This window comes from Bifidobacterium magnum, from assembly GCF_000741255.1.
Classification (GTDB): domain Bacteria; phylum Actinomycetota; class Actinomycetes; order Actinomycetales; family Bifidobacteriaceae; genus Bifidobacterium; species Bifidobacterium magnum.
Window position 1 is genome coordinate 288,357 of sequence record NZ_JGZB01000003.1, and the last position, 57,671, is coordinate 346,027.

Here is a 57,671-nt window from a genome sequence, read left to right on the forward strand (position 1 = left end):
CTCCTCCACGCTACGGGCCGCGGGAAGCCATACCTGTTCCACGGCGTGCTTGATACAACGCGCGGTGGACAGGTTGTTGATGTCCTCGCTCGTGCAAGCGAAATGCACAAGCGTCGCCAGACGCGTCAGCTGCGTGGGACGTCCCAGCACCTGTTCGGCACGTGCCAGCTCGTCGTCGATGTAATATTCCACAGCCTTGACGTCATGCTTGGTTACCGATTCGTATTCGGCATGCCTGGCGATGGAATCCGCGTCAAATTGCGGCGCGATGGCGCGCAAATACGCTTGTTCCTCCTCATCGAGAGGCTCGATGCCGGCGAGCAGCGGCTGGTAACCGTTCCCTTCATACCCGTTGGCGAGCATGATCATCCATTCGGTTTCCACCACGATGCGCTCGCGGTTGAGCGCGGGCTCACTGACATATTCCACAAGGGGAGCAGTCTGGTTGTGGTAGCGGCCGTCCAGGGACGTGAGTGCGATGGCAGGTGAAATATCAGTAAGTTTCATACTGTTCAGCCTAGCTCACGCACGTAACGCAACGGGGGCGCAGACGTCACTTCATTCATATGCTGGACGTTCCCGCCCTCCCATGCGGCCTTGCCAATAGGTCGTGCCCATGTAAGTCCCGTCAATACTGTGGCGGAAATGCTCCTCATGTTCCCCGACCCCTTTGTTCCCCAAACGCGTGGCGTCCTCGTAGGCGGCCTGATGGTATTCAAGCCAGTGCGTGATCTCGTAACGGTCGGAAGTGGTGGCGACCTCCACACCGTTTGCCGACTCGTCGTCAGACGTCGTCAGGCTTCCGCGCACGGTAAGCCATGTTGGGATGGCCGGATTGGCCGCCCCGTCCAAGGCCGCGACGAGCTCGTCCTCCATTTCAATGCTCGTCACCCACGTGCGTTCTGGAATCGGATGGTTGGCAATGGGGGAGCCGGCCGTAACCACATGGTCCACCACATACGTGTCCTGCGCGTCCGCGGCTATGGCAGCCGCCACGATGCCGCCTTGCGAATGCCCGATCAGGGAAACATGGTCGCCGGGGCGGACGCCGGCGCGTTCCATCGCCTCCCTGACCATGCGCGCGCTGTCGGCACGTTTGCGCTGTTCGGCGCTCGCGCTCATGAGTTCGACATTCTGTTCCCATCCGAACGGTGAGTCGCGCTTGCCGTCCGTTCCCGGAATCGTCACGAGCCATGCGTCGGTTCCGTCATCTTTGCGATATTGAGAAATGGCGATGGTCCCGTATTCCAGCCCCGCGTCGTCTTCTCCGCGCAGTCGCGCCGTCCCCAAGGAGTGCAAGTCCGACAGTGCGCCGGAAATGGACGACGTGCTTCCTACCACCTCTCTGGAAGGCGTCACTTGGCGTACCGTAAGTGCGTCGCCTTGCCACAGGTTCTTGATTGTGGCGGAAACATGGCCGATTGCCGCGGCTCCCATATTCACCTCGTCTGTGGTTCCGACCGCGCCCAGCAACGGCGCTTTGGTCACCAGCGACCCCACGCCGCTCATCAGGCCTTCCTGTGCCCATGTGGTGGCATTCAGCGCATGCACCACGTTGATGCCGCCCTCGTTGACCATGCCGTACACGAGGCCGCCCACCGCGAAGACGCCCGTAAGCGCCAACGCGGGCAGTGGATGGCGTCGCGCGAAGAGTTCGACGAGTTCCGTGATGACGCGCCTATTCGCCGATTCGGCGTCCGCATAGAGCCCATGCGCGCGGATCAATTTGTCCGCCAGCGAGCGCAGCTGCGAGGCGTCGCGCCGCAAATCCGCCGCGAGCCGCCCGCATACCGACACTAGGGACGGCAGGTCGAGTGAGACATGGCTCATGGCGGCTGTGGCGGCAAGCGTCTGTCCGGACGCGTCTGCGGCGATATTGGGACTGGGAAGTGGAGAGGCTGACGGATTGGCCGCCGCGCACCACTGCAGGCGCGACTGCTGGGAGGACACCGTGATCTGGGCGCGGCCCCATGCCGTCGCCGCAGCGGCCAAGCGGTCCGCACGGTCGACCAGTGTTCGCGCGGCCACATAAAAATATTGTTCCTCCGCCACGCTATAGCGCGAGCCGCCCGTAATCGTGGATGTGACGTACGGCATGCTACATCTCGTTTCCCTGGCACAAGACGCGTGCGCGCTCGGCCAGATGTTCCGCGGATGGCACCGCCTTGGCGAGTTGGGCGAGTTGTTCGGTATACAAGTCGGCGGCTTGTCCCGTCCAGTCGCGCGCCGCGCAATCACGGGGAAGCGCCCGCACATCCTGGAGTGTGCGCAGCGAGGACTCGGCCAGCGGCATGATCAAGGCCGCACATGTCTCGGCCACGCTGGTACATGGGCACGCGGCCCCCGCAACGTTGAAAGGGGAAGGCATGGCAAAGGGGGAGGCGGAAGCGGGTGGAAACGTCGATAAGCTCATGCTTCCATGAAAACGCGCGCATATAGAAAACGCATGCCCGTCTGGCCGGTGTGGCTAGACGGGCATGCAAATGGCGTTGAAGTGCACAAGTGTCGCGGTTGTGCACCGGTGCCGGTCAGGAGGCGACTATTACCAAGGTTTCGCCGTGGACTGGTTGGTGGATGTGGTCGCCCCGTCGTCGCTGGTGGCGTAGTCGGAACTCAACGGTTCCTGCGACGCGGTCGGACCGTTGGACTGCAGCATTTGCTGGATTTGCTCCTGCTGTTCGGCGCTCAGGGCGGATTCTCCGGAGGATTGTGAAGCGTCCTTGTCGGAGTTCGGCTGTTGTTGCTTGATCGCGTCTTGGAGCTTTTGCGTGAGCGCACGCGAAACCTTCGTATTGTCTTCAATCGACGTGCGTACGGAAGGCAACAGCACGCCATGCATGGCGTATGCGCTTTGCAGTTCCAGATCGACCTGCCGCTGCTTGGCAAGCAACGACGGCAGGTCGACGTCGTCGGCCGCAGCTTCATGCACGTTGTCCGCGAGCTGGGCGCTGGCCGTATTGTAGGTGCCGACCGCCGAGAGGTTGATGGCGCCCAGCACCGCGCATCCGGCCAGGAGCACAGCGCAGGCGACGAGCACAATGCGCACGGGCAACGGCGCGCCCGCGCGCATTGTGCGTTGGGGCATGTCTTCAAGATCGTGATCCGTTGGATGTGTGCTCATAGTAACTTCCTTGACATTGCGATCCAGGCTCCCATTTCCCATGCGAGCAGCGTCGCCAACGCTATGGCGAAGGGCCAGACGATAGGCGCCACGCGCATGCGTTCCTTGACAGTGGAGTCGACACGCCAATGCGCGGACTGCTGCGCGATCACGGAACTGTCCACGCCCTGGGAAGGGCCGAGGATGAGATAGGATCCGCTCAATTCGTCGGCGATTTTCTTGATGGTGTCCACGTCCATTTTGGAAATGCCGTCTTGTTTGGTGCCCGGATCCACCACGTATTGGTCGCGTTGCAACGTGCCGTCCGGGTTGATCTTGGGGATCTTCGCGCCCTGCGTGCTGCCCACGCCGATGACGCACGCGTCGGAAACATACTGGCGCAGCGACGAGAACGTGCGGCGTGTTCCTGGAGTGGTCTGCTCGCCGTCCGTAATGAGATACAGCACAATACGGTCGTCCGGATGCTGGTTGTGGATGGCCGTGACCGTGTTGATCAGCTGGTCGAGGCCGGCGTCCAGCGACGAACCGGACGACTGCGTGGTCGGCTCGGCCTTCAACGAACGTGCCCATGCGGTGATGGCGCCCGTATCGGGAGTCAGCGGCACATCAAGCGTGCCCGTCTTGCCGAAACTGATGCCCGCGAAACTCGCGTTCGTATAGAGCTTCGTCAGGTCGTCAATTGCGCTCTGGGCCGCCTGCAGTCGTGTCATCGTTTCCGCGCCGCCCGCATGGGCATCGTCCACTGCCATGGATCCCGTCACGTCGGTGGCGATGACCACGTCGGTGCCATTGATCGCACGGCTTGACGTGGCCGTTGCCACGCTTGGCGTAAGCGCCAGAATGGCGATCAATATGCAAATGGCCGTACGACGGATGCACATGCCCAGCGTTTCATCGGTGCCGTCGCCCGAACGCAGGCGGTGCTGGACCACCTCGTATATGGCGCACGCGGCCATGACCACGGTAATGGCGATGCCGACGGGCCAGCCCAAGGCGGGGGCCAAAACTAATGAGTTCATCGCTTCAACCTCCAAGCCATGATGAGCCATGCCAACACGAAAACGGCCAGCGCGAGCGTCCACCAGCCCGGGGCATCCAATACCGCGGCCTTGCCGTGCTCCTGCGTGGTGGATACCTGACGCTTGTCGATTTCACGCACCAGCTGTTCCACAGAAGATCCGTCACTTTGGGTGAGGAACATGCCTCCAGCCCCTTCAATATCCTTTTTCATCGTCTGCGTCGCGGCATCCTGTTCACTGGACTTGGGCCCGGAATATAGGCCGTCCACGGTGATGCCCGCCTGCTTGGTCAGCGTCAACGCCTGCTTGAGGCTGTAGGTTTCCGTTCCGGACACCACGTTGTCGGTGGCCAACACGATGGAGGTCTCGCGGTCGGGCTTGGCGCCGTCACGCAACGCCGAATAGGTGAACCCGGGCAGCATGGCGGCGCAACTGACCAATCCGTCTCCAATAAGGCTGGTGGCGTCGTTTCGGTTCTGCGTGCCTTCGAGCCAATCGGAAACCTGCTGGTATTGCCGGTCGGTCATCTTGTCAATGTCGTCTTGCGTTTCCACGCCGCGCAGCATGTCGCTCGCCTGGGTGAGCTGCTTGGAGACGAGGGAATAGTCGTCCGTAAGCGGGAACACCGTACGCGAAGTGGAGTTGAAAATGCTCAAGCCGATACGTTCGTCCTGGAAATGCTGGACGAGCTGCGCATAGGTATCGAGCACCTGATGGTCGTAGGGGAGGGTGGAGCCGGATACGTCCAGGCACAACACAATGTCTCGGCTGGAACTTGTCTCCGTCTGCTTGTCCACGGCGCTCGGGCGGCCCACCAAAACAACGGCCGTCACCAATGCGAGCGCGACCAGCACCGTGGCGACGCGATTAAGCGTATGCCACACGCGCATTAGCGCATTGCCTTGCTCCGTGTCCAGATCGTCGAGCACGTAATAGGATTCCGCCGTCTCCTGCGATCGCATACGGTGGTTGATCCACGCCGCGGCGGCGAACATGATGCCCGCAGCCACCAGCGCCGCGATCAGAATGGCCCAAGGCCATTGCCAACGCAATACCATGGATCATCGCCACCTTTCAATGAGATTGCGCACCCATTCGCACGCCTGGGACACACTCACGTCCTGCGCGATCGGATGATGCTTTCCATCGGCGAATTCCGGCGGATACAATGCCGCGATGGTCTGGCGCAGCGAAATCCAATTTTGCGCATCATGGCGCGGCTGTTTGCGGTTGAGATCCACCAGCGTGTAGGAATCCACATGCTCCTCGCTATAGGAAGAGGCGAAACGGCGCGCCACCGTGGCAAGACGTGCGAACGCCTCTTCGCGCGTAATAGTGGAAGCGTCATAGTCGGCGGCGATATTGCCGATACGCTCGATCCACACGTCCTTTTCCTCCTTCTCCTCGACTGGGGAAGCGGCGTCGGGCGTCACGGCGCGCTTGCGCGACAGCAGCACGGTCGCCACAATCAACGCAATGGCCAGAACGACGCCCGCGCAAATCGCCACAATCAGCGGTGTCGCAAGGTTTAACGGGCCCAGCGGCCGCACGTTGGACACGTCGAGCGCCTCGACGGCGTACTGGAACATCATTGGTTACCTCCCGGAGCGTCGACGGACGCCGGTTGCGGAGCGGGACGATAGGCGTAAGCGCCTTGCTGGGCCCGCGAAATCAGGGTGAGGAACGCGTGGAGCATGGCCTCGCTGGACGGCGCGTGAATGAATTGCGTGCCACAGCGCGTCAACTCGCGTTCCAACGCTGCGATCGCGTACGCGTCATGCGTGGAAACCGCTTCCGCGTTGCGTTTCGTGCGCAGGAACGCGGGGACGCGCCTATGCGTATGGGCGTCCGTGATCGCGGCGTCGGGCATGCTTTCAATAGGGTGGCGTTCAAACGGATTGATCGTGGACACGTCGATCACCATGCACGGATGCGTCTGCGCGATGCGGCGCAACCGCTTGATATGGTCGGGGTCCAGGCCGTGCGAATCGGTGGCGATCACCACGAACGCGTTGCGGTCGCGAATCCGGGCGGCGTAGTCCAACAAGGCGGCCACATTGCGCGGGGCGTCCCACTGCTTGTCCAACGCCTTGTCGAGCACACGCTCGAAATGGGCGAATCCTCCATGGAACGGCACGCGCGTAATGCTGGCATTGTCTGCGAATACGAGAGAAACGTCGTCGGAACGGCGCAAGCTCAAGGCCGCCACCATGCACAACGCGTTGGCGGCCACCTCATAGGCGCGCTCGCCGGAAGCGCAGTATTCGTTCATCTCGCGGCCCACATCCATAAGCAGGTACACGCGGCCGCTGACCAGACGCTCACGCTGGACGACCATGGGCTGTCCCGAACGCGCGCTGATCTTCCAATCGATGGCGCGCGCCTCGTCGCCCGTGTCGTACGGACGAATGTCGAGCAGATCGTCGTTGCCACCACGCCGGCGCGACGCATGCTCGCCTTCAATGACTCCCAACGCCCTACGCACGGTAGGGAGCGTCATGGTAGTGCTGAAAGCCTCGATTTTGCGCCGCACGGAATTGTTCTGGTTGGCACGCTCATCGATCATGGGACGGGAACCACCTGGACGATGGAATCAACCACCTGGTCGGTCTGCACGCCGTCCGCCATGGCCTCGAACGTCAACAGAATACGGTGGCGCAGAATCTCGTGGGCGAAGTCCTTCAGATCCTCGGGAATCACGTAGTCGCGTCCGGCCATAAGCGCGCTCGCCTGGGCGATACGGATGAACGCGATGGAAGCGCGAGGGGACGCGCCCAAACGCACGAGCGCGCTCAATCCCTGGATCGGGCGCGGGCCAGCGCCACGGGAAGTCTCCACCAAATCGACGGCATAGCGCATGATCGCGTCGGAAACATGCACCTGACGAGCCGCCTTGCATAGGAAATCGACATCCGTAATGGACACCACATGCGCGTCCTGCTGGGTGGGATCAAGCACATCCGAACCACGGTTCGTCAGCATTTGGAGCATGTCGATCTCCTGCTGCGTGGACGGGTAGGTCATCACGGCCTTCATCATGAAACGGTCCATCTGGGCCTCGGGGAGCGGGAACGTGCCCTCTTCCTCGATGGGGTTTTGCGTGGCGATCACCATGAACGGCTTGGGGACGCTGATGCGCTTGCCGCCAATGGTGGTAGCGCCCTCGGCCATGGCCTCGAGCATGGCGGACTGCGTCTTCGCGTTCGCGCGGTTGATCTCGTCAAGCAGCACGAAATTGGCGTGAATCGGGCCGATCTGCGTGGTGAACTGCTGCGTGGAGAAATCGAAAATCTGGGTGCCTACCAAATCGGAAGGCATAAGGTCCGGCGTGCACTGGACGCGCTTGAAAGAACCGGACACGCTGGTGGCGAGCGTCTGGGCGGCCGTGGTCTTGGCCAAGCCCGGTACGGATTCAATAAGGATGTGGCCGCCCGCGATCATGGTGGTGATCAGCGATTCACGCAACTTGTCCTGGCCGACAAGCGTCTGTGCGAATCGGGAACGGATGCGTTCGGTCAGCTCCTGCGCCCGGGACACATCATCCTTGGTGAGCGCGGACGGGGTATTGGAGGGATCTTGCAATGCGGCTTGCTTGCTGTTCGCATTCAAATAGTTTGAAAACAAAGTCATAGTTGTGTCACTTTAATAGTGTGGTTTGATTCGGTATTCCGTTTCAGCATAATACTGTGGCATTCGGGTGTCATTTTCCCGCCGCCGTCAAGTCCCATTGAACCGGGGTGGCGCCCATGCGTTCCAGCGCCGCGTTTGTGCGGGAGAACGGGCGCGATCCGAAGAAGCTATAGCGTGCCGACAGCGGGCTGGGATGGGACGATTCGATAATGGTGGCGTTGGTCAGCAGCGGGGCGAGGCTTTGCGCGTTACGCCCCCAGAGAATCGCGACAAGCGGCAACGGTTTGCCATGTTCATCCACGCGGTTGTTCAATGCCCGGATGGCGGCCTCTGTAATGGGTTCCCATCCTTTGCCCTGATGGCTGTTGCGTTCGCCGGCGCGTACGGTCAAACACCTGTTGAGCAGCATGACGCCTTGCTTGGTCCATGGTGTCAGGTCGCCGTTGGGCGCGGGAGGGATGCCCAAGTCGTCCTGCAGCTCCTTATAAATGTTCTGCAGGCTCATCGGAATGGGCTGCACGTCGGGGGCCACTGAGAAGCTCAATCCCACCGCATGACCCACGGTGGGGTAGGGGTCTTGCCCCACAATAAGCACCTTGACGCTGTCGAGCGGCATGGTGAAGGCGCGCAAAATATTGTGGGCGGCCGGAAGTGTGGCATGGCCTTGCGCGTGCTCTTGGCGGATGAAATCGCCCATGGCATGGATTTGCGGTTCCACGGGCGCGAGCGCCTCGGCCCATTGCGGGTCGATCAGTTCCCGTAGCGGTTTGACATATGATGACATAATATTCTTTCGTATACTGGTAGGAACCATTCAGGCTATAGTAAAAACAGCCCGTATTGACTACTTTAGGGAATGGCACACCTTACACTTACCGAAGGCGCCGGTTGAAAATCCGGCAACAATCATATGGAAGGAACATAATGGCTCACAGTGGCAATGATAAAAATACTTATGATTCCTATCCAAAAGATGCCTACGATACTCCACCCGCCGGTCCCGTGGGCGTCCACCGCGGAGCGCGTTCGTTGGGGGCGCGTTCGTTGCCGTTCATTATCGTGATCGTGGCGGCCGTGATTGCCGGCCTGCTGTTCTGGTCTATTTTTTCTGGTCAGGCGGCGCGCGTATTTTCCGGCGACAGCCAGACGCAGGCGGCGTCCGAGCAGACGACCTCCCAGACGGCTTCCGAGACCGCTTCGTCCACGCCATCCCATGAGGCGACGCATTCTGAAAGCGCCGACGCGTCTCAGCCGGCTGAGGACGACCAGTCCGCGACAACGGACCAGCCGCAGGATGAGGAATCGGCCACTCCTGAGCAGACGGGTTCCGTGGACTATTCGGCGCAGGTGAGCGTAATCAACGGTACGGGTGTCCAAGGTTATGCGGCCCAGGAATCCCAGAAGCTTGCGGCCTCCGGTTTCACCGCGGCCACTCCGGGCAATCCGGATGAGGCGAGTTCGCTCCCGGGCACCACCGTGGTGTGGTACCAGAGCCCCGAAGACGAGGCCACCGCACAGGCAGTGGCACAATCGCTCGGCATTGACGCGGTCGCGCAGGCGAATATCGATGTTCCTGTGATGGTTGTGCTCATGCAGTGACCTGTCCGCGCAATATCGCGGTATAGAGAAGCGTACCTCAATGTAAAAGTCCGGCTCTGATGGGCCGAACTTTTGTTATGGCTCGCTACGATCGCCGTGCTGCCATTGAATTCTTGCTCCAAAATTTCACTATGTGGCCAAGGGAGGAAATAACAAACAACTTTTCTATGAAAACTAGAATTTCCGCGGGGTTTATGACTAACGACATGTGAAGAATGCGTTATTCTTGTGGCGTTTCATCCCCCACGGGCATTACAATAAGGAAACGTTGTCGGAAGGAAGCACGAACTGGGGTAGTTTTTTGTTTCTGTCTCCTTCGAACCAACCAGGTTACGAGACTAGAAAGAAAAATTATGGCACGGGGCACAGTTAAATTTTTTAGTGCAGGTAAGGGATACGGTTTCATTACTCCGCAAGATGGCGGCGATGACGTGTTTGTTCATTACTCGGTTATCGATATCGAGGGTTTCAAGACCCTTCATGAGGGTGACACAGTGGAATACGAGATGGAACATACTCCCAAGGGGGATCAAGCGACAAAGGTTGTTATTGTCAAAAACGAATGATGCTTCCTGACCAACGGAGTTTATTTATTCCATTCGCTGAGTAACCTGCTGCCTTTCCGGATTAGTCCGGAAAGGCTTTTTATTTGCCCGGACCGCTGTGCATTCTCCATGTTTATCCCATGGCGATTTATATGAAAATAGTAGTGGTTTCGTCCGGAAAGCTCTTGCCGTAAGCAAATTCGTCATGGCTCGTGTTGGCACTCGTGGGGTGAGAGTGCTAATCTGCCGAAGTAGCACTTGAGTCGCAACGGAGGCCTATAGCTGACGGTCGGTCGCCCGAACGGCTGGAGTGGAATCGTTAACCGCATACACCATGTGGAGGAACAACAACAATGGCAAAGATCATTGAATACGACGAGGAAGCACGCCAGGGAATGCTCGCGGGCCTCGACAAGCTCGCCAACACCGTAAAGGTCACGCTGGGACCGAAGGGCCGCAACGTAGTACTCGATAAGACTTATGGCGCTCCGACTATCACCAACGATGGTGTGTCCATCGCTAAGGAAATTGATCTGGAAGATCCGTTCGAGCGCATCGGCGCCGAGCTCGTCAAGGAAGTCGCCAAGAAGACGGATGACGTCGCAGGCGACGGCACCACGACCGCGACCGTGCTCGCCCAGGCCCTCGTGCACGAAGGCCTGAAGAACGTGGTGGCCGGTTCCAACCCGATCGCTCTGCGCCGTGGTGTGGAGAAGGCTTCTGACGCCATCGTCAAGGAACTCGTGGCATCCGCTAAGCCGGTAGAAACCAAGGAGCAGATTGCTGCAACCGCAACGATTTCAGCTGCCGATCCGGAAGTCGGCGAGAAGATCGCCGAAGCGCTCGACAAGGTCGGCCAGGATGGCGTCGTGACCGTGGAAGACAACAATCGTTTCGGCTTGGACCTCGAGTTCACCGAAGGCATGCGCTTCGACAAGGGCTACATCTCCCCGTACTTCGTCACGAACGCTGAGGATCAGACGGCTGTGCTCGACGATCCGTACATCCTGCTGACCTCGAGCAAGGTCTCGTCGCAGCAGGACGTGGTGCACATCGCCGAGCTCGTCATGAAGACGGGCAAGCCGCTGCTGATTATCGCAGAAGATGTTGACGGCGAAGCACTGCCAACGCTCATCCTGAACAACATTCGTGGCACCTTCAAGTCCTGCGCTGTAAAGGCTCCGGGCTTTGGCGATCGTCGTAAGGCTATGCTGCAGGATATGGCCATCCTGACGGGCGGCCAGGTCGTGTCCGAAGAACTCGGCCTCAAGCTCGACTCCATCGATTTGTCGGTGCTGGGCCAGGCCAAGAAGGTCATCGTTTCCAAGGACGAGACCACGATTGTTGGCGGCGCAGGCTCCAAGGAAGACGTGGAAGCCCGCGTCGCCCAGATCCGCGCTGAGATCGAAGCCACGGACTCCGATTACGATCGTGAGAAGCTTCAGGAGCGTCTTGCTAAGCTCGCTGGTGGCGTGGCCGTCATCAAGGTGGGTGCCGCAACCGAGGTGGAAGCCAAGGAACGTAAGCACCGCATCGAAGACGCCGTGCGCAACGCCAAGGCCGCCATTGAGGAAGGCCTCGTGCCCGGCGGTGGTGTCGCTCTGGTACAGGCTGCTGAGACGGCTGAGAAGAACGTTTCCCTCGAAGGCGACGAAGCTACTGGTGCTGCCATTGTGTTCCGTGGCATTACTGCTCCGCTCAAGCAGATTGCCGATAACGCTGGTCTGTCTGGCGACGTGGTGCTCGATAAGGTTCGTTCGCTGCCAGCCGGCGAAGGCCTGAATGCTGCAACGGGCAAGTACGAAGACCTCATGAAGGCCGGTGTCACGGACCCGGTGAAGGTGACGCGTTCCGCTCTGCAGAACGCCGCTTCCATCGCGGGCCTGTTCCTGACGACCGAAGCCGTAGTGGCCAACAAGCCGGAACCGCCGGCAGCCGCTCCGGCCCAGGACATGGGCTACTGATCCCCGATCGGTAACTAATCGGTAAAAACGGCGCAGTCGCAAGGCTGCGCCGTTTTTCTATTCTCGGAGCGCCCCTTATTGCGCGAATAGGCGCGAGGCTTGGGATTCCGCGTCCGCATATACCGTGGATGCCTGCGTCAACGCGCGCTGAATGGAGTCGAGGGACTGCTCCATTTGCTGTTGCGCGGCGCGCCATTGGGCGGCCACGGCGGTAAATTGGGTGGCTGCCGAACCCGTCCACACTTCTTGCAGCGCGTTAAGGTTGGTATACATGCCGTCGACGGCCTGCCTGATCGCCGTGACGGATGAATTGACGGCGGCGCTCGACGCCTGGATGCGTTCCGAATCTACGCGGTATTGTGCCATGAAACCACTTCCTCTCTTGGGCGGTATTGAGATTTCGGGGGTGTTTTGCGGTTAACGAATCCGGATCGAACCGCTACTGTAGAACATATGGCATCAACTCTTTCGGGAACAGTCCGGCCGGCAGGTGTGGTCGGACGCTCCGCTTATCCACAGGCGTCGGCGATTTCGCGTGCACCACACGGAATTCATATCGTGGCCCGGATCTGGCAATCGCTCGTGGCGTTGCTGATCGCCGTTGCGCTGTGTGCAGGAATGTCCCTCGCTACACCGTCCGCCTATGCCGATGAAGCGTCCCCGGCGCCGTCCTCCTCGTCTTCACCATCTTCCGAGAAGTCGGCGGCCGCCAGCGCGGATGAAAGCGCCATTGTGGATCCGAACAATTTGTTGGGTTCGCATTTGACCGAGGTAAGCGACGCGATCGCCAATACGTACCGCGAGACGGGCGTGACCGTGCGCCTGTTGTTCCTGCCGTCGTTCAACACCACGCAGGAACCTTCCGAATGGGCTACGAAACTGCTGGATTCCCTCGACCCGAAGCCGAACACGGTCCTGTTGGCCGTGGCGTCCAATGATGGCAACCTCGTGACGGCAGTGTCTTCCAATTCCGACGAATGGCTCAAGGACAAGCAGACTGTGGCGCAACTTTCCGACGCCGCGTTGGATCCGATCGTCAACCATAAGGATTCACAGTCTCCCAATTGGACGCAAAGCGCCCTCGACATGATGACGGCCATCGACACCGCTCATAAGGACGCCGAGTCGCGCAAGAGCAGGCCCGTAATCGTTGTTGTGGTGGTTGTGATAGTCGTACTGTTGGCGGCGGCTGTTGTTGCCTTTATCATCTGGCGCAAGAAGCACCCGAAGAAGGCCGGCCGGCACTCGGGAAAACGCGCGAAAAACTAACCTCTCCGAAAAATTTCCGGACCCGTTACTACTATTCCAGAAGATTCTCAGGAAACTTTCAGAATATAGGACAACCATGTCTATTATGAACAAGAATACTGAAGCATCGCTCGTAGTGGTAGACGACGAGCCGTCAATTCGCGAACTGCTTGTGGCTTCCCTTCATTTTGCTGGTTATGAAGTCGCCGCGGCCGCGTCAGGTTCTGAAGCCATCGAGGTTATTGAACAGACGCAGCCCGATCTCATCCTTCTGGACGTCATGCTGCCGGATATCGACGGCTTTACCGTCACGCGCCGCATCCGCCAGGAGGGCATTACCGCGCCTGTGCTATTCCTTACGGCACGCGACGACACCCAAGACAAGGTCATGGGATTGACCGTGGGCGGCGACGATTACGTCACCAAGCCGTTCAGCCTTGAAGAAGTGGTGGCACGTATCCGCGCCATCCTGCGCCGTACGCGCGAACCGGCCGAGGACAACCCGATCATCCGCGTGGGCGATTTGGAAATCAACGAGGATTCCCACGACGTGACGCGCGCGGGACAGCCCATTGAATTGAGCCCGACCGAATACAAGCTGTTGCTGTATTTGATGGACAACGAGGGACGAGTACTCTCCAAGGCGCAGATCCTGGATCACGTATGGCAGTATGATTGGGGCGGCGATGCGGCAATCGTGGAATCGTGCATCTCCTATCTGCGCAAGAAGGTCGACGACATCACGGTAACCGACGAAGACGGCACCACGCACAAGGTACAGCCGCTGATCGAAACCAAACGCGGCATCGGCTACATGATTCGCGCACCAAAAGAGTAAGTAAACCAAGGGGGTCTTCATGCCTCGCGCCAAGGCGAGTGCCACTACTACCTCATCCGCACCATCGTCGCAACGACCTGCCCAGAAAGCCAAGGACAAACGCCGCAAACCCGGCGTCGGCGTTTCACTGAGCACCAAGCTCGTTACGCTTATTATCGTGTTGCTGGCAGTGGGCACTGCGAGTATCACGCTGTCGATTCGTGAGCTCGTAAGCAACTACCTAATGGAAAAAACCGACTCCCAGCTGCTGCAGCAGTCCGAGCTCGTGTTCCGCAATACCGACATGCTGGAACACAGCTCGGGCTCGCAAAGCGGTCTGACGAGCTATTACGTCAAGGTCTACAGCAACCAGCAGGGCGTTGCGACCACGCTTGTGCAGCCCGTGTTCAAGGACGGGGTGGTATCCTCTCCGGTATTGCCCAACGACGGTGATTTGCAGGGGCACCGTCTGGGCGTGCCGTTTACTACGGACGCCGTGGTCTCGCTGCGTGACGTGAAGCGTCCGCCGAACCACGCCACGCTCGAACAGGCCGAAGCGCCATGGCGCGTGGTGGCGTTGACATGGGTAAATAAGACAAGCAACGGCACCAGCCAGGATCTGGGTATCGTCTATATCGGCCTGTCGCTCAGCGACCAGCTTGACACGTTGAGCATGCTGACGCGTTTCTGCGTGCTGGTGGGCATCGCGGTGGTGTTGTTGGGCGGCGTGATCAGCGCGCTGGTGGTGCAGCGCACGTTGAAGCCGCTCAAGCGCATCGAGAAGACCGCGGCGCAGATCGCGGACGGCGATTTGAGCCAGCGTATTCCGGAGGCGCCTGTCAATACCGAAGTCGGCTCGCTGTCGCGTTCACTTAACAAGATGCTTGGTCATATTGAACACAGCTTCAAGGAGCAAGAGGCCACCACGGAGAAGATGAAACAGTTCGTCTCCGACGCAAGCCACGAACTGCGCACGCCTTTGGCCGCCATCCACGGTTATGCCGAGCTGTACAAGATGCAGCGCGCCATGCCGGACGCCTTTGAGCGCGCGGATGACGCCATCGGACACATCGAGGCCTCCAGTACGCGCATGACGGCGTTGGTGGAAGATCTGCTTTCGCTCGCTCGCTTGGACGAAGGCCGCGGTGTGAACCCGACCCAGCAGATCCGCATGAGCACGATCCTGAACGATTCGATCGACGACTTGCACGCGTTGGATCCCGAACGTGAGATCGGCACGGGCACCTTGACGGTGAACACGCATAACCCGAAGCATCCCGAGCTCATCTTCCATCCGGGCGATTTCCCGGATGTGACGCTGAACGTGGACGGCAACCGCCTGCACCAGGTGGTCACGAATATTGTGGGCAACATCCACCGTTACACGCCGGCCAATTCCCCCGTGGAATTCTCGCTGGGCGTGGTCAGCCTCGACATGAGTCCGCGCCAGATGGTCAAGCTCGCGCCCCGGCAGGAGTCGCTCGCCAAGATCATGCACAAGGTCAGCAAGGACGGAGCGCACGATCCCAAGAGCACGCAGTACGTGGTGGCGCGGTTCACGGACCATGGTCCCGGCGTCCCCGAAGACAAGCTCACCAAGATTTTCGAACGGTTCTATACGGCCGATCCGTCCCGAGCCCGTCAGAAGGGCGGCACGGGCCTCGGCATGTCGATCGTGCTGTCGGTGGTGCAGGCCCACTACGGCTTCATCTGCGCTTCGCGTACGCCGACGGGCGGCCTGGCCTACACCATGCTGCTGCCGCTGAGCCAGGATTTTCGCGAGCAGCGCGATGAGCATGAATTGTAAGGATCGTCCGCTGCCCATGTACGTCACACGAATCATGCGATAGAGTATGGTTCGGTTTCAGCTGCGCCTCATATTGGGGCGCAGCTCTTGCGTAAGAACGTCCCGTTGACGGACGGCGGATACGGATAATACATATAGAAAAGACATAGACAAAAAGAAGGTGGCAATGCCCAGCGGAAGGGTGCGTTGGTTCAACGCGAATAAAGGGTACGGTTTTATTGAAAACGAGCACGGCAAAGACGTGTTCATGCCGGCGACGTCGCTGCCGGCCGGCATCAAGAACGTGCGTCAGGGCGCGCCGGTCGAATATTCGCTGATCGACGGCCGAAGGGGACCGCAGGCGATGAACGTCCAGCTGCTCGCGGCCAAGCCGTCCTTGGTGAAGGCGACACGTCCCAAGCCGGACGACATGGCGGCGATTGTTGAGGATCTGATTAAACTGTTAGATGCCGCTGGCAACCAGTTGCGTCATCACCGGTATCCGTCTACCGCGGAGAGCGCCAAACTTGCGAAGGTGATGCGTGCCGTGGCGGACAACTTCGATGTACAGGATTGATGTATGGCTTTAGGTGATGTGGACCCGCGGGCGATTGCCCGAGCCGTTGCTATTGAAATGGCGGCGGACCCGCAGGAGGTCGGCGAATTCGCCGGCGTGCAGGAACTGGACAACCAGGTGACCGATTTCCGGTTCGTCTCGCTCAAAAGGGGATATGAGGGCTGGCAGTGGTCGGTCACCATGTTCCATGACGAGGACGCGGACCGCTGGACCGTGGACGAGTCCACGCTCGCGCCCACCGACGAGGCGTTGCTCGCGCCCAAATGGATTCCGTGGAAGGACCGCCTGGAGCCTTCGGACCTGTCCGTGACCGACGCGTTGGGTACCGATCCGGACGACAAGCGTCTCGAGCCGGGCGTGGACGGCGAGCAGAAGACGGACGACGAGGACCGTGCGGACGCGCAGGAGACTGAGCAGATCGTACAGGAATTCGATTTGAGCAGGCGCCATGTCTTGAGTCCGCTGGGCCGTTCCCAGACCGCCAAGCGCTGGTACGACGGTCCGCACGGACCCAAGTCGCTTTCCACGCGCGCGGCGGACGGCAATACTTGCGAGACGTGCGGATTCTTCATCCCGTTGCAGGGGGAACTCAACTCCATGTTCGGCGTGTGTGCGAACCGTTGGAGCCCGGACGACGGCCGTGTGGTCTCCCTCGATCACGGTTGCGGCGAGCATTCCGAAATCGAGCCGCCCGAGCCGTCGCACATCTGGATCCAGACCAAGCCCGCGTACGACGATCTGCATATCGACATCGTGGCGCAGCGCGCCCGCGAGGAGCGCTCCGATGTGGAACTGATGGAGTCGTACGAAAATCAGGAGGAACAGCAAGCGCAGGACACGGGCATCGAGACGGTGGACGTGCCGGAATCCGAAACGTTGCGCGAGGCGGAAATGGCCCACGCCGAACAGGAAGCGGCCATCGAACAGGCCGAACAGCCCGCGGTCGAGACGGTTCAGGAATCGGAACCGGAGACGGACGCGCAGCCGGCCGAAGACTGATCCGGTTCGTCAATCCGGCAACAATAAAGGGACTTGCATTACGCGAGTCCCTTTATTTATTCTATTTAATTTATATATATGATCGTAATTTATATATAATCGAGATCCGTTCAGTGCACGATCGTCACGTTGCATTCGGCGGAATTGAGCACCTGCTTGGAGACGGAACCCAGGAAATGGGCGTCCAGTCCCGTCAATCCGCGCGAGCCCACCACAATATGGCGCGCGTAACGAGACGCACTGACGAGCCCCTTGCCCGCCGAAATATGGAACGTGTCGATATGCACATCCACATCCTCGGGCAGCTGGGCGCGCTCCACCATCGCTCGCACCTTGTTCTCCGCAAATTCTTGCGCTACCTTCATTGGCGGCACCGCGGTCTCATAGCCCTCGATGGATCCCAGATCACGGTACTGCCAACAATACATCACATGCAACGGCGCATTGTGGATGCGCGCCAGCGAAGCCGCGAACAGCAGCGCGTTGCGTGAATAGTCGGAACCGTCCACACCCACTACGATCGGCCTGCTCGTACGCGGAATGGGAGAGGTGGGCCGCTCATAGCGGTACACCTGGTCGTCGGGAGTCAGCGCGTTGGCGATCTCGTCCTGCACCGTCAAATCCTCGTCCGAAGAAGTGCGGATCACCGTGACGGGAACAAGCGCCTCCTCGGCCAGCGACATGGACAGCGAACCGCGGATAAAGCGCAGGAACTTGTTCATTGTACGGCGCCCCACCACAATCTGCTGCGCGTTCTTGCCAATGTCGAGCAAGGCCGTGGAACCCGACGACTTGAACGACGTGAGACGGATCTGTTCATCTGCCAGATCAAAATTATCGAGAGCTGAATCCACCCACTCGCGCAACTGGTTGGCCGCGCGCGTACGCAACTTCTGCTCGTCCTCTTCGGTCTGCGGTTCGGGACCCATGTCCCAGCTGTACGACCACCCGTACACGGCGTTGACGGTCTGGCCCGTAATCTCGGCTTGGCGCAACGCCCAGCGCAATGCTGCGAACGATTCCGTGGTGCCGTCGATGCCCACCACGATGTCGGCGGTGAGCGCGGCGTAATCATGAATTTGCGTCTGTGCCATCATGCCCCCTTTAGCTTTGCCTATGTAAATCAGCATAGCGTAAAGCTTTTGTAGAGAACAGATATCCGGAAAAATGAAAGTGCAGATATTGGAAATAAACGTCACGTCAAATTTGTAGAGTGATGAAGGATTGTACAAAATGGAAGGACAAGCATGTTCGAACGGTTTACAGACCGTGCACGACGCGTGATTGTGCTGGCGCAAGAGGAAGCTCGCGCCCTGCAGCACAACTACATCGGCACCGAGCATCTGCTGCTTGGGCTGATTCGTGAAGGCGACGGAGTGGCCGCGAAGGCGCTCGCCGCCAAAGGCGTGACGTTGGACGATACGCGCAAGCAGGTTGTGGAAATGATCGGCAAGGGGAATGCCGCGCCAAGCGGACATATTCCTTTCACTCCGCACGCCAAGCAGGTGCTTGAGCTTTCGCTGCGTGAAGCGTTGCAGCTCGGTCACAGCTACATTGGCACGGAACATATTCTTCTCGGCCTCATCCGTGAGGGCGAAGGCGTGGGCACGCAGGTGCTCATCAAGATGGACGTGGATCTGTCCGACCTGCGCAGCACCGTGATTGACGCCATCCGTGGCAACTCCACGGGCGAAGGCGACAAGGGCGACCTTGCCAACGCCGGCGGCGTGCAGGACAAGCGCAACCAGAACGGCTCGGCCATTCTCGACCAGTTCGGTCGCAACCTGACCGTGGAAGCCGCCGAAGGCAAGCTTGATCCGGTGATCGGCCGTAGCTCGGAAATCGAGCGCGTCATGGTGGTGCTTTCCCGCCGTACCAAGAACAACCCGGTGCTTATTGGCGAACCTGGTGTCGGCAAGACGGCCGTGGTTGAAGGCCTGGCGCAAAAGATCAACGCCGGAGACGTGCCGGAAACGCTTAAGGGCAAGCAGGTGTACTCGCTGGATCTCGGTTCGATGGTGGCCGGTTCGCGCTACCGTGGCGATTTCGAGGAGCGACTCAAGAAGGTGCTCAAGGAAATCAAGACGCGCGGCGACATTGTGCTGTTCATCGACGAGATCCACACGATCGTGGGTGCGGGCTCCGCGGATGGCGCTCTGGGCGCTTCCGACATGCTCAAGCCGATGCTTGCCCGTGGCGAGCTCCAGACGATCGGCGCTACGACTACGGACGAATACCGCAAGTACATCGAGAAGGACGCGGCGCTTGAACGCCGTTTCCAGCCGATTCAGGTCAACGAGCCGTCGATCGCGGAAACGATCGAGATCCTCAAGGGCCTGCGCGCGCGGTACGAGAACCATCACCACGTGACGATCACGGACAACGCGTTGCAGTCCGCCGCGGAGCTTTCCGCCCGCTACATCCAGGACCGCAACCTGCCCGACAAGGCTATCGACTTGATCGACGAGGCCGGAGCGCGTTTGCGCATCAAGCGCCTTACGGCTCCGCCGGAGCTCAAGGATCTCGATACGCGTATCGCCAAGATCGCCAAGGACAAGGATGAGGCCATCAAGGACCAGGAGTTCGAGAAGGCCGCGGAGCTTCGCGACAAGCAGGAGAAGCTCGAGTCCGAGCGCAAGGAGAAGGAAGAATCCTGGCGCGAGGGCGAATCCGATGTGAAGATGGTCGTGGACGAGGACGTTATCGCCGAAGTCATCTCGCAGAACACGGGTATTCCGGTAGTCAAGCTGACGCAGGCCGAGTCCAAGAAGCTGCTGAACATGGAAGCCGAGCTGCACAAGCGCATTATCGGCCAGGACGAGGCGGTTTCCGCCCTGTCCCGCTCGATTCGCCGTACGCGCGTGGGTCTGAAGGATCCGCGCCGTCCCTCGGGTTCGTTCATCTTCGCCGGTCCGACCGGCGTGGGTAAGACCGAGCTGGCCAAGACGCTCGCCGAATTCCTGTTCGACGACGAGGACGCCTTGATCCGTGTGGACATGTCCGAGTTCTCCGAGAAGTATGCCGCGTCGCGACTCTTCGGTGCGCCTCCGGGATACGTGGGCTACGAAGAGGGCGGCGAACTGACCGAAAAGGTACGCCGCAAGCCGTTCTCCGTGGTGCTGTTCGACGAAATCGAAAAGGCCCATCCGGACATCTTCAACACGCTGTTGCAGGTGCTGGACGACGGCCACCTGACCGATGGCCAGGGGCGCAAGGTCGATTTCAAGAACACGATCATCATCCTGACGACGAACCTCGGTACGCGCGACATCGCGAAGGCCGCGAACACGGGCTTCAACTTGGGATCCAACACCGAGTCGAGCTACCAGCGCATGAAGGACCAGGTCTCGAACGAGCTCAAGCAGCAGTTCCGTCCGGAGTTCCTCAACCGTCTGGACGACATCATCGTGTTCCGCCAGCTTACCGAGCCGCAGGTGCGCGAGATCGTCGACCTCGATGTCAAGGATCTCAACACGCGCCTGTTCGAGCGCCACATGGAGATCGACCTGACCGAGCGCGCCAAGGATCTTCTGGCCGAGAAGGGCTTCGATCCGCTGCTGGGCGCCCGTCCGTTGCGCCGCGTGATCCAGCGCGACATCGAGGACGCCATCTCCGAGAAGATCCTCATGGGCGAGCTGACTGACGGCGAACGCATCGTGGTCGACGCCCAGGGCGAAGGCATCTTGGGTGAATTCACGTTCACGGGCGAGCCGTTCTCACAGACCCAGAGCGAACAGGATTCCGATGAATCCGAGAAGCAGCCTGAAGCTCAGCCTGAGGCCGACACCAACGCGGAAGCCGCGTAAAAGGCAGTAATGCCAAGGGTTTAAGTGCAGTATGCACATTGTGATGGGCCCGCATGTACCAAGGTGCATGCGGGCCCATCTGCATATTCGCATGCAATGTTCAGAAAGCTTTCAGATTCGCGTTCGTACCATGTGACCGTTACAAAACATGACGTCCAATGAAGGGATCGTGATGACGATGGAAGCTATTGAGATTGAATCCGTGAGCGGTTGCGACCTGAACGCTCAGGAACTCGAAAACGAATACACCGAGTATGTCAAGAGCGAATATGCCGGATACTTCCCGGATTCGCGCGGTGTGTCCCTGCTCGGCCAGGACTTCGTGCGCCTGGTTGCCCAGCAGATCGACAAGGAGCACAATGAAGGCGAGGAAGTGGAATTTGAGGGAGACGCCACCGACGAAGTGGTAGCCAACCTGCGTGAGGCCCTGCAGATCCACACGTTCCGCGCTCCGCTGCTGGCCATCGCCCGCACGATCGTGTCGAGCTGGATCGAAGAGCGCTTCGGACACCATGTCGCCACCAAGTCCTGCGGCACGCTGTTCAAGTCCTACTGCGACTCCGTACTGCAGCCCGTCAACGACGACAAGGAAATGTCGCTGAACACGGCCCGCTACGTCGCTGAAGGCGATCGCGTGCAGGAGCTCGTCAACGAGGTTCCGGAAACGAACATCGACCACCTGAGCGGCGACCATGCCCAGGCCGGCGTGTTCCTCGTGTTCGACGGCGTCAAGTACAACGGCCCGCGTGAAGACGCGAACATGCTGATGTTCGAGTGATCTCGCTAGTACTGCCGCACTGAATTTTTACGATTTGCATATGCTAAGGGGGTGCTTCCTTCGGGAAGCGCCCCTTAGCTGTTATATAAGTTTCAAGCGGTCTGGCCCAGCTCCGGCGGCCATTGTCAACACCTGCCAGCGCCGCCGGGGGAGAACCGGGCAAACGCCCGATTGCCTGACGGTCACTTGATGGCGTTCAGCCACTGTTCTTTGGTCGCCTTTTCGGCTTCCAGCTTGGCCTTCTTCTTCGGATCCTTCTCTGCGGCGATCTGCTCGGTGATCTGGGCGAGCTGCTCCTGGAGCTGGCCTTCGAAGCTGGACTTGCGCGCGTCGGCTTCCGGATCGGAACGCTTCCATGCGGCGTCCTCCACGGCCTTGATCTGGCGGTCCACGGCGTCAAGGCCCGATTCGATACGGCCCTTGTCGTCACGCGGCACGTAACCGATCTGGTCCCATTCCTCCTGGATGGCGGCGAGCTTCTGTCGCGCCTGCTTCGCTTCCTGCGCGTTGTTCACGGGCAGCAGCGCCTGGGCCTGGGCGAGCAGCGCCTCCTTCTTGGAGAGGTTCTCGCACTCCTGGGCGTTTTCCTCGTCGCGGGCGGCCTGGCGTGCATTGTAGAACGTGTCGCAGGCGAGACGGAACTGTGCCCACAGTTCGTCGTCCTCGCTGCGGCCGGCGCGTCCCGAGCGCTTCCAGCGGGCCATAAGGTCGTTGAACTGGCGGCTTGTTTCGGCCCAGTTCGTGGAATCCTTGATCTCGTTGGCTTCGGCGATGATGGCTTCCTTGGCGGCGCGGGCCTGCGTATGTTCGGCCTCGCGGTTCTGCGACCACTTGCGGCGTTCCTGGTTGAACTTCGTGCGGGCGGTGGAGAAACGCTTCCACAACACGTCGGCTTCCGTCTTGTCGATGCGCGCGGCCGTGCGCTGATGCTGCTGCCACTGGTCGAACAGCGAACGGAACTTGGCGGCGGTGTTGCGCCAGTTCGTGTTGTCGCCGAGGCTCGCGGCGATCTGTTCGGCCTCTTCCACAATCTGCGTGCGTTCGGCGATGGCCTTTTCCATGGCGGCCTTGCGTGCGGCGGCGATCTGCTCGCGCTTGAGTTCGCCGGCTTGCTTGAGCTTGGCGAACTGCTGCTGCAGCGCGTCAATGTCGCCCACAACATCCGGATGGGCCACTTCATTGCCCAATACGGTCAACGTCTCTTCAATCTCGCGAGGCTTGATGTTGCTGGCCTTCAAGCGAGTGGCGAACAGGTCGAGCTTCGACTTGAGCTCGAGGTAGCGGCGCGCATACAGGTTGAGCGCCTCTTGCGCCGTTGCGTTCGGGAACTGACCAACCTCACGTTCCGAACCATCCTGGCGAACAAATACGGTGCCGTTGTCGTCAACGCGGCCAAACGACTGCGCCTGCTCGAGCGCTTGCTGCTCGTTCGTGGCATGTGCGCGGACGGGAGCGTGGGTGTTTTGCGCAAGCGCGGCGGGAGAGGGAGCGTGTGGTTTCACGGTTGCCGGGGTGGGCGCCGTCTGCGCGTTTCCCTTGGCGGTCTGATGAGATTCAGCAGTGGTGACAGTGTTGTCGGCCATAGTCAGCTCCTTAGCTTCAGTGACAGGCGGGTTTGGCCAACTCCTTGGCCGGTTCCCATAGGCCTCTAGTCTACGAAGAGCCCCAGATACAGGGTACGCATAATTTATACGTAACCCCACATATTATATGGATTCATGGCAAAAGGTTCATCTATTTCAGGTTTTCCAGAGTGGCTTCCGTCGGAACGCGTCGTTGAGCAGCGCGTTATCGATACTCTGCGCAACGTTTTTGAGCTCAACGGTTTCATCGGCATTGAGACGCGTGCCGTGGAGCAGGGTTCCAGCCTGCTGAAGAAGGGCGAGACCAGCAAGGAAATTTACTTGCTGAGCCGCTTGCAGGACGTCGGCAACGAGGCGGACACGCCGGTCGAGGACCGTCTCGGCCTGCATTTCGATCTTACGGTGCCGCTGAGCCGCTACGTGGTGGAACATTCCGGGGCCCTCGCGTTCCCGTTCAAGCGTTGGCAGATCCAGAAAGTGTGGCGTGGCGAGCGTCCTCAGGAAGGCCGCTTCCGCGAGTTCGTCCAGGCCGACATCGACGTGATCGGCAATGGCGATCTGCCCGACCACTATGAAGTGGAGCTTCCACTCGTCATGGTCTCCGCCCTCGAACGACTGCGCGAGTTCGGTCTGCCCAAGGCCACCGTGCACGCTAACAACCGCAAGCTTTCCGAAGGTTTCTACCGCGGGCTCGGCCTGGAAGATATTGAAGGTGTGCTGCGCGAAATCGACAAGCTTGACAAGATCGGTCCCGACGAGGTGACCAAGCTGCTGGTCAGCGAATGTGGTGCTACCGAGGCCCAGGCTCGCGCCTGCCTCGAGCTCGCCGACCTGAACGCCGCCGACGGCGCGGAACTTGAAGAGAAGTTCAACGCCCTGTGCGACGCCCACGGCATCGCGCATGAATCCGAAGCTTACGATCTGGCCATGCAGGGACTGCGCACGCTGGCCATGATTGTGGACGAAGCCGCTCGCATCCGTCCGGGCGCCGTGATCGCCGATTTGAAGATCGCCCGCGGCCTTGACTATTACACGGGTTCAGTATATGAGACGTTCCTCGATGGTGCGAGCTCTCTTGGGTCAATCTGTTCTGGTGGTCGTTACGACAACCTTGCGTCCCAGGGCAACAAGAAGTACCCGGGTGTGGGCCTGTCCATCGGCCTGTCCCGTTTGGTGTCGTACATGCTGCACACGGCCGGCGCGGAAGCCTCCCGTGTGTCCCCGAGCGCGGTGCTCGTGGCCGTGTGGGACGAACAGGATCGCGCGACGTCGAACCATATCGCGCAGGCGCTGCGCGACCGCGGCATCAGCGCCGATGTGGCGCCCACGGCAGCCAAGCTCGGCAAGCAGATCAAGTACGCCAGCAAGCTCGGCATCCCGTACGTGTGGTTCCCGTCGGAAGCGAACGAGGATACGGAACACGAAGGCGACGAGGTGAAGAACATCATTACCGGTGAACAGCAGCCGGCCGATGTGCGGTCTTGGGAGCCGGATACTGTGTATGCCCAGCAAACGGTGAGCGTCAACGCCTGAAATACTGGGCGTGTCGGAACTGCGAACGGAAAATTTAACACACCATTGAGAAGTGAGGAAGCATGAGCCAGACGGCTTATCGTACACATCATGCCACTGACGTGACCGACGATTTGGTCGGCAAGCGCGTTACCCTTTCCGGTTGGGTCGACCGCCGCCGCGACCACGGCGGAGTGGCATTCATCGATCTGCGTGATTCGACGGGCCTGATCCAGGTCGTGATCGATGACGAGGACATGGCTCGCCCGTTGCGTAACGAGTTTGTTGTCGAGGTCGAGGGCACCGTTCGCCTTCGTCCGGAGGGCAACGCCAATGACCATCTGGCCACGGGCAAGTACGAGGTCGTCGCCGACAAGGTGACGGTGCTCGCCAAGTCCGCCGCGCTGCCGTTCCAGGTGTCTACGGCTCTCGAGAACGAGACCGAGACGAAGCTGCCGAGCGAAGAGACTCGCTTGAAGTACCGTTACCTCGACCTGCGCCGTCCCGCCATGCAGCGCAACATCAAGCTGCGTTCCAACATGGCCAAGGCCGCACGCCGTGCCCTTGACGAGATGGGCTTCACCGAGGTGGAAACGCCTACGATGATCAAGTCCACGCCGGAAGGCGCCCGCGATTTCGTGGTGCCGGCCCGCTTGGTGCCGGGCTCGTGGTACGCGTTGCCGCAGTCCCCGCAGCTGCTCAAGCAGCTGCTCATGGTCTCTGGCGTGGAACGCTACTACCAGCTGGCCCGCTGTTACCGTGACGAGGACTTCCGTGCCGATCGCCAGCCCGAGTTCACGCAGCTCGACATGGAAATGGCGTTTGTGGACCAGGAAGACGTGATGGCCATGGCCGAACAGGTCATCAAGGCCATCTGGGAGTCCGCGGGTTACGAAGTGACGCTGCCGCTGCCGCGCATCACGTGGCAGGAAGCCATGGACAAGTATGGTTCCGACAAGCCTGACCTGCGTTTCGGCAACCCGCTCGTGGAACTGACCGACTACTTCAAGAACACGCCGTTCCGCGTGTTCCAGGCTCCGTACGTGGGCGCCGTGGTGTTCAAGGGTGGCGCTTCCACTCCTCGCCGCCAGTTCGACGCATGGCAGGATTGGGCCCGTCAGCATGGCGCCAAGGGCTTGGCCTACGTGCAGTTCATGGAAGGTGGCGAACTCAAGGGTGTCGCCAAGAACTTCTCCGAGGAAGAGCGTGCGGGACTGCGCGAAGCCGTCGGCGCTGAAGAGGGCGACGCCGTGTTCTTTGCCGCCGGCTCCCGTGAATCCTCCCAGCTGCTGCTGGGCGCCGTGCGTGTGGAACTGGCTCGCCGTGCAGGCCTGCTGGATCCGCACCAGTTCGCGTTCACGTGGGTGGTGGACTTCCCGCTGTTCAAGAAGGCCGATGATCCGGATGACGACGATGTGGCGGTCGGCCACTCCCAGTGGACGAGCATGCACCATCCGTTTACCATGCCGAGCAAGGACTGGATCGACACCTTCGACAAGGATCCGGAACACGCGATGAGCGACTCTTACGACATCGTGTGCAACGGCAACGAAATCGGCGGTGGTTCCGTACGTATCCACCGCGACGATATCCAGGACCGCGTGCTCGACGTGCTGGGCATTTCTGAGGACGAGGCCAACGACAAGTTCGGCTTCCTGCTCGAGGCCTTCAAGTACGGCGCTCCGCCTCACGCGGGTATCGCGCTGGGCTGGGATCGTGTCGCCTCCATTCTGGCAGGCGTCGATTCGATCCGCGACGTCATCGCCTTCCCGAAGGCCGGCGGCGGCCGCGATCCGCTGACGGGCGCTCCGGCTCCGATTTCCGCCGAGCAGCGCGCTGAAACCGGTGTGGACTACGATCCCGACGAGGACGAGGACTGATCGATTCAATTCCGTTCAGGATCGTAGCGCCATAGTGCGCATATGACGATATCCCCGCTTCCACAAGGAAGCGGGGATTTTTCTTTCGTCCCGATAGCTGAATACAGGAAACCGCAGGGAAATCTCCATATACTGGGCGCCGGTTTGCCCATGGCGCACAGTGGCACTGTCGAATTGCGAAGGCCATGCGGCAATCGTCCATGCTCTACAAGGAGGTCGGATATGACGTTTCAGGTGGAAGATCTAAATATTGAACGCGAGGGAGTGGCCCTGCATACGCGCATTACGCGCCCCGAGATGAACGGAACGACGGGGCGCAAATATCCGGCCGTCATCATGATGCACGGATTCCTCGGGAATCTGGGATACGAACCGGACAGCCTGTTTGCGGAGCTTTCCGACAAGCTCGTGGCCGAAGGCTTCATCACTGTGCGTTTTGATTTTGACGGTCGCGGAGAATCGGGAGGGGAGCGCAACGGATTCGACGCATACCGCGAGATCGAGGACGCCATGGCCGTACTCGAATACGTGCGCAATCTCGATGAAGTCGACGAGATTTCGCTGCTCGGCCATTCGTTTGGTGGCGTGATCGCGGGCATGACGGCGGGACTGTATGCCGACGTGATTCATACGCTCGTGCTTATGGCTCCGGCCGCCACCGCTAAAACCGATGCGCAGGCCGGCCATGTCCAGAACGCGCAATTCGATCCCGAGCATGTTTCCGAGCGGCTCGTGATTCCGGGGCGTGACGCCACGATCAGTGGACGGTTCCCGCGCGTGGTGCGCATGTTGCCGATTTATGAGACGACCAGCGCGTTCGAAGGGCAAACGCTGTGCGTGCAAGGCCGCGACGACGCTGTCGTGAGCCCCCACGCTTCCGAAGAGTACGCCAAGGTCATGCCGCATTGCGAAGCATCCTTCTACAACGATCTGGGGCACACGTTCATCGGCAAGGATCGCGGCGAAGCGCTGGAAGAAATCGCCCAATTCTTGATCGCGCACTATACCGTGGAATAGGCTCAATACTCGCAATAGCAATGTCCCCGTCTCCTTGCGGAAACGGGGGCATTATCGGTTGTTGACCTATATGGCGCGTCAGCGGTACTGCATGCCGCCGTCCACGATAACGGTCTGGCCCGTCACGTAATCGGCGTTCTTGCTGGCGAGGAACGACACGACACCGGCCACGTCGCCCGGAAGCTCGCAGCGTCCCAGTGCGATCGTACCGACCATGTCCGTGAAGTTCTGGCCGATCGGCTTGCCGTTGAGTTCATGCATCTGTTCGTCGATGAACGTCCACATTGGCGTGTCCACAATGCCCGGGGCGTAGCCGTTGACCGTGATCTGGTGCGGCGCAAGCTCCTGGGCCGCAGCCTGCGTGATGCCGCGCACGGCGAACTTGGTGCCCGAATAGGCCGCCAGTGTGGGGAAGCCCTCGAAGCCGGCGATGGAGGACGCGGAAATGATCTTGCCCTTCTTGCCCAGCTCGATGAACTTCGCGGAAGCGGCTTGGATGCCGTAAACCACGCCGAACACGTCGATGCGGTAAATCTGCTCGAGCTGTTCAGGCGTGATGTCGCCGATCGGAACCACCTGGCAGATGCCGGCGTTGTTTACCATCACGTCGATCGTACCCAGTTCGCGAACCGTGTCCTCAACCAGTCCGAACACGTCGTCGCGGTCGGAAACGTCGGTCGGACGGAAGAACGCCGTACGTCCCACGGCTTCGATCTGGGCGATCGTCTCCTGCGCCTCGTCGCGCTGGGACTCAAGATCGGCGACGGCGATGTCGAATCCGTCTTCCGCAAGCTTGACCGCGATACCGCGGCCGATACCGCGAGCCGCACCGGTAACCACTGCAACTTGAGTAGTCATACATATTCCCTTCTACGCGCGCATCAGAATCCTGTCGATTGCTCGGCAATGCACGCGATGCCCCCATAGTGGCGGGTTCACCCGCAAATTGCAAGTATTTTTCCAAGGAACCGCAATACGGACGCATGACGATCGTCAAACGGAATTGCCGTGTCCATAAATCCGTCCATAAATATGACCATGATCATGGTCGCGCGGCCCGCAGCCGCAGCATAATGCGCCCTGAAATGAATGAAAACGCAAGAAGCGCGAAGCGTCCTACTCTAAAACCATAAGATACGATCCATAGGAAAGGGAACCCTTATGGTAGGACGCAAGAAAATAGAAACCGACATCGACCGCGACGGACTGCCGATCCACGTGCGCATCGAACGCGCGGCGGACACCATACGCAGGCCCGCCGTCATCATCATGCACGGACTGCTTACCGACAGCGGCTACAACGGCGGACTCATGCAGGACATCAGCGACATGCTCGTGGACGCCGGCTACATCAGCGTGCGTTTCGACTTCAACGGACATGGCAAAAGCGGCGGCGCATTCGAAAAATCCGACGTGTTCAACGAGACGGAAGACGCCATCGCCGTACTCGAATACGTGCGCAAGCACGCCAACGTCAGCGACATCGCGTTGCTTGGCCACTCCCAAGGCGGCACGATCGCGGGCATGGTGGCCGGCATGTACGCGGACGTGGTCAAGGCGCTGGTCATGCTCTCGTGCGCGGCGTCGCTCAAAGACAACGCCCTGCGCGGCGACCTCATGGGAGTACCATTCGACCCGCTACACGTGCCCGACGTGATCGACCTGGGAGACGGCCACCGTTTCGACGGCAAATACTCGCGCATCAACCAGATGCTGCCCGTATACGAAACGGCCGCCCGCTTCCACGGTCCGGCGCTCGCCATCCAGGGCGGCGAAGACACCGTGGTGACCGAACCCGTGGCCAAGAACTACGAGGCGGCCATGACCGATTGCCGCGCGAGCTACTATGAACACCTGACGCACGGATTCGAAGGTTCCGACCGCCAAGAGGCGCTGGGCGAGGCGCTCGCGTTCCTGAACAATTCGCTGCACATGGAAGACTGATTGCCCCAAGCGCTGCATAATTATTCGGTGCTTTGTAACTTTTGTATTACCGATTCCGAGACGCACGCCACGGCGATATGCGTCCCGCGACCATATATGGGGTATGGAGAAATGGTGGAGAATCGCACTTTTTCTAGGGGAATACAAAGGTTGTCCAATATGTTGGACTCAGGGGAAAAAGATGCATCAATGCGCATGTTATGCAGCTATTGACTCGTAATGTTTACAAAGGATTTATAGACTGGCTGACTATGACCCAATTAACTGAATCGACAACGCCACAAATGCTGCCTCCTCTGGTCGAGGACAATCCGAAGTATTTGGTTGAACTTGAACATGTGGACAAGCATTTCGGCAATTTGCATGTGTTGAAAGATATCAATCTGCGCGTGAAGAAGGGCGAGGTACTGGTAATTGTAGGGCCTTCGGGCTCCGGCAAGTCCACCATGTGCCGCACGATCAACCGCCTGGAGACTATCGATTCCGGCGTAATCCGCATCGACGGGCAGACGCTGCCGCAGGAAGGCAAGGAGCTCGCACAGCTGCGCGCCGAAGTGGGCATGGTGTTCCAGAGCTTCAACCTGTTCGCCAACAAGACGATTCTTGACAACGTGACGCTGGCCCCGATCAAGGTGCGCGGCATGGACAAGACGCAGGCCGAACGCGAGGCCATGGACCTGCTCAGCCGTGTGGGTGTCGCCTCCCAGGCTTCAAAGATGCCGTCCCAGCTTTCTGGCGGCCAGCAGCAGCGCGTGGCCATCGCCCGCGCACTGGCCATGCATCCGAAGGTCATGCTGTTCGACGAGCCGACCTCCGCGCTGGATCCGGAAATGGTCAACGAAGTGCTTGACGTCATGGTCGAACTTGCGCGAGAAGGCATGACGATGCTGTGCGTGACGCACGAAATGGGATTCGCGCGCAAGGCCGCCGACCGCATCGTATTCATGGCGGACGGCCAGATTCTGGAACAGGACACTCCGGAAGGGTTCTTCGAGCATCCGAAGACGGAGCGAGCACAAGACTTCCTGTCCAAGATTCTCACCCACTAAATACGTATGCGCCATGCCGCCGGGCGCGGCCATGGCGCGCTTTTCTTCGCAAGAAGGGTTACCTATACAATGAACCGTCCACACAAATCATTGCGTGCGCTATGGCGTACGTGCATCGCCGCGGTCTGTACCGTGGCGTGCGTGGTTGGCGTGGCCGCTTGCGGATCGCAAGACTCGGCGAACGGCAACGTGATTAAAATCGGCATCAAATTCGACCAGCCGGGACTCGGCTTCAAGAAGTCGGGCACCTATGAAGGCTTCGACGTGGACGTCGCGAAATACATCGCGCGTTCCATGGGCTATTCCGAGGCGCAAATCGTGTTCAAGGAAGCGCCTTCCAAGCAGCGTGAAGCCATGCTGCAAAACGGTGACGTCGACATGATCCTCGCCAGCTATTCCATCACGGACGAGCGCAAGCAGGCCGTCTCCTTTGCGGGCCCGTATTTCGTGGCCGGACAGGATCTTATGGTGCGTACCGACGACCATTCCATCAATGGCCCCCAAGACCTTAACGGCAAGCGCCTGTGCTCCGTGACGGGTTCCACTTCTGCCGTGGTGGTCAAGGAAAAGTTCGCCAAGCAGGTCCAGCTCATGGAACAGCCGGGCTATGCGGAATGCGCCACGGCCCTCTTTAGCGGCATTGTTGACGCCGTGACCACCGACGACATTATTCTCGCCGGTCTCGCGTCCGCCTCGCGCGGCCGCCTGAGGGTGGTCGGCAAGCCGTTCACGCAGGAATACTACGGCGTGGGCATCAAGAAGGGCGACACGAAGCTCGCCACCGAGATCAACGACGCCATCGAGGACATGATCCAGGACGGCTCATGGAATCGCGCCATCGAGGAAAACACGAAGGGCACGAACTATGAACCGGATTGGAAGTACAATCCGCCGACGCCGGACGAGGGGGAGTGAGCATGGAAGCGTTCGTTTCACTATTCCAGTCCTATAACATTCTTGGCGCGTTCCTCGTCAACATCGAGTTGACGTTGTGGTCGGCGCTGTTCGCCGCCGTGCTTGGCGTGATCCTCGTCATGATGCGCATCGCGCCCGTCTCGTCCTTGCGCGCCGTGTCCGGCGCGTATGTGGAGCTGTTCAAGAACATGCCATTGACGATCATCATGGTGTTCATGGTGCTGGGCGTGTTCGCGCAGTTGAAGCTCAGCTTCTCGGATACGTTCTCGGTGAACTTCTTCTGGCTTGCCGTAGTGGGCCTGAGCCTGTATACGGCGGCGTTCGTGTGCGAGTCGCTGCGTTCGGGCATCAACACCGTGCCGCTCGGACAGGCCGAGGCCGCCCGTGCGCTCGGCATGAACTTCATGCAGTCGGCCACGCAGATCATCCTGCCCCAGGCCGTGCGCGGCTCCGTGGCGCCATTGGGCAACACGTTGATCGCGTTGCTGAAGAACTCGACCGTCGCGGCCGCCGCTTCGGTAGCCACCGAAACCTCGTCGTTGATGAGCGAAATGATCGAGTACCGTCCGGACGTGATCATCCAGATCTTCCTGATCTTTGCCTTCGGCTACGTCATCATGATCATTCCGATCGGTTTGCTGACCACGTACCTGTCCAACAAGCTCGCGGTGAGGAGGTGACGCGCAATGAATCGTGCACAAGAAAGTAGCGTACTGTTCGACGAACCGGGTCCCAAGGGACGCAAGCGCATCCGCATTCTCAATTGGGTCGCCGGCATCATTTTCGTGGCCGTCCTCGTACTTATCCTCATGCGCTTGCACAATCCGCCGGACGGCGAAAACCAGCTGAGCTGGGAATTGTGGAAGCCCGCGCTGGAATGGGAAGCGTGGAGCGACTTCTACCTGCCCGGCTTGTGGGCCACGTTGCGTGCCTCCATCGTCGCCGTGATCGGCGCCGTGATTTTCGGCCTGTTCTTCGGCATCGGCCGTCTGCTGCCGAGCGCGGCCGTCCGGGGCGTGTGCGCCATCGTCATCGAATTCTGCCGAGCCGTGCCCGTGCTGATCATGATGATCTTCTTCTGGCGCGCGTTCGCGTTCGCGGGACTGCCGAGCCCCGCGTACTGGTCCGTGGTGCTGTCGCTTATTTTGTACAACGGATCCGTGGTGGCTGAGCTCGTGCGTTCGGGCGTGGGCAATTTGCCGCACGGCCAGCATGAGGCCGGTTTGGCATTGGGCCTTACGCGCACGCAGTCGCTGATGAGCATCGAGGTGCCGCAGGCCATTTACGCCATGTTGCCCGCCGCCGTCACGCAGCTCGTCGTGGTGCTTAAGGACACGGCCCTCGGCTCCATCATCATGTATACGGACCTGTTGCAGGAATCGCGCCGTTTGGGTTCCATGTACTTCAACATTCTGCAGACGCTCGTGGTGGCCGCCGTCATCTACTTCATCATCTGCTGGCTGTTGAGCCGTCTGGCCGAATGGTTGCCGAGCCGCATGCAACGCCACACGCTGGCTCCTACGGAAACCGAGCCGACCGCCCCGATCGCCGCGGGTGACGCCTCGAACGTGAACCAGATCGCCGTGGCGCGCGAGGGGCGTCCGCTTGGCGGCGCCCAGCGCCTGTACCACGTGCACCACCGCGGCACGAACGCGGCCATCGACGAATGGCGCCATACGCGTTACGTGCAAGGCTTCGATGAAACGCATCCCGAAAGCCAGAAGGACGTGCGCAAGCACACGCTTGGGTCGGGCGACCGTTGGAACAAGCACAAGAAATCGGGAGAAAACCATAAGGAATGACCCCCGTCACTAACATCCGCGACACGCCTTATGGCGTCTTGCACGTGGCATGGAGTGGACAAAGCTGAACATGTAAGCTGTCGTCCATGGATTTTCCCGGATGAAAGCAGCATATTCAAAGGCAATTCCCAGAATGCCGGCATCGACAAGGTGCCGGCATTCTTGTATGTGGGACCAATAAGACGAAACGGCGCGTGAATATCTAATAAAAATCGGTTACGCCCGCATCATAATGCGGCGGTTCAAAAAATAAAATGTGGTTAAACTGCGCCTCATTTTTCGATTTTTTACCGTGGGTAAATTGCAGGCTGCGAAATTGCGTCATTTTAATATGGAATGACGCCCGGGACAATCGCGTTGCGCTGGGGGAGTGGCGGTTTTGTCTTTCAAAATAACTCGGCTTTCCTTGAAAATCCTCTGACTAAGTTGGCTCAGTAACAAGGGGATACACACAAGGAGCATCGAACATCATGTCGAGTCTCACTGATCAACAACAGGAGATAATGAACAAGGCGTCCCGCCGGGACGTCAACGGTTGGCATTACATCACGGTCCAAGGCGAGCCGTACGAAATCGGTTTCCAGCACGGTTACCTGCTGGTGGACGAGTTCCGCGACGCGATCCGCGTATACACGCATATGACCATGGAAACCATGGGAATGGAATATTCCTTCTTCGTGGACCAAGCCGTGAAAATGCACAAGGACAAGATCGACCAGGAATACCTTGACGAAATGCAAGGCATGGCCGACGGCTTCACCGCGGGCGGTTTCCCGACCACGCTTGACGACGTGATCGGCTGGAACGCGTGGATGGAAGTCACGGGCTATTGGTGGCCGCAGGTCGCCAGCCAGTACAGCAACAATCCGCCGGCCAAGTCCTCGCACTGCACGGGCTTTGTGGCGACGGGCTCGGCGACCGTTGACGGACGCCCTGTGATCGCGCACGAAAGCTTTGACGAATTCTGGAGCGGCCAGTACTTCAACGTATGTGAGGTCATCCATCCGACGCACGGCAACTCCATCAAGATGCAGACCGTGCCGGGATACATTTCCTCGATGATGGACTTCTATGTCACTTCCGCGGGCCTCGGCGTGACCGAAACGACGCTCGCCGGCTTCATGGGTTATGACGAGAACGGCATCCCCGAATATGTGCGCGCCCGCAAGGCCACGCAGTACGCGAACTCTATCGACGAGTGGGTCGAGATTGAAAACAAGGGCAACAATGGCGGCTATGCCAACATCTGGCTCTTGGTGGACACCAATACCAACGAGATCGCGCGCTATGAGGAGGGGCTGAAGCACCAGGAGCTGCTGCGCACCACCGACGGTTACTTCTACGGCTGCAACGCCGCCCACAACCCGAAGATCCGCAATCTTGAATGCGTGGACAACGGATACAACGACGTGCGCCAGCAGACGGGAGCCCGCCGCGCCCGCCTCGAACAGCTCATGCCGGAAGTCTCGGGCCATATCGATGACGAAATGGCCAAGCAGATTCTCGCCGACAAGTTTGACCCGTACCTGGGCTACATTTGCCCGAGCTCGCGCGACATTTGCGCCCATTACGACGTGGACCCGCAATACTTTGCGGACGATCCCAACGGCGTATGGAACATTCCATTCTTCCCCGGTGGCTCGGTGGACGGCAAGTGCGCCGACGCCTCCGATATTGACAATCTCCGCATGTGGGGCATTTTTGGACGTGCCGACGGCGAGGCTTTCGACGCCGAAGCGTTCATGCAGCAGCATCCGCAGTGGAACTGGCAAGAGGGATATTTGAAGAGCCGTCCGAGCCAGCCTTGGACGCTGTTCGACTGAGCGATACAAAGGGTGTATTCGCTCGCACCAACAATTGTGATGCCATCCGGTGGAGGAGGAAACCGCGACTGGACCGCGTCAACCATACAAGTACAGGAAAGGTATTGATATGGAACTGACCAAGAAAGACCTTGAGGCGATGTCCTCGGCCTACAAGAAAGCCACTGCGCAGCATATCGCCGAGCAGGCAGTAAAGAACAACGGCATCAACGCCGCCGCGGAACGCGAGAACGTTGTGGTCACCGACAACAACTTCGTGTTCTCGATCGACGTTGATGACGAAGCCGTCGCGAACCAGCGCCAGTCCGGCCGTTGCTGGATGTATTCGGCCCTCAACGTGATGCGACACAAGATTGAGAAGGATCTGGATCTTGTCAAGGGTAGCTTCGAAATCTCCCAGAACTTCAACTACTTCTATGACAAGCTGGAAAAGTCCAACATGTTCATGGAGTACATCATCAAGAGCGCGGACAGCGATTATGACGACCGTCGCGTGAACTTCCTGCTCACCACTCCGCAGCAGGACGGCGGCGATTTCGATCCGATCATCGCGCTGTGCGAAAAGTACGGCGTCGTGCCGCTGACGGTGATGCCTGACACCGCCGTGACGAAGAACAGCGCCGAACTCAACGCAGTGCTCAACCGCATGCTGCGCGAAGACGCCATCGCGCTGCGTAGCATGGTGCGTGAACGCCAGAGCGAAGAAAAGATCAACGAAGCGCGCATTTCGATGCTCAACGACATCTACCGCGTGCTCGCCGTGTGCATGGGCGAACCGCCGGAGAAGTTCGACTTCGAATACCGCGACAAGAAGAACGTGTACCACGTCGACCGCGACCTGACGCCGCTCGAGTTCTACAAGAAGTACGTGGCCATCGACTTCAACGACTACGTCGGTGTCATCAACCTGCCGCTCGAATCCATGCCGTACGGCAAGATGTACACGATCGACATGACGGGCGAAGTCCTCGGCTCCAAGCGCGACCTGCATTACCTGAACGTCCCGATGGACGTGATGAAGGAAGCCACGATCGCCCAGCTCAAGGATGGCGAGCCTGTATGGTTCGGCTGCGACGTGACGCAGGATTCCGATTTCCAGAAGGGCATCATGTCCAAGAACCTGTACGACATCCAGTCGATGTTCGGCATCAAGTTCACGATGGACAAGGCTGAAAGCTTCGAGACCCACCAGTCCATGCCGACCCACGCCATGCTGATCGCCGGCGTCGATCTCGACGCGGACGGCAAGCCGGTGCGCTGGAAGGTGGAGAACTCTTGGGGCACCACCGCCCACGGCAATCCGGTTGGCCACGAAGGCTACTTCATCATGGACGACTCCTGGTTCGACGCATACAACTTCGAAGTCGGCCTGAACAAGAAGTACCTGCCGGCCGAGTACCAGAAGGCTCTGGAAACCGAGCCGGAAGTGCTGCCGTACTGGAACACCTTCAACCCGGAACCGTGAAATAACCGGTCCTGCTAGCTTCTCGCGGATGCATAGGATCCAATGCCGGATCCTATGCATCCGCATAAAAACCCATCCTTCGTATATTGGAATCAGGCAATTCTTATGAGTGGTAAAACTCAAGCGGTCGCAAGCGCGAAGGCCGCTCCGGGCAGCAAAGGCGATAAATCCGTTGTCCAAGGTTCAGGACAGCTGTCCACCATCGCACTGACCATGATGACCGTGACCACGTTGGCGGGTATCGCCAACGATGTGCAGATGTCGTTCTACGGCCTCTCCGCAGTCACGTACTTCCTCATCGGTGGTCTCCTCTTCTTCGTCCCGACGGGTTTGGTCGCCGCTGAACTGGCTTCCGGCTGGAGCCAGCGTGGCGGCATCTTCCGATGGGTAGGTGAAGGCCTGGGCACGTTCCCGGCCATTTCCTGCCTGTTGATCCTGTGGTTCCAGACCTCGTTCTCGTTCGGCTCCGGCATCCCCGGATCCTCCGCGACCATCGGCTTCTTCACCACAAACTACGACTGGGCCGTCAACTTCGCCGAACAGTCCCACTCGTGGAAGATCACGCTGCCGATCATGCTCGGCTGGCTGGCCTACTACTGGTTCATCTGCTGGCTCGCTACCAAGGGCGTGAAGGTCTTCGCCAATATCGCCAAGTACGGCGTGATCTTCGGCACCTTCCTGCCGCTGGCCGTCATGATGATCCTCGCGGTCGTCTGGCTTTGCCAGGGCAACCGTCCGGCCATCCCGATGGACGCCGCTGGCTTTGTGCCCAAATGGAACGGCATGTCCACCTTGGCATTGGCCGCGGGCGTGTTCTTCAGCTTCGCCGGCGTGGATATGAACGCCGCCCACATCAAGGACTTGAAGAAGCCCGCCAAGCAGTTCCCGGTTGTCGTGTTCGTCTCGATGATCCTCGCCTTCCTCATCTTCGTGGTCGGCACCGTCATCATCGCCATGATCGTGCCCGAGTCCAAGATCAACCTGCTGTACACGCTCAACACCGTCTACCGCGATCTGGGCGCCACGATCGGCTTCCCCGACCTGTATGTGGTATTCGTCTACTTGGGCATGGCGAACTCCTTCGCGGCCCTGATCACGAACCTCGCGGGCCCGTCCTACATGCTCGGCCAGGCCGGCCGCTCCGGCTTCCTGCCGAAGTTCCTGCAGAACAACAACAAGCACGGCATGCCTTCGCGCATGATGTACTTCCAGATGCTGTTCATGACGATCATCGCCTTCATCGTGTTCTTCCTGCCGAACGTCGAGGGCTTTGTCGCCCTGATCACGCAGGCCATCACGATCCTGTACATGCTCTACTACATCCTCATGTTCACGGCGTTCCTCAAGCTGCGCTACGACCAGCCGAACCGTCCTCGCGCGTTCAAGGTGCCGGGCGGCATGGTGGGCGCGTGGATTGTGGCCGTGGTGGGCATCGCGGCCGCGGTGTTCGCCATTGTGCTCGCCCTGTACCCGCCGGCACAGCTGACCAAGGAAGTCGGTTCGGGCGCGACGTACGACATCATCATCGTCTGCCTGATCGCGTTCGTGATCCTCGTGTGCTTCCTCATGTACCGCGCTTCGCGCAAGCACAAGGAATGGGTAGATCCGTCCAACGAGTTCGCGCCGTTCACGTGGCAGATCGAAGGACTGTCCAAGCCTGGCAAGGTCCAGTCCAACATTCCTACCGCATTGATGAGCGAGGGCCAGAACCCGATGGGCATGCCGATCAAGCATCCGTACAAGCCTGATGAGACCATCGACCTGCCGGACGCCAAGGATTATCGGGCCCAGGCCGCAGCGGCCAAGGATCTGCTCGTCAAGCATGGCATCAAGGAACCCGACGCCCCGAAGAACGCCAGCGTGTTCACGGGCAACATCAACGCCATGAAGACGCTGAGCGTCGCCGCTCCGGAACCTGTCGCCCATGTCAACATGCGCGCTGTGGGACCGGAAGTGGAGATCCCGGCTCCTACTGCCGATGAAGTGGCCCGCCAGCACATCCCCGCCGACCCGGCCGCCGATGAAAAGCAGTCGCTCAAGGCCGCCCATGAGGCGCAAGCCAAGGCCGAGCAGTACGAGATCATTGCCCAGGCCATGGAGAACCGTGCCGAAGACGACCAGCTGCTACTCAACGCGCAGAAGAAGTTCAAGGTCGCGGCCGCGGCCGCCGAGCAGGCCAACGACACCGTGAAGCAGGACGCGAAGCCCGCGCAGGATGCGCCGGCCGCCACGCCGGCTTCCTCAGCCGCGCCGGCCTCTGCAACTCCGACCGCTCCGTCAGCTCCAACGGCACCGCAGGACGCCAAGCCTGCCGCCTCCCCAAAGCCGGCGGCTCCGAGCGCTGATCCGTCGGATGACAAGAAAGCCCAATGATCTAGCGCATTGAGGTTTCCGTTTCATACGTGTGTGTGCAATACAGTGAAGAATGGGTTGCATTCACATAGCTAGCCAAAGGTCCGTCCATACCGAGTATGGACGGACCTTTGTTATGTCCGCGATATGCCGTCAGGCGCAACCGGACTGTCCGGTTTCTTCGACACGCCGACATCAGTCAAAACTAAAAAATTCTACTAGGAAAATGGCCGTTCCCGCAGAATCTTTTCAAAAGCCTGTAGATTTCGTGAAGGAACTGTTACGATGTATTTGGTAAAAAACAAAATAAAATCCGTTTTGCTCTCGGCGATGACGAAAAATCTCGCGTTTCTCCCCATAAGTAAGGAGTAGAATAAGGGTGCAATCCTGGAACACATTGAAGTGACAGGGAGGTTCCATTATGGAGAACATGACCACCACGCGCATGAGGATGCCCAAGCTTATCGCTGACTCTTTGACGCGGGTATTCACCAGACGATATTCGTCCAACAAGTACGCCGATGTAGCAGACATTCCCGCCTACGCAGTCAACCTGTTCGACCGCGACGTAGTGCTGGAGGAGAAACTTCCCACGTATCTGCCGGACTATATGGCGCCAGCCGGACGCATGTGACGGCGTAAGGCTGATGGACATACAAAAGTCCCGTTCCATGACATTGCTCATGGAACGGGACTTTCTTATAAGTCACGGATGCCGATCACCCGTCGATGGAGGCCACCTGGTAATCGTGGAACACCACTTCGCCCGAATCCTGCGTCGCGTCAAGATCCACCACACCCGTGATGGCCCAATCGCGGTCGCCGTCGGAATCGTCGATGATCTGGCGCACCTTCACGTGTGCTCGTTCGTTTTCATGGCGGTCGTCGAGAATGAACAGCTCGCCGCTGCGGGCGCCCGCGTCCGTGTTGACGTACTCGTGCTCGTCATAGTAGGCGTCGAGCACATCGTCCCATTCGTGCACGCCGTAGCCCCAATCCTTGTCGAGTGCGCCGAGCGTCTGGGAATCCTCCAAGTCCATGAGCTGCACGCGGCGGAACATGGCGTTGCGCACGAGCACGATCAGGCCGCGGCGGTCTTCCACCACGGCGTCGGCCGTACTTGGCGCCGCGAGCGTGGCGGCGTCCTGCGCGTCCATGGCTCCTGCCGATTCCCATTCGTCCACCAGCGAGGAGTCGATGGAGCGCACCACCACACGCAACCAGGAAATGATGTCGTCGAGCTGCTCATTGCGTTTTTCCTTCGGCACCGTGCGCGCGAGCGCGCGGTACGCGTCGGAAAGGTAGCGCAACAGCGTGCCCTCGGAGCGCGCGATGTTGTAGCGGGCGATGTATCCCGTGAAATCGGAGGCGGTTTCCACCATGTCGCGCACAATGGATTTCGGGCTCAGAAAATAGTCGTTGGCCCAGGGCACGTCTTGGCGGTACTTGTGGAACGCGGCGTCGAGCATGTCTTCGAGCGGCTTGGGATAGGTGATCTCCTGGAGCCTGTCCATGCGCTCGTCGTAGTCGAGGCCGTCCTCCTTCATGGTGGCCATGGCCTTGTCGCGCGCCTGACGCTGCTGCGCCTTGAGCACCTGGCGCGGATCTTCCAGCGTGGCCTCGACCATGGAAATCACGTCCAATGCGTACGTGGGGGATTCGGGATCCAAAAGTTCCAACGCGGCCAACAGGAACGGGCTCAACGGCTGGTCGAGCGCGAAATTGTCGGGGATGTCGACGGTCAGGAAGTAGTTTTTGCCGCCACGGCCGTTGTCTTCCGTTTCAATGACGTCCGTATTGAACAGCGTTTCGAAAATCTCGTCGGCGCGCTGGTGCAGCTGCTCCTTTTGTTCGGGAGTCTGCGAGGAGTCGTCAATAAGCTGGTCGATGCGCATGCGCGCGCCGCCGCCCTGCTGCACTTCGTTCAACACCATGGCGTGGCTGATTTTCATGTGCGGCACCAAGGTTTCCGGAGCGGCGTCGATCAGCTTGTTGAACGTCTGCTCGTTCCAATTGACGAAGCCCTCGGGAGCCTTCTTGCGCTTGACTTTCTTCAGCTTCTTGGGATCGTTGCCGGCTTTGGCCAAGGCGCGCGCGTTTTCAATATCATGCTCGGGAGCTTCGGCGATCACAAGGCCTTCCGTGTCGAATCCCGAACGTCCCGCACGCCCCGCGATCTGGTGGAATTCACGGGCGCGCAGCCGGCGCATGTGCACACCGTCGAATTTGGTCAGCTGCGTGAGCACCACCGAGTGGATAGGCACGTTGATGCCCACGCCCAACGTGTCGGTACCGCAGATCACGGGAAGCAGCCCCTGCTGGGCGAGCTGTTCCACAAGACGGCGGTAGCGCGGCAGCATGCCCGCATGGTGGATGCCGATGCCCGTGCGCAGCAGACGCTGCAAAATCTTGCCGAAAGCCGTGGTGAACTTCGTACCCTTGATCGCTTCGGCAATCGCCGTACGCTGTTCCTTCGTGGAGACGCCCGTGTTGGCGAGCGCCTGTGCCGTTTCCAGTGCCGCGTCCTGGGAGAAGTGGACCACGTAGATGGGGGTCTGGTCGTTGTTGAACGCGAGTTCCACAGTTTTTTCGAGCGGGTCGAGCGTGTACTTGTAGTGCAATGGCACGGGACGCGCAGCGTTGTCGATAATGGCCACGTCGCGGTCGGTCATCGATTCGAGCTTGTCGGAGATGGCGTCCATGTTGCCGAGCGTGGCGCTCATGAGCAGGAACTGCGTGTGGGGAAGCGTGAGCAGCGGCACTTGCCACGCCCAGCCGCGTTCAGGGTCGCCGTAATAGTGGAATTCGTCCATGGCCACACAGCCGATGTCGGCTCGGCTTCCTTCCCTGAGCGCCTGGTTGGCGAGGATTTCCGCCGTGCAGCAGATGATAGGGGCGTCCGCGTTGATATGCGAGTCGCCCGTGACCATGCCCACGTTGTCGCGGCCGAACACTTCGACGAGATCGAAGAATTTTTCCGACACGAGCGCCTTGATGGGCGCCGTGTAATAGGAGCGGCGCCCCGTGCACAGGGCCGTGAAATGCATGCCGAGCGCCACGAGCGATTTGCCCGAGCCCGTAGGGGTGTTCAAGATCACATGGTCGCCGGCTAGGAAGTCCATGACGGCTTCCTCCTGGTGCGGCCACGGTTCAATGTGTTTCGTGTCGTGCACCCATGTGAAGAAGCGTTCGTAGATTTCATCGTCGGTGAGTTCCTCGTCCACACCGTTCCAGCGTGGCGCGAGCTCGCCGAGCGAGCCGTATGTAGATTCCTGTGCCATAAGCGTTCAGTGTAGTCGTGCCGCTGATTTCCGGCGTGCGCAACGCCGGCGGGGCGCGGTTGTGCGCTTGGGGCGTAGTGCGTCCGCGTCGCTCGTCTGCTCGATTATTAGGATAGGGCAGTATGACTGACGAGACGATTGCCACCAATGCTTCACACGAATCCCGGACGAACGCGGGCCGTATCCCGCAGGCCTACTGGTTTGTCCTTTTGATTATCGCGGTGGGCGCCCTGATTGTGGGGTCCTTCCATGATTTGGGGATCGATCGCTTCCTGTATGATCCGGACGCCACGTGGGCGAAATTCTTCTACGCCTATGGTCCGGCTCCGTTGTATTGGAGCCTTGAAGTCGCGGGCCTGATCATGCTCAGGAACATTACGGTGCGCCGTGCCTCCTACAATCGTCTGCTCAAGGCGTTCGGCGTGCTGCTGATCGCGTTCGCCGTATTGTATTCGCTCGTGTACGCGTTGAAGAAGACGCCATGGAACGCCGCGGTTTCCATTGTGCTGGCCGTTGTCCTGTTCGAGGGGCCGTCCCTGGGGCTGTATGCGCTGGTGCGCCATTGCGGCGAAATGTCGTTGCGCATCCTGTGCATTTTCCTGTTGGCCAGTTCGCTGCTGCCATATGTGATCGTGTTTGTCTGCAAGGAAGTGGTGCGCCGCCCGCGCTTCATCGCGCTGCTGGGCGAGCCGCAACTGTCGTTCCAGCCGTGGTGGGAGATTACGCGCAAGAACATGGAGCTCAGCACGAAGGTCGCGTCCAATCCCGACCTGTTCCGCTCGTTCCCGTCCGGACATACCGTTTCCGCGGCCGCCATCCTCGGCTGGACCGTGCTTCCCGAATATTGCAAGCGTCTTGAACCGTACCGTTGGGTGTTCTATATCGTCTGCCCGCTGTATGTGGGCGTGGTCGCGTTCTCCCGTCTGGTGCTCGGCTACCATTTCCTGACCGACGTCTCGTTCGCGTTCCTCGTGGCGACGGCCTGCTGTGCCGTGGCGTACGTGCGCCTGTACCGCTTGCCCGCGAATGTGCTCGACGCCCAGCATGTGGCGCGCAAGACGGTGCTCATCAAATAACGCTTACCGCTCGGGCCGTGCCGGTATACAGTGGTGGGTATGCAACAGGATCTTTTCGCCGCTTCCGATACGAATGACGTGGTACGCCCGCTCGCCGTACGCATGCGTCCCGTCACCTTGGACGAGGTGATCGGCCAAAGCCACGCGCTGAAAAACGGTTCGCCGCTGCGCAGGCTCGCCGACCCCGCCAGCAAGGGCTCGCTTACGGCGCCGAGCTCCGTGATCCTGTTCGGCCCTCCCGGAGTCGGCAAAACCACACTCGCCAATATTGTGGCCCAACAGTCGGGGCGCGCGTTCGAGGAACTGTCCGCCGTCACGTCGGGAGTTAAGGACGTGCGCGACGTGTTGCGCCGCGCCCACGAGCGCCTCGTGGCCGAAGGCATGGAAACCGTGCTGTTCATCGACGAGGTGCACCGCTTTTCCAAATCCCAGCAGGACGCGCTGCTGCCAAGCGTGGAAAACCGCGACATCACGTTCATCGCAGCCACCACGGAAAACCCGAGTTTTTCCGTCATCAAACCGTTGCTGAGCCGCTCCGTGGTCGTCAAGCTCGAGTCGCTTACCGACGAGGAACTGCGCCGCGTGGTCACGCGCGCCGTCGCCGATCCGAAAGGGCTGAACGGTACCGTGGAACTCGACGACTCCGCACTCGACGACATCGTGCGCTTGGCCGGGGGAGACGCGCGCAAGTCGTTGACCATCCTCGAGGCGGCGGCCGGCGCATTCGACCACCAGAACGACGGAACGGCCGCGTTGCCTCATATTACAAGTGAGATCGTGTCGCAAGTCATGGATACGGCCACCGTGCGCTACGACAAGGACGGCGATGACCATTACGATGTGATCTCCGCGTTCATCAAATCATTGCGCGGATCCGACGTGGACGCCGCGTTGCATTACCTGGCGCGCATGATCCGGGCCGGCGAAGATCCGCGGTTCATCGCGCGGCGCATCATGATCGCCGCCGCCGAGGAAGTAGGCATGGCAGCCCCGCAAATCCTGCAAGTGACCGTGGCCGCCGCCCAGGCCGTGGCCATGATCGGCATGCCCGAAGCGCGCATCATTTTGTCCGAGGCGACAATCGCCGTGGCCACCGCGCCCAAATCGAACGCGAGTTACATGGCCATCAACCAGGCGCTCGCCGACGTGGACAAAGGCATGATCGGACCCGTGCCGCTCCATTTGCGCAACGCCCCGACCGCGCTGATGAAAAGCTGGGGCAACCATGACGACTACGTGTATGCGCACGACGAGCCCGACGCCATCGCGACGCAGCAATATATGCCGAGCAACCTGTTGGGCACACAGTATTACCATCCCAACGACCGCGGATACGAGCGCACCGTCGGCCCGCAGCTCGAGACGATCCGTTCGATCATCCACCGCGACGATCCGCCGGCATCTTCCGACCAGCGTCCCGCCGACCGGTAGCGTAATCCCAGGTTTCTCCATGCGGACACCAACACCCGCCATATGGGACGGAATGTGACGGTTCCTTGCGGATCATGGGAAAACGGTGCGATATTCGCCATACTGACACCATTTATCGAGCGAATTGAAGACATAAATGGAGAGAAGATGGCATCAGACATTGTTATTTCCGCGCGGCACATGAAAAAATCGTTTGGTACGGGAAACAATATCCAAACGATCTACGACGATCTCAATATCGATATTTATCGCGGCGACTTCACCGTGATCATGGGCGCGTCGGGCGCCGGAAAATCGACGTTGCTGTACGCATTGTCGGGAATGGACACGCCCAACGGCGGCACGATCGAATTCGACGGCGTCGACATTACGAAACTGACCAGCGACGAACTGGCCGTATTCTGCCGCAAAGCGTGCGGATTCGTATTCCAGCAGATCTACCTGATCGACAACATGAGCCTTATGGACAACGTGCTCGCGGCCGGAACGCTCGTCAACCGTTCCAAGACGCAGATCGCCGAACGCGCCAACCAGCTGTTCGACCTCGTCAACATCTCGCCACAAACCCGCAAGAACATGCCCTCGCTCGTCTCGGGAGGCGAAGCGCAACGAGCGGGCATGGTGCGCGCCGTCATCAACGAACCGACCGTATTGTTCGCCGACGAACCCACGGGCGCGCTCAACTCCGCGAACTCCACGGCCGTGCTCGACGTGTTCACGTCGCTGCACCAGCAGGGACAGACGATCGTGATGGTCACCCACGACAAAAAATCGGCATTGCGCGCCAACCGTGTCGTCTATGTGCGCGACGGACAGATCTTTGGCTCATGCGAACTGGGACCGTATCGCGAGGACGCCGCACGCACCGCCAAATTCGAAGAATTCCTGACACAAATGGAATGGTGATCGCATGCTCTGGCTTCCACAACCTTAAAAAAGCCAAAGGGCAATACACGTCCTTCGGCATCATCATCGCAATCACCGCATGCATCATGAACATCGCGCTCGTGCTGGCCATGCAGACGGGAGCCGCCTACGACAGGCGGTTCCAGGAACTCAACACGGCCGACGTCAACGTGATCATCCCGGAAGCGCAGCACACCGCCAGCGTACGCGACAGCATCGCGGCCACCGACGGCGTCGAAGACATGGAACACCGGCGCGTCTCGCTCGCCTCCGCCACCGTACGCGATTTCGCGGGCGCCGACTTCGACATGACCACCGTCTTCTACAATATCGACGATCCGCGCACGCTCAACACGCTCGCCGTGGAACGCGCCGACAACGAGCAAGACGGCGTCTACGTGCCCGAATACATGAGCGAAATGGGGGGCTTTGCGCCAGGAAGCCCCATCACCTATGCGATCGACGGAACGGAACACACCTACACAGTGGCCAACACCGTCGGCGAAATGCAATACGGCAACTACGGTACGGGGCTGATCGGCGCCTACCTGCCGCCCGACGCGTTCGAAGACTTCGCCGCACGCCACGGAACCGTCATGGAATATTCCATCCGCGCCTCGGACGACGCCGATACGCAACAACTGCAAAGCGACATCGCCGCGGCGCTCGCCGACCAGGGCGTCACCGTGCTCAACACCAGCAACCGTGTCAGCGCCAAGCAGACACGCACGATGGTGTGCACGCTGCTCGTCGCCATTTTCTTGGCGCTCGCGTTCATCGTGCTTGCCGTCAGCGTGTTCCTGAGCAATTTCCGCATCCGCAACACGATCGCCAACGACATGACGCAGATGGGCGTGCTCAAGGCCTTGGGATACACGAGTTCGATGATCATCCGCTCATGCGTCATTCCGTACGCGCTGGTGGGCGCCGTGTCGGCCATGGTGGGCGCCGGTCTTTCCTACGCCGCGCTGCCCGCGCTGGCCCATGTGCTCGCCGTGCAGTCGGGATTCTCGTTCACGCCGACATTCGACCCGGTCGCGACGGCCATCGCCGTGCTCGCACCCACAGGGGCGATCGTCATCTTCGCGTATGTGGCGGCGCGCAGCATCCGACGCGTGGAGCCGATTAACGCCATTCGCGGAATCCGGCCCAACACGGCCACGGTCAACCATTTCCCGCTGGAAACCACCAATATGCCCGTCAAAACCACGCTGCTGGCCAAGCGCATCGCCTCAAGCGCCGGCACGAACATCCTGCTGGGCGCCGTGGCCGTGGTGGTGACACTGCTCATGTCGTTCGCGGGCGTGCTGCTGTACAACGTGGTCATCAAGCCGGCCAACCTCATGGACACGTTGTCCGAGGAAACGCCGTCCGTCATCTTCACGGCGGCGCCGGGCAAGCTTGGCGAGCTGAGTGAAACGCTTGATGCGGATGGGCGTACGCGGACGGTGTTGCATTACGCGTCCGTGCCCGTCAGCTATGACGGCGGCAACCTGACCGCGTTCGTCAGCGAAGATTTCTCGCAAGTGCACAACGATATTGTCTATGAGGGCCGCAACCCGGCCACGGGCGCGAGATCGCGGTGGGCAGCGCGCTTGCCGAGCAATACCCGGTAGGCAGCGAATTTACGGCGAATGTGGGGGAGCAGTCCCACACGTATACCGTGACGGGACATGTGCAAAGCGTCAACAACGGCGGCGCCGTATGCGAATTGACCTCGGACGGTTAAGGGCATCTGGCCGCCATGCCCGAAACGCTCAACGTGTATTTGCATGAAGACGGCGCAGAGCAGTTCATCGACGACTATGAGTCGCGCCATGGCGAGCTTGTCGCCGCCTCCACGAATTACGAGCAGCTGGCGAAAAGCGGACAAAGCCTGTATGCGGGCGTCATGTCCGTGGCGGCCGTCATGATCGTCATTCTTGCCGGCTTCATGGTGCTGCTGGTGCTGTACATCATCATCAATTCGATGATCGTCCAGCGGCGCCAGGAATTTGGCATCTACAAGGCCATCGGCTGGTCGAGCGCACAGCTGGCGCGCCATACGGCATTGAGCCTTGTGCCCGTGATTGCGCTCGCCTCGCTCGTGGCGGCGGGTGCGGCCTACGCGTTCATGCCGCAAGTCATGGGATCCATTTTCTCGATGGTCGGCGCGATGCGCAACCACTTCGAGGTGCCCATGATCGTGCTCATGGCCTGCGTGGTCCTGTTGGCGCTGATGAGCTTTGCGATGAGCATGGCGCTGATGCGCCCCGTCAAGAGGATCATGGTGTACTCGCTGCTCAAGGAGTAGCCGCCGGACGGCGGCGCATATGCAAAAGGGGCCGTGACAAGCACAGCCCCTTTTGCATTCCTTGAACGGACGGAAATTAGCGGATGCCTTCTTCCACGCTCTGTTCGCCGTCGCGCTTGGCGCGCATGTGGATGGCCACGGCCAGGCAGACCATGGAGATTGCGGCGATGATGATCATGGCGAGGAACACGTACGTGCCGCCCATGGCGGTGGCGCGCATGTAGTCCGCGGAACCTTCCGCGCCATGGCCGGCCTGGGCCACGGCGATGATCGTGGAGAACAGCGTCATGCCGAACGCGCCGCCGAACTGCAAGCTCGTCTGGAACACGGCGTTGCCGTCAGGCACGAACGGGCCGGGAATGCCGGCGATACCGTCGGTCATGATGTTGGACAGGCCCAGCGAATAGCCCACGCCGAAGATGAAGTAGAACACGGCGAGCATCAGCGGCGTCATGTGTGCGGAGAACACGAACATGAGCACCAGGCCCACCATGGCCAGACCCATCGGGACGAGAATCGGGCCACGCGCGCCGAAACGGTCGTAGAGCATGCCGCCAACCGGGGCGAAGAACGCGCCGATCAGGGCGCCGGGAAGCACGAGCAAGCCCGCGACAAGGGCGCTCTGGCCCATGGAAAGCTGTCCCAGCGTGGTGATGACGTAGCCGAAACCGATACCCAGCATCGGCATCATGAGGTACGGCAACACGTGCAGCAGCGCGATCGGGTCGCGCATCCAACCGAGACGCAGCAGCGGCGAGAACGAGCGCCTGGACGACCAGCAGAAGAACACGAGCGAAGCGACGCCGATGACCAGCGACACCACGCCGATCACCATGGACGACGCGGCGGCCTGCCCGGCCACCATGTCGCTGATGCCGGCGCCGATACGGTTGATGCCGAGCACCATGCCCACAAGGGCGAGGAAGATCGTGACGAATCCGACCATGTTGAGCTGCGCTTGGACGGGAGCCACGGTCTGGCGGATGCTTTTCAGGCCTACGGGCAGCGAAATGATCAGCAGGATCGGAATGGTAAGCAGCAGAATCGTCTTCCACGGCATGACCGCGGACAGCGCGCCACCGACCGTCGGTCCGATGGCCGGGGCCACGGTGATTACCAGGGATCCGACGCCGATCAGGCGGCCGACCTTGGAACGCGGGGACTGCTCAAGAATGATGTTCATCATGAGCGGCGTGGCGATACCCGAACCGATGCCCTGGATGACGCGCGCGAGCAGCACCATCCAGAATTGCGTGGAGAAGAACACGATGATCGGGCCGACAATGGCCAGCGCCAGCGCGAACACGAACAACGACTTGGACGTGAAACGTCGCTTGAGGAAGCTGGACAGCGGCATGATGGCGCCCACCATGAGAATGTAGATGGTGGTCACCCATTGCACGGTGGCCGTGTCCACGTTGAACTCGTGCATGAGTTGCGGGAACAGCACCGTCATGACGGTTTCGGTAAGAATGCCGAGGAACGCGAGGGAGCCTACGGCGAGAATGGATCCGATAAGGTATCCCGGAACCTTTTCGTCGCGCTGCGCCACGCGGGCGTCGTTCTCGAGATCGTAGGCGGCGGAATCGGCCGCTTCGATCATCTCGCGCGACTCGTCGTCCGGGGTCTCGGAAGATGCAGTGGGAATAGAAATGGATGTTGACGTGTGTTGAGTCATACTGTCAGCAGTGTCGCCTCTCTTAACCATACGGTTAATCTAGATGTTCCCGAAGCGTCGGGCTTCGTGGGTTCAAGAAACGCAGGCGATATATTCCCAGACGATCGCCGGTGCGCATTGACTCGCTCGACCCGCCGCCGCAACCGGGCGCGGGGAGACCACGATTCGTGCTGATTGCTTAGGGACACTATAGATGTATAGCCACCATCTATCTGGTGCAATCTTCCACGGACGGAGCCGTACATGAACCAGTCGTGCATTATAGCTCTGGAGCCGGGACATGGAAAATCGGTGCGTCTTGCGGGTTTTGCGCATGCGGCGCCCCGGACGCAATACCGCCGCGGGGCAGGAAAGGCATAAAAAAGGTCCGCCATGGGCATCCATGGCGGACCTTGCCTCAACCGTTATGCGCGGATCACTTCTTCTTCGGCACGTAAATAACCGTGTCGATAAGCTTCTTGTAGTGCTCCACAATCTGGGCGCGGCGCGTCTTGAGGCTGGCCGTAATCATGCCGTTCTCCACAGTCCACTCGTCCGGCAGAATCTCGAACTTGCGGATGGACTCGGCGCGGGAAACACCCTCGTTGGCGCGCTTGACGATGCGCTCCACTTCCGTGCGGATGATCGGATTCTTGGAAAGCTCTTCCAAGTTCTCGGCCGCAGCGGCGCCATGAGCCGTAAGCCACGCGTTGGCGTCCTCGAGGTCCAGCGTGACGAGCGCAGCCACGAATGGCTTGCGGTCGCCGATAATCAGGCACTGGGAGACTACCGGGGACGTCATGACCGTGGTTTCCAGCACGGACGGGGACACGTTCTTGCCGCCGGCCGTGATGATGAGGTCCTTCTTGCGGCCCGTGATGGTGATGAAGCCTTCATCGTCCACATCGCCCAGATCGCCCGTATGCAGCCATCCGTCCACAATCTGCTGGGCCGTGATTTCCGGCTGGTCGTGGTAGCCGCGGCACACGTTCTCGCCGCGGAAGCACAGTTCGCCGTCCGCCGCGATGCCCACGGTCGTACCGCACAGCGGCTGGCCGATCGTGCCGATATGGTTGTTGTCCGGCAGGCTCACGGACACGGGGCCCGAGGTTTCCGTCATGCCATAGCCTTCCAGCACGGGCATGCCGATGCCGTTGAAGAAGTTGGACAGGCGCGCGTCCATCGGAGCGCCGCCCGTAATGGCGAAATCGGCGTTCGGTCCGAAAATCGTGCGGATCTTCTTGTAAATCACCTGCTCGTAGAACGCATGGCGCATGCGCAGCGCGAGCGTCGGCTTCTTGCCGGCCTGCTCGAGCGCGGACCATTCCACGGCGCATTCGGCAGCCGCGGCGAACATCTTGCCCGCCACGCCCGTACCGGCGCGCTGGGAAGCCGCGTTGTACACCTTCTCGTACACGCGAGGAACGGCGAGCAGCAGCGTGGGGCCGAAGGACTCGAAATCCTTGACAATCGTCTTCATATTGCTGCTCAAGCCCACGGTAAGCGTTCCCGCGAAGCCCACAATGGCCATGAAACGCGCGAACACGTGGCTCATCGGCAGGAACAACAGCAGGCGGCGGTCGGGAATGTTGATGGCGCGCGGCATGTACTGCAGCGCGTCCATGCATTCGGCGGCCATGTTCTTGTGCGTGATTTCCACGCCCTTCGGCGTTCCCGTGGAACCGGAAGTGTAGATGATGGTGGCGAGCTGGTCGCCGTGGCACGCGTTCTTGCGCGCGTAGAAGTCTTCGTCGGTAATCTTCGTGCCGAACGCGATGATCGCCTCGATCGCGTTGGAATCGATAGTGAAGGATTCACGCAGCGACGGAATCTCCGTGGTAACCGATTCGACCTTGGCGAGCTGTGTGTCGTCTTCGGCGAACGCCAGCACCACTTCGGAATCGTTGAACACGTTGCGGATCTGGGAGGCGGAATTCGTCTCATACACCGGAATCGTGACGCAGCCGATGGCCATGATGGCCATGTCCAGCGCCACCCACTGCCAGCTCGTGTGGGCGATAATGGCGATGGATTCGCCCGGACGCGCGCCCCAACCGATCAGGCCCTTGCCGATGGCGATGACTTTCTCGCGGAATTTCGTGGCGCTGAAATACTTCCATCCGCCATCTTCCTTGTATCCGATCATGGAGCCGTCCGGATCGCGCTCGACGCGTCCGTCAAGGAAGTCGAACAAGTTGATGTCCGCATTGATGGGGGTGTGCAGCGGAGTGGTGTACTGCTTCACGATTTCAGAATCCTGAGCGGTAGCCACCGCGTTCTGTGCAGGAGACTGTTCCTGCGGTTGTTGAGTTTCCATATACACTGACTTACACGAATGTTTAGTCATTTTCCACCCGTGAACCGAGAAAATTCAGAGAATATGCAGAATTGGGCGGTATGTTATATTCTTTGAAACTGGCAGCGAAATCATAACCGTCGCCATGTCCACGCCATTGGTGGTTGCTGGGGGGAACGCCATGATCCGAAACAAATGCATCTGCGGCACACCGTTGCGAGACCCGCAGGTGGACGACGCCGCCCGTTTCTCCTTTGTGCTCTCTTCCTCGCTCGCGCATGTCAATTACGAAGTGCCCATGGACGATGCCGTCACGTTGACGGGCGGGCGCGTTTTCGAGCAGTGCCCGTCATGCGGGGCTCTCGTGTTCTGCCCCTACCCGCAATCTCCCAACGGCCCGGGTCGAGACCACGATCCCATAGTGACCTATGGCCCGGGAACCGTGTATGAGCAATGCGATATCGCCTCGGTGCCCGCCATCTACCTGTCGTTCCGTGGCCTCATGTCGTCGGGAGTGACGGGCGGCGTCATGTATTCGGGCGTGCTGCGCGACAATCTGGCCGGGCTGTTCCATGTGGACGCGCAGAACTTGCCCACGTGGAAAACCGTGAAAGATGCATTGGTCGACGGCGCCAACGTGGTACTCGACGAATGGTGGTTCGCGGCCATCGGCAGGAACTTCATCGTGCTATACGAAAATGTCAAGGTGCTGCGCCCCGTGGCGGCATGGCATCGCGTGGCGGGCACGGAAAATAAAAATCCCGACATAGACGCCGTACGCACCCAATACCGCGAGTCGTGGGACCAGTCAGCCTCTGACATGATGGAAGTGGCGCAATACCGCGCCGAGCTCGAGATTCCCGATGAACGGCGCAAATTGTTGGTGCAGGGCAACAAGGGGCGCATGCGGCTTCTCGACGGATGCGTGCATGTGGGGCGTGCGCTCGTAGACGTGACGCAGTGGGCCCCCCAAACGGCCCTTCAAGAAGGTGCTTCGCTCAGCGCGCATGGGGGCGTGCGTCAGTTGGATGAAACGGCGTTCGGCATATGGCACGGGGAAGTGGATGATCCCTCCCGCACTGAAGGCATGCAAGTGGACGTGCTTATCCGTCACAATGCCGTGGCGAAAATGACATGCTCGTGTGAAAGCGCGCAACAGCGCCATATTTGCCGGCACATGACGGCCGTCATCTACGAAATGGGCAAACGCATGCAAGTGAACATGGCTGTCGACCGTCCCGCGCGTCCCCGCCATAACGATGTGCGCATGCACACGAACGCGCCCACCCAATCCGACCGCTACCGCCACTATGCAGACGCCTTTACGCTGATCCACGGCAGAAAATCGAGCGAACCGCGCTACCGCTGGCTCACCCAATACATCGAACCCTTCGAACATCCCGCACAGCCGCTGTACCACATCGAATTCATGCCGATCGACGGCATGTCGCGCCGGGAAATGGGATTCTGCATCTACTCCAACACCGTGCTCTCGCTGATCGAAGACGTGATCAACAACAAATGCGAATACGCCAAAGTCTTCCAACGCCACGGGCTGGACACGTCCGTGTCCCTCAGCATCCTCAACATTGACGCCATGGATGGAGACCTGCTGGAAGCGCTCGTCATTGTGCTCGTACGCAGGGAAAAACGCAAAGAGGGATCCATCGCCGAAGCGCTGGAAAGCGGCATGCTCATCCGCATGCTGCGCCGGTTGCGCGACCTCGACCAGACGCTGTGATCCCGCTCACGCACCATATATGAAGACACATGTTGCTGGAAAAGCACTGAAGATACGCTGGGACTATTCGTCTAAGTGAATCGCATATTTTCCAAGGCTTACCGCCGTATAGTGAAACCCTAACAACTCCATGCCAACGGAACCTGGCATGCGACAAGGACGGGGGGACATCATGATTGCCACGGGAATCGGAGCGATTGTATTCGCCATACTGTTTGTAGCTACCGCACAACGCGCTTCCTACGATGAAACGGAACCGGCGCCGGTTATCGAAACGGAAGAACAGAACGTCGACGGACTGCGCAACCTATGATCCACATTTCGGATGACGATTTCGACGCGGCCGTGGAAGAGGCGCTCGCAAGCGTTCCCCCACGTTTTCAGCAGGCGTTGGACAATATCGCCATCGTAACGGCCAAAGAGCCCACCGCGGCCCAGCTGAGCGAGGCCCATACGCATGGCGGCGAATTGCTGGGACTGTACCAAGGAGTGCCACTGCCACGGCGCACTACGGCCTACGCGGGCGTATTGCCCGACAAAATCACCATTTTCCAGGAGCCGCACGAACGCGTCTGCAATACGCGCGAGCAGCTCGTCGACCAGATCCGCGTCACCGTGCTGCATGAACTCGGCCACTATTTCGGATTCGACGACGCCTACCTGCATTCGCACGGATACTGACACGCGCGGTAAAATGCGTTACCTCATGCCGCGGTCGTCGGGTTCCCGCACCATACCATCATGACTATGATGAGCACCCCCATGAATCTGGAACCGTTACTAGACAACAACACGCTGCCGCCGTTCGCCAAGCGCTTGCGCGCGGCCGCGGACCGCATTTGGGAAGACGGATACAACCAGCCGTTTATCCGCGAACTTGGCGCGGGAACGCTGGCACCCGAACAATTCGCCTTCTATCTGACGCAGGACACGCTGTACTTGCGCGACTACGCCAAAGTGCACGCGATCGCCGCCACAAAAACCGACGATCTGGAAATCATGGATTTCATGGCCCAAGTGCAGGCGAGTATCGTGCACGGGGAAATGACCATGCAGCGCGAATTCCTCGAATCCTACCATCTTGATCCCGCGACAGTGGCGGGCGCGAAACAGTCCGCGTTCGCCTACGCGTACACTTCCAACATCTTGTCGGTGGCGTACACGGGAGACCTTGTGGACATTCTTGTGGCCATATTGCCATGCGCATGGGTGTATGCCGATTACGGGCGGCGCCTGGCCAACGAGTTCGCCGACGAGCTCGACTCGAATCCGTACAAACCGTGGATCGACATGTACCGCACCGACGAATTCTGGGCGTCGGGGCGTTGGCTTATCGACCATATCGAGCCGATCGCCCGCACGTTGCCCGAATCGCGGCTTGAACAGCTCGAGACGCTGTTCGTGCGCGGCGTGGGATATGAATACATGTTCTGGGATTCCGCATACCGCATGCAGATGCAGTGGAAAAAGGAATGGCAGTAAGCCGTCACGCGCTTTATTGCGTTCAATGAAAACGGCGCTATTCGTCACCATTTCGAGATATGTTGAACGTATCCATTGTTTTAGAGTAAAGGCGCTTGGCGTCGTAGGATGAGATCATGACTGAAACGGTAACTTATAGGACCATGACGCGCGACGATTATTCGGCGCTGATCAACATGGTGTGCAATGCATGGTACAACGACAACGAATGCGATTGGGCCACCGCCCACCGCGCCGCGGAAATCGACTTTGAATACGCTTTGGCCCGCACCACCACCGCCCAGGTGGCGGTTGTGGCCGGACGTGTGGTCGGCGTGATTCTGGGACGCATCGACTCCCTCGAGACGCGCCCGGCCGTCAACAAGCACCACACCAACACGCTCAAGCTCATGGCCGGCCTCGTCACGAGCCAGGAAGGCCGCGTGCTGGCTCACCGCCTCAAGGAAATGAAGCGCGCCAACGAGGCGATGCTCAAGGCCGCCAAGCGTGAAGGCCACGCCTACGACGCGGAAGTCGTGCTGTTCATGGTGGACCCGGATGTGCAGGGCCAGGGCATCGGCGCGCACCTGTTCGACTGGCTGCTCGACCAGTTCAAGGCCAACGGTGTGAAGAACTACTTCCTGATGACCGATACGACGAGCGACTACTCGTTCTACGACCACAAGGGCATGAACCGCGTGCAGCAGGAACCGATGACGCCGTTCCCGATGCCGCAGCCGCTGTCCGAGGACGAGCGCATTGAGGAGCATCTGCATGCGTTCATGTACGACAGCGAAGTGGACGCCTCGAACGAGGGTGTCAACCCATTGGGCCGCGACTGATTTGAAGCTGAGGGCATGAAGGCTTGCCAAAGCCATAAAGAAGGGACTGTGCGACATTTCGCGCAGTCCCTTCTTGCATTGTTGTGCGGTGTGGCGCCTCCTTGTCGCCGTAGATGTACTGGACTTACCGGTTGGTGTCGGCCTCGTATGGAGCGCAAGGCAGCCATACGCGCATTTGGCCCTCGTCGCGGTTGGCCCACGTGTAGTAGGGCACCATCGTCACTTCACACGCTTCGCGAGGACGTGGCGTAGCCGGAACATACAGCGGTTGCGTTTCGGGATCCTCGGGTTGGCGCCACGCGGGCTGGCGCACCACTGTCACGCCGCCCAGCAGACCTTCGTCATGCTCGGCGCTGGCCGCCTCGCCGGGGTTGACGGTATACAGCCATAGTGGTCCCGGATTGTCGCAGGATTCGGCGCAATATACGATCGGTCCGCGCATAAGCGCGACCTGGCCGACCGTCTCCTTTACACGGTTCGAGGCCCGTACAAGTTTGGCTTCCATGGGCAGCTCCAGCGTGACCGTCATGTCGCTGTGGGCATCGACGGTGACGTAGACGATGCCGTCCTCGGGCGCCGTGGTATTGGGGGAGCCGTCCACCAGCAGCGTGCGCGCGCCGTCCGACCAGGCGGGAATGCGTACGCCGAAACGCAACGCATGGTCCGAACCGTTGGCGATGGTCCAGCCGATGGTGCCGTCCCACGGATAGTCGCCCGTCTGCTCAATGCTTATGCCCTCGTCGTTGCTGGCGCATGTTCACAAGCGCGAGCGGCAGCGTGTACTTCGAGGAGCTCGACAGGTACAGCGGGATCATGAAGTTGTTCCATGCCTCGAGGAAAGCGAGCAGGCCGACGGTGACCATGGACGGCTTGACTACGGGCACGAGGATGCGTACGAGCGACTGGAAGGAGTTGCATCCGTCCACCATGGCGGCCTCCTCCATGTCCTTGGGGATGGCGTCGAACGCGTTGCGCATGATGAACGTGCTCATGGGCAGCTGGAACAGCGTGATGACGAGGGAGACGCCCAGCAGCGTGTCGTTGAGGCCGATGTCCTTGAACCACACCATCAGCGGGATCAGCAGCGAGGCGTAGGGGACCATGTGGATGCCGGACGCATGGCCGTCAACCATTTGATCTCCTGCGGGCGCCACCGCATCGCGCTTATTGTGGGCGACCAGGCCTATACGGCGTCGCAAGACCGCCTCAAAGGCGCGCTCGAAGCGCTTGGGGAAGTGGGGCTCGAACCCGTCGGTCCCGTACGCTCGGGGGACTGGTCGGAAAGCTGGGGGCGTGCGGCCACGCGCCTGTTGCTTGAACAGGGTTATGAATTCGATGGTGTCGTCTGCCAGAACGACCAGTTGGCGCGCGGCTGCATCGACGCGCTCAAGCAGCGCAATTTGCGCATTCCCGAAGATGTGGCCGTGATCGGCCATGACAATTGGGACGTCCTTAC

General features: G+C 59.9%; 50 protein-coding genes and 2 pseudogenes (2 of these 52 cut by a window edge). 33 read left to right on the forward strand and 19 right to left on the reverse strand.

Going from position 1 to position 57,671, the window contains the following annotated elements; all coding sequences use genetic code 11:
- The 10 genes from purB to BMAGN_RS03230 form a co-directional block, all read right to left on the reverse strand.
- Positions 1-507, reverse strand: the 5' portion of a protein-coding gene (gene purB, locus BMAGN_RS03185) for an adenylosuccinate lyase (RefSeq protein ID WP_022859261.1). It extends 936 nt beyond the left edge of the window; the window shows 507 of its 1,443 coding nt (coding positions 1-507); its start codon is at positions 505-507; its stop codon lies off the left edge, out of view.
- 51 nt (positions 508-558) lie between these two features.
- On the reverse strand, positions 559-2,097 hold the full coding sequence (locus tag BMAGN_RS03190; RefSeq protein ID WP_022859262.1) for a PGAP1-like alpha/beta domain-containing protein: 1,539 nt from the start codon (positions 2,095-2,097) through the stop codon (positions 559-561).
- A gap of 1 nt (position 2,098) precedes the next feature.
- Positions 2,099-2,320 carry a hypothetical protein gene (locus BMAGN_RS08400; RefSeq protein WP_160257199.1) on the reverse strand — a complete coding sequence of 74 codons (222 nt, stop codon included), beginning with the start codon at positions 2,318-2,320 and terminating at the stop codon, positions 2,099-2,101.
- 222 nt (positions 2,321-2,542) lie between these two features.
- Positions 2,543-3,121 (reverse strand): DUF6466 family protein, encoded by a 579-nt coding sequence (locus tag BMAGN_RS03200; RefSeq protein WP_022859265.1) that lies wholly within the window; start codon positions 3,119-3,121, stop codon positions 2,543-2,545.
- Entirely contained in the window at positions 3,118-4,140 is a 1,023-nt protein-coding gene (locus BMAGN_RS03205) for a vWA domain-containing protein (RefSeq protein ID WP_022859266.1), read from the reverse strand. The genes BMAGN_RS03200 and BMAGN_RS03205 overlap by 4 nt, the downstream gene beginning before the upstream one ends.
- Complete coding sequence (locus BMAGN_RS03210; protein ID WP_022859267.1) at positions 4,137-5,198, reverse strand: vWA domain-containing protein; 1,062 nt, start codon at positions 5,196-5,198, stop codon at positions 4,137-4,139. Before BMAGN_RS03210 ends, BMAGN_RS03205 begins: the two co-directional genes overlap by 4 nt.
- A 3-nt stretch (positions 5,199-5,201) precedes the next feature.
- Positions 5,202-5,732 carry a hypothetical protein gene (locus BMAGN_RS03215; RefSeq protein ID WP_022859268.1) on the reverse strand — a complete coding sequence of 177 codons (531 nt, stop codon included), beginning with the start codon at positions 5,730-5,732 and terminating at the stop codon, positions 5,202-5,204.
- Positions 5,729-6,706 (reverse strand): DUF58 domain-containing protein, encoded by a 978-nt coding sequence (locus tag BMAGN_RS03220; RefSeq protein WP_022859269.1) that lies wholly within the window; start codon positions 6,704-6,706, stop codon positions 5,729-5,731. The genes BMAGN_RS03215 and BMAGN_RS03220 overlap by 4 nt, the downstream gene beginning before the upstream one ends.
- Entirely contained in the window at positions 6,703-7,770 is a 1,068-nt protein-coding gene (locus tag BMAGN_RS03225) for an AAA family ATPase (RefSeq protein WP_022859270.1), read from the reverse strand. Before BMAGN_RS03225 ends, BMAGN_RS03220 begins: the two co-directional genes overlap by 4 nt.
- Positions 7,771-7,840: 70 nt before the next feature.
- Positions 7,841-8,554 carry a uracil-DNA glycosylase gene (locus BMAGN_RS03230; protein WP_022859271.1) on the reverse strand — a complete coding sequence of 238 codons (714 nt, stop codon included), beginning with the start codon at positions 8,552-8,554 and terminating at the stop codon, positions 7,841-7,843.
- Positions 8,555-8,799: 245 nt separating this feature from the next.
- Between BMAGN_RS03230 and BMAGN_RS03235 the strand changes: the two genes are divergently transcribed.
- The 3 genes from BMAGN_RS03235 (at position 8,800) to groL (ending at position 11,878) form a co-directional block, all read left to right on the forward strand.
- Positions 8,800-9,369, forward strand: coding sequence for a LytR C-terminal domain-containing protein (locus BMAGN_RS03235; protein ID WP_238548749.1), 570 nt, complete (start codon positions 8,800-8,802; stop codon positions 9,367-9,369).
- A gap of 353 nt (positions 9,370-9,722) precedes the next feature.
- On the forward strand, positions 9,723-9,935 hold the full coding sequence (locus BMAGN_RS03240; protein ID WP_022859273.1) for a cold-shock protein: 213 nt from the start codon (positions 9,723-9,725) through the stop codon (positions 9,933-9,935).
- A 332-nt stretch (positions 9,936-10,267) separates the two neighbouring features.
- Positions 10,268-11,878, forward strand: a complete 1,611-nt coding sequence (gene groL / locus BMAGN_RS03245; RefSeq protein WP_022859274.1) for a chaperonin GroEL — start codon at positions 10,268-10,270, stop codon at positions 11,876-11,878.
- Positions 11,879-11,953: 75 nt separating this feature from the next.
- On the opposite strand, the gene BMAGN_RS03250 is transcribed toward groL, so the two are convergent.
- The gene (locus tag BMAGN_RS03250) at positions 11,954-12,244 is read right to left on the reverse strand and encodes a WXG100 family type VII secretion target (RefSeq protein ID WP_022859275.1); all 291 of its coding nucleotides are present in this window, start codon (positions 12,242-12,244) and stop codon (positions 11,954-11,956) included.
- 192 nt (positions 12,245-12,436) lie between these two features.
- Between BMAGN_RS03250 and BMAGN_RS03255 the strand changes: the two genes are divergently transcribed.
- The 5 genes from BMAGN_RS03255 to BMAGN_RS03275 all read left to right on the forward strand — a co-directional run bounded on the left by BMAGN_RS03255 (position 12,437) and on the right by BMAGN_RS03275 (position 17,305).
- Positions 12,437-13,147: a TPM domain-containing protein gene (locus BMAGN_RS03255; protein ID WP_051126588.1), complete on the forward strand. Its 711-nt coding sequence runs from the start codon at positions 12,437-12,439 to the stop codon at positions 13,145-13,147.
- 85 nt (positions 13,148-13,232) lie between these two features.
- Positions 13,233-13,964 (forward strand): response regulator transcription factor, encoded by a 732-nt coding sequence (locus BMAGN_RS03260; RefSeq protein ID WP_034250304.1) that lies wholly within the window; start codon positions 13,233-13,235, stop codon positions 13,962-13,964.
- A 19-nt stretch (positions 13,965-13,983) separates the two neighbouring features.
- Positions 13,984-15,750, forward strand: a complete 1,767-nt coding sequence (locus BMAGN_RS03265; protein WP_051892913.1) for a HAMP domain-containing sensor histidine kinase — start codon at positions 13,984-13,986, stop codon at positions 15,748-15,750.
- A 166-nt stretch (positions 15,751-15,916) separates the two neighbouring features.
- Positions 15,917-16,306, forward strand: a complete 390-nt coding sequence (locus BMAGN_RS03270; RefSeq protein WP_022859279.1) for a cold-shock protein — start codon at positions 15,917-15,919, stop codon at positions 16,304-16,306.
- A 3-nt stretch (positions 16,307-16,309) separates the two neighbouring features.
- On the forward strand, positions 16,310-17,305 hold the full coding sequence (locus BMAGN_RS03275; protein WP_022859280.1) for a DUF3027 domain-containing protein: 996 nt from the start codon (positions 16,310-16,312) through the stop codon (positions 17,303-17,305).
- Positions 17,306-17,415: 110 nt separating this feature from the next.
- On the opposite strand, the gene BMAGN_RS08265 is transcribed toward BMAGN_RS03275, so the two are convergent.
- Positions 17,416-18,399 (reverse strand): universal stress protein, encoded by a 984-nt coding sequence (locus BMAGN_RS08265; protein WP_022859281.1) that lies wholly within the window; start codon positions 18,397-18,399, stop codon positions 17,416-17,418.
- 153 nt (positions 18,400-18,552) lie between these two features.
- Between BMAGN_RS08265 and BMAGN_RS03285 the strand changes: the two genes are divergently transcribed.
- Positions 18,553-21,111, forward strand: coding sequence for an ATP-dependent Clp protease ATP-binding subunit (locus BMAGN_RS03285; protein ID WP_022859282.1), 2,559 nt, complete (start codon positions 18,553-18,555; stop codon positions 21,109-21,111).
- A gap of 172 nt (positions 21,112-21,283) precedes the next feature.
- On the forward strand, positions 21,284-21,889 hold the full coding sequence (locus BMAGN_RS03290) for a hypothetical protein (protein WP_022859283.1): 606 nt from the start codon (positions 21,284-21,286) through the stop codon (positions 21,887-21,889).
- A gap of 182 nt (positions 21,890-22,071) precedes the next feature.
- On the opposite strand, the gene BMAGN_RS03295 is transcribed toward BMAGN_RS03290, so the two are convergent.
- Entirely contained in the window at positions 22,072-23,472 is a 1,401-nt protein-coding gene (locus BMAGN_RS03295) for a DUF349 domain-containing protein (protein ID WP_022859284.1), read from the reverse strand.
- A gap of 135 nt (positions 23,473-23,607) precedes the next feature.
- Between BMAGN_RS03295 and hisS the strand changes: the two genes are divergently transcribed.
- The 3 genes from hisS to BMAGN_RS03310 all read left to right on the forward strand — a co-directional run bounded on the left by hisS (position 23,608) and on the right by BMAGN_RS03310 (position 27,881).
- On the forward strand, positions 23,608-25,005 hold the full coding sequence (gene hisS / locus BMAGN_RS03300) for a histidine--tRNA ligase (RefSeq protein ID WP_022859285.1): 1,398 nt from the start codon (positions 23,608-23,610) through the stop codon (positions 25,003-25,005).
- A 62-nt stretch (positions 25,006-25,067) separates the two neighbouring features.
- On the forward strand, positions 25,068-26,864 hold the full coding sequence (aspS, locus tag BMAGN_RS03305) for an aspartate--tRNA ligase (RefSeq protein WP_022859286.1): 1,797 nt from the start codon (positions 25,068-25,070) through the stop codon (positions 26,862-26,864).
- Positions 26,865-27,086: 222 nt separating this feature from the next.
- Positions 27,087-27,881, forward strand: coding sequence for an alpha/beta hydrolase family protein (locus BMAGN_RS03310; protein WP_022859287.1), 795 nt, complete (start codon positions 27,087-27,089; stop codon positions 27,879-27,881).
- Positions 27,882-27,959: 78 nt separating this feature from the next.
- Here BMAGN_RS03310 and BMAGN_RS03315 read toward each other — a convergent pair whose 3' ends face one another.
- Positions 27,960-28,739 carry an acetoin reductase gene (locus BMAGN_RS03315; protein WP_026501896.1) on the reverse strand — a complete coding sequence of 260 codons (780 nt, stop codon included), beginning with the start codon at positions 28,737-28,739 and terminating at the stop codon, positions 27,960-27,962.
- Positions 28,740-29,042: 303 nt separating this feature from the next.
- Between BMAGN_RS03315 and BMAGN_RS03320 the strand changes: the two genes are divergently transcribed.
- The 9 genes from BMAGN_RS03320 to BMAGN_RS03360 all read left to right on the forward strand — a co-directional run bounded on the left by BMAGN_RS03320 (position 29,043) and on the right by BMAGN_RS03360 (position 39,865).
- Positions 29,043-29,825: an alpha/beta hydrolase gene (locus BMAGN_RS03320; RefSeq protein ID WP_022859289.1), complete on the forward strand. Its 783-nt coding sequence runs from the start codon at positions 29,043-29,045 to the stop codon at positions 29,823-29,825.
- Between the two features lie 284 nt (positions 29,826-30,109).
- Positions 30,110-30,874 (forward strand): amino acid ABC transporter ATP-binding protein, encoded by a 765-nt coding sequence (locus tag BMAGN_RS03325; RefSeq protein WP_022859290.1) that lies wholly within the window; start codon positions 30,110-30,112, stop codon positions 30,872-30,874.
- A gap of 69 nt (positions 30,875-30,943) precedes the next feature.
- The gene (locus tag BMAGN_RS03330; protein ID WP_022859291.1) at positions 30,944-31,789 is read left to right on the forward strand and encodes a glutamate ABC transporter substrate-binding protein; all 846 of its coding nucleotides are present in this window, start codon (positions 30,944-30,946) and stop codon (positions 31,787-31,789) included.
- A 2-nt stretch (positions 31,790-31,791) separates the two neighbouring features.
- A complete protein-coding gene (locus BMAGN_RS03335) occupies positions 31,792-32,469 on the forward strand; it encodes an amino acid ABC transporter permease (RefSeq protein ID WP_026501899.1) in 678 nt (225 codons plus the stop codon).
- A gap of 6 nt (positions 32,470-32,475) precedes the next feature.
- Positions 32,476-33,591 (forward strand): amino acid ABC transporter permease, encoded by a 1,116-nt coding sequence (locus BMAGN_RS03340; protein ID WP_022859293.1) that lies wholly within the window; start codon positions 32,476-32,478, stop codon positions 33,589-33,591.
- Positions 33,592-34,061: 470 nt separating this feature from the next.
- Positions 34,062-35,414 carry a C45 family autoproteolytic acyltransferase/hydrolase gene (locus BMAGN_RS03345; RefSeq protein ID WP_022859294.1) on the forward strand — a complete coding sequence of 451 codons (1,353 nt, stop codon included), beginning with the start codon at positions 34,062-34,064 and terminating at the stop codon, positions 35,412-35,414.
- A gap of 109 nt (positions 35,415-35,523) precedes the next feature.
- A complete protein-coding gene (locus BMAGN_RS03350) occupies positions 35,524-36,879 on the forward strand; it encodes a C1 family peptidase (protein ID WP_022859295.1) in 1,356 nt (451 codons plus the stop codon).
- A 105-nt stretch (positions 36,880-36,984) separates the two neighbouring features.
- Complete coding sequence (locus BMAGN_RS03355) at positions 36,985-39,252, forward strand: APC family permease (RefSeq protein WP_022859296.1); 2,268 nt, start codon at positions 36,985-36,987, stop codon at positions 39,250-39,252.
- Between the two features lie 400 nt (positions 39,253-39,652).
- Positions 39,653-39,865: a hypothetical protein gene (locus tag BMAGN_RS03360; RefSeq protein WP_022859297.1), complete on the forward strand. Its 213-nt coding sequence runs from the start codon at positions 39,653-39,655 to the stop codon at positions 39,863-39,865.
- Between the two features lie 85 nt (positions 39,866-39,950).
- Here BMAGN_RS03360 and BMAGN_RS03365 read toward each other — a convergent pair whose 3' ends face one another.
- Entirely contained in the window at positions 39,951-42,512 is a 2,562-nt protein-coding gene (locus BMAGN_RS03365) for a DEAD/DEAH box helicase (protein WP_034250307.1), read from the reverse strand.
- A 122-nt stretch (positions 42,513-42,634) separates the two neighbouring features.
- Here BMAGN_RS03365 and BMAGN_RS03370 point away from each other — a divergent pair, with 122 nt between their 5' ends.
- From BMAGN_RS03370 to BMAGN_RS07835, 5 genes are all read left to right on the forward strand, one after another.
- Positions 42,635-43,588, forward strand: a complete 954-nt coding sequence (locus BMAGN_RS03370) for a phosphatase PAP2 family protein (RefSeq protein ID WP_022859299.1) — start codon at positions 42,635-42,637, stop codon at positions 43,586-43,588.
- 39 nt (positions 43,589-43,627) lie between these two features.
- On the forward strand, positions 43,628-45,019 hold the full coding sequence (locus BMAGN_RS03375; protein ID WP_022859300.1) for a replication-associated recombination protein A: 1,392 nt from the start codon (positions 43,628-43,630) through the stop codon (positions 45,017-45,019).
- Positions 45,020-45,166: 147 nt separating this feature from the next.
- Positions 45,167-45,925 carry an ABC transporter ATP-binding protein gene (locus BMAGN_RS03380; RefSeq protein WP_022859301.1) on the forward strand — a complete coding sequence of 253 codons (759 nt, stop codon included), beginning with the start codon at positions 45,167-45,169 and terminating at the stop codon, positions 45,923-45,925.
- Positions 45,922-47,541, forward strand: coding sequence for an ABC transporter permease (locus BMAGN_RS03385; RefSeq protein ID WP_051892915.1), 1,620 nt, complete (start codon positions 45,922-45,924; stop codon positions 47,539-47,541). The genes BMAGN_RS03380 and BMAGN_RS03385 overlap by 4 nt, the downstream gene beginning before the upstream one ends.
- 128 nt (positions 47,542-47,669) lie before the next feature.
- Positions 47,670-48,218, forward strand: a complete 549-nt coding sequence (locus BMAGN_RS07835; RefSeq protein ID WP_051126591.1) for an FtsX-like permease family protein — start codon at positions 47,670-47,672, stop codon at positions 48,216-48,218.
- Positions 48,219-48,294: 76 nt separating this feature from the next.
- Here the strand turns inward: BMAGN_RS07835 and BMAGN_RS03390 are convergent, their stop codons facing one another.
- Together BMAGN_RS03390 and BMAGN_RS03395 are read right to left on the reverse strand one after the other, a co-directional pair.
- Positions 48,295-49,821: an MFS transporter gene (locus tag BMAGN_RS03390; RefSeq protein WP_033510485.1), complete on the reverse strand. Its 1,527-nt coding sequence runs from the start codon at positions 49,819-49,821 to the stop codon at positions 48,295-48,297.
- 490 nt (positions 49,822-50,311) lie between these two features.
- Positions 50,312-52,192 (reverse strand): AMP-dependent synthetase/ligase, encoded by a 1,881-nt coding sequence (locus BMAGN_RS03395; RefSeq protein WP_022859303.1) that lies wholly within the window; start codon positions 52,190-52,192, stop codon positions 50,312-50,314.
- Positions 52,193-52,352: 160 nt separating this feature from the next.
- On the opposite strand from BMAGN_RS03395, the gene BMAGN_RS03400 reads away from it, so the two are divergent.
- The 5 genes from BMAGN_RS03400 (at position 52,353) to BMAGN_RS03415 (ending at position 56,215) form a co-directional block, all read left to right on the forward strand.
- The gene (locus tag BMAGN_RS03400) at positions 52,353-53,912 is read left to right on the forward strand and encodes a DUF6508 domain-containing protein (RefSeq protein ID WP_026501902.1); all 1,560 of its coding nucleotides are present in this window, start codon (positions 52,353-52,355) and stop codon (positions 53,910-53,912) included.
- Positions 53,913-54,060: 148 nt separating this feature from the next.
- On the forward strand, positions 54,061-54,225 hold the full coding sequence (locus BMAGN_RS08275; protein WP_155802523.1) for a hypothetical protein: 165 nt from the start codon (positions 54,061-54,063) through the stop codon (positions 54,223-54,225).
- Complete coding sequence (locus tag BMAGN_RS03405; RefSeq protein ID WP_026501903.1) at positions 54,225-54,593, forward strand: metallopeptidase family protein; 369 nt, start codon at positions 54,225-54,227, stop codon at positions 54,591-54,593. The genes BMAGN_RS08275 and BMAGN_RS03405 overlap by 1 nt, the downstream gene beginning before the upstream one ends.
- 81 nt (positions 54,594-54,674) lie before the next feature.
- Positions 54,675-55,394: a thiaminase II gene (gene tenA / locus BMAGN_RS03410; protein WP_022859306.1), complete on the forward strand. Its 720-nt coding sequence runs from the start codon at positions 54,675-54,677 to the stop codon at positions 55,392-55,394.
- A gap of 116 nt (positions 55,395-55,510) precedes the next feature.
- Positions 55,511-56,215 (forward strand): GNAT family N-acetyltransferase, encoded by a 705-nt coding sequence (locus BMAGN_RS03415; protein WP_026501905.1) that lies wholly within the window; start codon positions 55,511-55,513, stop codon positions 56,213-56,215.
- Positions 56,216-56,339: 124 nt separating this feature from the next.
- On the opposite strand, the gene BMAGN_RS03420 is transcribed toward BMAGN_RS03415, so the two are convergent.
- On the reverse strand, positions 56,340-56,948 hold the full coding sequence (locus BMAGN_RS03420) for a glycoside hydrolase family 127 protein (protein WP_081640826.1): 609 nt from the start codon (positions 56,946-56,948) through the stop codon (positions 56,340-56,342).
- Position 56,949: 1 nt separating this feature from the next.
- Positions 56,950-57,324: pseudogene (locus BMAGN_RS08510) on the reverse strand (carbohydrate ABC transporter permease); the annotation flags it as partial.
- On the opposite strand from BMAGN_RS08510, the pseudogene BMAGN_RS08515 reads away from it, so the two are divergent.
- Positions 57,313-57,671, forward strand: a pseudogene (locus BMAGN_RS08515) (substrate-binding domain-containing protein); its annotated part runs 166 nt beyond the window's last position; the annotation flags it as partial. The pseudogenes BMAGN_RS08510 and BMAGN_RS08515 sit on opposite strands and share 12 nt — an antisense overlap.

Bases quoted from the DNA above. Each gene is read 5' to 3' on its own strand.
- BMAGN_RS07835 (WP_051126591.1), top strand. From the start codon at position 47,670: ATGCCCGAAACGCTCAACGTGTATTTGCATGAAGACGGCGCAGAGCAG.
- BMAGN_RS03310 (WP_022859287.1), top strand. From the start codon at position 27,087: ATGACGTTTCAGGTGGAAGATCTAAATATTGAACGCGAGGGAGTGGCC.
- hisS (WP_022859285.1), top strand. From the start codon at position 23,608: ATGGCAAAAGGTTCATCTATTTCAGGTTTTCCAGAGTGGCTTCCGTCG.
- BMAGN_RS03220 (WP_022859269.1), bottom strand. From the start codon at position 6,706: ATGATCGATGAGCGTGCCAACCAGAACAATTCCGTGCGGCGCAAAATC.
- BMAGN_RS03230 (WP_022859271.1), bottom strand. From the start codon at position 8,554: ATGTCATCATATGTCAAACCGCTACGGGAACTGATCGACCCGCAATGG.
- BMAGN_RS03285 (WP_022859282.1), top strand. From the start codon at position 18,553: ATGTTCGAACGGTTTACAGACCGTGCACGACGCGTGATTGTGCTGGCG.
- aspS (WP_022859286.1), top strand. From the start codon at position 25,068: ATGAGCCAGACGGCTTATCGTACACATCATGCCACTGACGTGACCGAC.
- BMAGN_RS03370 (WP_022859299.1), top strand. From the start codon at position 42,635: ATGACTGACGAGACGATTGCCACCAATGCTTCACACGAATCCCGGACG.
- BMAGN_RS03330 (WP_022859291.1), top strand. From the start codon at position 30,944: ATGAACCGTCCACACAAATCATTGCGTGCGCTATGGCGTACGTGCATC.
- BMAGN_RS03265 (WP_051892913.1), top strand. From the start codon at position 13,984: ATGCCTCGCGCCAAGGCGAGTGCCACTACTACCTCATCCGCACCATCG.
- BMAGN_RS03390 (WP_033510485.1), bottom strand. From the start codon at position 49,821: ATGATCGAAGCGGCCGATTCCGCCGCCTACGATCTCGAGAACGACGCC.
- BMAGN_RS08275 (WP_155802523.1), top strand. From the start codon at position 54,061: ATGCGACAAGGACGGGGGGACATCATGATTGCCACGGGAATCGGAGCG.
- BMAGN_RS03275 (WP_022859280.1), top strand. From the start codon at position 16,310: ATGGCTTTAGGTGATGTGGACCCGCGGGCGATTGCCCGAGCCGTTGCT.
- BMAGN_RS03190 (WP_022859262.1), bottom strand. From the start codon at position 2,097: ATGCCGTACGTCACATCCACGATTACGGGCGGCTCGCGCTATAGCGTG.
- BMAGN_RS03225 (WP_022859270.1), bottom strand. From the start codon at position 7,770: ATGACTTTGTTTTCAAACTATTTGAATGCGAACAGCAAGCAAGCCGCA.
- BMAGN_RS03240 (WP_022859273.1), top strand. From the start codon at position 9,723: ATGGCACGGGGCACAGTTAAATTTTTTAGTGCAGGTAAGGGATACGGT.
- BMAGN_RS03205 (WP_022859266.1), bottom strand. From the start codon at position 4,140: ATGAACTCATTAGTTTTGGCCCCCGCCTTGGGCTGGCCCGTCGGCATC.
- BMAGN_RS03375 (WP_022859300.1), top strand. From the start codon at position 43,628: ATGCAACAGGATCTTTTCGCCGCTTCCGATACGAATGACGTGGTACGC.
- BMAGN_RS03200 (WP_022859265.1), bottom strand. From the start codon at position 3,121: ATGAGCACACATCCAACGGATCACGATCTTGAAGACATGCCCCAACGC.
- BMAGN_RS03360 (WP_022859297.1), top strand. From the start codon at position 39,653: ATGGAGAACATGACCACCACGCGCATGAGGATGCCCAAGCTTATCGCT.
- BMAGN_RS03355 (WP_022859296.1), top strand. From the start codon at position 36,985: ATGAGTGGTAAAACTCAAGCGGTCGCAAGCGCGAAGGCCGCTCCGGGC.
- BMAGN_RS03250 (WP_022859275.1), bottom strand. From the start codon at position 12,244: ATGGCACAATACCGCGTAGATTCGGAACGCATCCAGGCGTCGAGCGCC.
- BMAGN_RS03210 (WP_022859267.1), bottom strand. From the start codon at position 5,198: ATGGTATTGCGTTGGCAATGGCCTTGGGCCATTCTGATCGCGGCGCTG.
- BMAGN_RS03215 (WP_022859268.1), bottom strand. From the start codon at position 5,732: ATGATGTTCCAGTACGCCGTCGAGGCGCTCGACGTGTCCAACGTGCGG.
- BMAGN_RS03325 (WP_022859290.1), top strand. From the start codon at position 30,110: ATGCTGCCTCCTCTGGTCGAGGACAATCCGAAGTATTTGGTTGAACTT.
- BMAGN_RS08265 (WP_022859281.1), bottom strand. From the start codon at position 18,399: ATGGCACAGACGCAAATTCATGATTACGCCGCGCTCACCGCCGACATC.
- BMAGN_RS03295 (WP_022859284.1), bottom strand. From the start codon at position 23,472: ATGGCCGACAACACTGTCACCACTGCTGAATCTCATCAGACCGCCAAG.
- BMAGN_RS03260 (WP_034250304.1), top strand. From the start codon at position 13,233: ATGAACAAGAATACTGAAGCATCGCTCGTAGTGGTAGACGACGAGCCG.
- BMAGN_RS03290 (WP_022859283.1), top strand. From the start codon at position 21,284: ATGACGATGGAAGCTATTGAGATTGAATCCGTGAGCGGTTGCGACCTG.
- BMAGN_RS03350 (WP_022859295.1), top strand. From the start codon at position 35,524: ATGGAACTGACCAAGAAAGACCTTGAGGCGATGTCCTCGGCCTACAAG.
- BMAGN_RS03400 (WP_026501902.1), top strand. From the start codon at position 52,353: ATGATCCGAAACAAATGCATCTGCGGCACACCGTTGCGAGACCCGCAG.
- BMAGN_RS03315 (WP_026501896.1), bottom strand. From the start codon at position 28,739: ATGACTACTCAAGTTGCAGTGGTTACCGGTGCGGCTCGCGGTATCGGC.
- BMAGN_RS03320 (WP_022859289.1), top strand. From the start codon at position 29,043: ATGGTAGGACGCAAGAAAATAGAAACCGACATCGACCGCGACGGACTG.
- tenA (WP_022859306.1), top strand. From the start codon at position 54,675: ATGAATCTGGAACCGTTACTAGACAACAACACGCTGCCGCCGTTCGCC.
- BMAGN_RS03340 (WP_022859293.1), top strand. From the start codon at position 32,476: ATGAATCGTGCACAAGAAAGTAGCGTACTGTTCGACGAACCGGGTCCC.
- BMAGN_RS03415 (WP_026501905.1), top strand. From the start codon at position 55,511: ATGACTGAAACGGTAACTTATAGGACCATGACGCGCGACGATTATTCG.
- BMAGN_RS03270 (WP_022859279.1), top strand. From the start codon at position 15,917: ATGCCCAGCGGAAGGGTGCGTTGGTTCAACGCGAATAAAGGGTACGGT.
- groL (WP_022859274.1), top strand. From the start codon at position 10,268: ATGGCAAAGATCATTGAATACGACGAGGAAGCACGCCAGGGAATGCTC.
- BMAGN_RS03380 (WP_022859301.1), top strand. From the start codon at position 45,167: ATGGCATCAGACATTGTTATTTCCGCGCGGCACATGAAAAAATCGTTT.
- BMAGN_RS03395 (WP_022859303.1), bottom strand. From the start codon at position 52,192: ATGGAAACTCAACAACCGCAGGAACAGTCTCCTGCACAGAACGCGGTG.
- BMAGN_RS03365 (WP_034250307.1), bottom strand. From the start codon at position 42,512: ATGGCACAGGAATCTACATACGGCTCGCTCGGCGAGCTCGCGCCACGC.
- BMAGN_RS03335 (WP_026501899.1), top strand. From the start codon at position 31,792: ATGGAAGCGTTCGTTTCACTATTCCAGTCCTATAACATTCTTGGCGCG.
- BMAGN_RS03345 (WP_022859294.1), top strand. From the start codon at position 34,062: ATGTCGAGTCTCACTGATCAACAACAGGAGATAATGAACAAGGCGTCC.